Source organism: Neorhodopirellula pilleata, assembly GCF_007859915.1.
GTDB lineage: Bacteria > Planctomycetota > Planctomycetia > Pirellulales > Pirellulaceae > Rhodopirellula > Rhodopirellula pilleata.
In genome coordinates, this window is record NZ_SJPM01000007.1 from 250,311 (window position 1) to 307,981 (window position 57,671).

General features: G+C 56.1%; 40 protein-coding genes (1 of these 40 only partly in view). 20 read left to right on the forward strand and 20 right to left on the reverse strand.

Features of this window, described 5'->3' with window-relative positions; genetic code table 11:
- Nucleotides 1-55: 55 nt before the first annotated feature.
- The 3 genes from Pla100_RS17630 to Pla100_RS17640 form a co-directional block, all read right to left on the reverse strand.
- Nucleotides 56-3,184, reverse strand: coding sequence for a tetratricopeptide repeat protein (locus tag Pla100_RS17630; protein WP_146579010.1), 3,129 nt, complete (start codon nt 3,182-3,184; stop codon nt 56-58).
- 136 nt (nt 3,185-3,320) lie between these two features.
- Nucleotides 3,321-4,610: a 6-phosphofructokinase gene (locus Pla100_RS17635; RefSeq protein WP_146579011.1), complete on the reverse strand. Its 1,290-nt coding sequence runs from the start codon at nt 4,608-4,610 to the stop codon at nt 3,321-3,323.
- A 143-nt stretch (nt 4,611-4,753) separates the two neighbouring features.
- On the reverse strand, nt 4,754-5,725 hold the full coding sequence (locus Pla100_RS17640) for a sugar phosphate isomerase/epimerase family protein (RefSeq protein WP_146579012.1): 972 nt from the start codon (nt 5,723-5,725) through the stop codon (nt 4,754-4,756).
- A gap of 85 nt (nt 5,726-5,810) precedes the next feature.
- Between Pla100_RS17640 and Pla100_RS17645 the strand changes: the two genes are divergently transcribed.
- From Pla100_RS17645 to Pla100_RS17655, 3 genes are read left to right on the forward strand one after another with little or no spacing between them, the layout of a single operon-like run.
- Complete coding sequence (locus Pla100_RS17645; protein WP_146579013.1) at nt 5,811-8,918, forward strand: hypothetical protein; 3,108 nt, start codon at nt 5,811-5,813, stop codon at nt 8,916-8,918.
- Nucleotides 8,915-11,485 (forward strand): type IA DNA topoisomerase, encoded by a 2,571-nt coding sequence (locus Pla100_RS17650; protein WP_146579014.1) that lies wholly within the window; start codon nt 8,915-8,917, stop codon nt 11,483-11,485. The genes Pla100_RS17645 and Pla100_RS17650 overlap by 4 nt, the downstream gene beginning before the upstream one ends.
- Nucleotides 11,486-11,530: 45 nt before the next feature.
- Nucleotides 11,531-12,427, forward strand: coding sequence for a phosphatidylserine decarboxylase (locus tag Pla100_RS17655; RefSeq protein WP_146579015.1), 897 nt, complete (start codon nt 11,531-11,533; stop codon nt 12,425-12,427).
- On the opposite strand, the gene Pla100_RS17660 is transcribed toward Pla100_RS17655, so the two are convergent.
- The 4 genes from Pla100_RS17660 to Pla100_RS32210 form a co-directional block, all read right to left on the reverse strand.
- Nucleotides 12,415-12,642 (reverse strand): hypothetical protein, encoded by a 228-nt coding sequence (locus Pla100_RS17660; protein WP_197168043.1) that lies wholly within the window; start codon nt 12,640-12,642, stop codon nt 12,415-12,417. The two genes, Pla100_RS17655 and Pla100_RS17660, sit on opposite strands and share 13 nt — an antisense overlap.
- Nucleotides 12,617-13,162: an NAD(P)-dependent alcohol dehydrogenase gene (locus Pla100_RS31680; RefSeq protein ID WP_231603165.1), complete on the reverse strand. Its 546-nt coding sequence runs from the start codon at nt 13,160-13,162 to the stop codon at nt 12,617-12,619. Before Pla100_RS31680 ends, Pla100_RS17660 begins: the two co-directional genes overlap by 26 nt.
- Nucleotides 13,163-13,225: 63 nt before the next feature.
- Nucleotides 13,226-13,489 (reverse strand): alcohol dehydrogenase catalytic domain-containing protein, encoded by a 264-nt coding sequence (locus Pla100_RS31685; RefSeq protein ID WP_390620621.1) that lies wholly within the window; start codon nt 13,487-13,489, stop codon nt 13,226-13,228.
- A 6-nt stretch (nt 13,490-13,495) separates the two neighbouring features.
- On the reverse strand, nt 13,496-13,630 hold the full coding sequence (locus tag Pla100_RS32210) for a hypothetical protein (RefSeq protein ID WP_261344809.1): 135 nt from the start codon (nt 13,628-13,630) through the stop codon (nt 13,496-13,498).
- Nucleotides 13,631-13,745: 115 nt separating this feature from the next.
- Between Pla100_RS32210 and Pla100_RS17670 the strand changes: the two genes are divergently transcribed.
- The 4 genes from Pla100_RS17670 (at nt 13,746) to Pla100_RS17690 (ending at nt 16,948) form a co-directional block, all read left to right on the forward strand.
- Entirely contained in the window at nt 13,746-15,002 is a 1,257-nt protein-coding gene (locus Pla100_RS17670; protein WP_197168033.1) for a phospholipase D-like domain-containing protein, read from the forward strand.
- Between the two features lie 646 nt (nt 15,003-15,648).
- Nucleotides 15,649-15,867 (forward strand): hypervirulence associated TUDOR domain-containing protein, encoded by a 219-nt coding sequence (locus tag Pla100_RS17680; RefSeq protein ID WP_146579018.1) that lies wholly within the window; start codon nt 15,649-15,651, stop codon nt 15,865-15,867.
- Nucleotides 15,868-15,940: 73 nt separating this feature from the next.
- The gene (locus Pla100_RS17685; protein ID WP_146579019.1) at nt 15,941-16,429 is read left to right on the forward strand and encodes a Dps family protein; all 489 of its coding nucleotides are present in this window, start codon (nt 15,941-15,943) and stop codon (nt 16,427-16,429) included.
- Between the two features lie 39 nt (nt 16,430-16,468).
- A complete protein-coding gene (locus tag Pla100_RS17690; protein WP_146579020.1) occupies nt 16,469-16,948 on the forward strand; it encodes a pyridoxamine 5'-phosphate oxidase family protein in 480 nt (159 codons plus the stop codon).
- A 3-nt stretch (nt 16,949-16,951) separates the two neighbouring features.
- Here Pla100_RS17690 and Pla100_RS17695 read toward each other — a convergent pair whose 3' ends face one another.
- Complete coding sequence (locus Pla100_RS17695) at nt 16,952-18,373, reverse strand: AI-2E family transporter (protein ID WP_231603167.1); 1,422 nt, start codon at nt 18,371-18,373, stop codon at nt 16,952-16,954.
- Between the two features lie 41 nt (nt 18,374-18,414).
- Here Pla100_RS17695 and Pla100_RS17700 point away from each other — a divergent pair, with 41 nt between their 5' ends.
- Nucleotides 18,415-19,641 (forward strand): endonuclease/exonuclease/phosphatase family protein, encoded by a 1,227-nt coding sequence (locus Pla100_RS17700; RefSeq protein ID WP_146579021.1) that lies wholly within the window; start codon nt 18,415-18,417, stop codon nt 19,639-19,641.
- Entirely contained in the window at nt 19,638-20,369 is a 732-nt protein-coding gene (locus Pla100_RS17705; RefSeq protein WP_146579022.1) for a CDP-alcohol phosphatidyltransferase family protein, read from the forward strand. Before Pla100_RS17700 ends, Pla100_RS17705 begins: the two co-directional genes overlap by 4 nt.
- Here Pla100_RS17705 and Pla100_RS17710 read toward each other — a convergent pair.
- Nucleotides 20,353-22,200 (reverse strand): TIGR03960 family B12-binding radical SAM protein, encoded by a 1,848-nt coding sequence (locus Pla100_RS17710; RefSeq protein WP_146579023.1) that lies wholly within the window; start codon nt 22,198-22,200, stop codon nt 20,353-20,355. The two genes, Pla100_RS17705 and Pla100_RS17710, sit on opposite strands and share 17 nt — an antisense overlap.
- 472 nt (nt 22,201-22,672) lie before the next feature.
- Here Pla100_RS17710 and nirD point away from each other — a divergent pair, with 472 nt between their 5' ends.
- Together nirD and Pla100_RS17720 are read left to right on the forward strand one after the other, a co-directional pair.
- Nucleotides 22,673-22,993, forward strand: a complete 321-nt coding sequence (gene nirD, locus Pla100_RS17715; protein ID WP_146579024.1) for a nitrite reductase small subunit NirD — start codon at nt 22,673-22,675, stop codon at nt 22,991-22,993.
- A 584-nt stretch (nt 22,994-23,577) separates the two neighbouring features.
- Nucleotides 23,578-27,909: an LAGLIDADG family homing endonuclease gene (locus tag Pla100_RS17720; RefSeq protein ID WP_146579025.1), complete on the forward strand. Its 4,332-nt coding sequence runs from the start codon at nt 23,578-23,580 to the stop codon at nt 27,907-27,909.
- Nucleotides 27,910-28,079: 170 nt separating this feature from the next.
- Here the strand turns inward: Pla100_RS17720 and Pla100_RS17725 are convergent, their stop codons facing one another.
- The 4 genes from Pla100_RS17725 to Pla100_RS17740 form a co-directional block, all read right to left on the reverse strand.
- Complete coding sequence (locus Pla100_RS17725) at nt 28,080-29,177, reverse strand: UbiA family prenyltransferase (protein ID WP_146579026.1); 1,098 nt, start codon at nt 29,175-29,177, stop codon at nt 28,080-28,082.
- A gap of 238 nt (nt 29,178-29,415) precedes the next feature.
- The gene (locus Pla100_RS17730; protein ID WP_146579027.1) at nt 29,416-30,885 is read right to left on the reverse strand and encodes a Gfo/Idh/MocA family protein; all 1,470 of its coding nucleotides are present in this window, start codon (nt 30,883-30,885) and stop codon (nt 29,416-29,418) included.
- 115 nt (nt 30,886-31,000) lie between these two features.
- Nucleotides 31,001-31,762, reverse strand: coding sequence for a YggS family pyridoxal phosphate-dependent enzyme (locus Pla100_RS17735; protein WP_146579028.1), 762 nt, complete (start codon nt 31,760-31,762; stop codon nt 31,001-31,003).
- A 442-nt stretch (nt 31,763-32,204) separates the two neighbouring features.
- Nucleotides 32,205-32,450 (reverse strand): tyrosine-type recombinase/integrase, encoded by a 246-nt coding sequence (locus tag Pla100_RS17740; protein WP_231603168.1) that lies wholly within the window; start codon nt 32,448-32,450, stop codon nt 32,205-32,207.
- A gap of 595 nt (nt 32,451-33,045) precedes the next feature.
- Here Pla100_RS17740 and Pla100_RS17745 point away from each other — a divergent pair.
- The 5 genes from Pla100_RS17745 (at nt 33,046) to Pla100_RS17765 (ending at nt 38,289) form a co-directional block, all read left to right on the forward strand.
- The gene (locus Pla100_RS17745; protein WP_231603169.1) at nt 33,046-33,588 is read left to right on the forward strand and encodes a four helix bundle protein; all 543 of its coding nucleotides are present in this window, start codon (nt 33,046-33,048) and stop codon (nt 33,586-33,588) included.
- Between the two features lie 677 nt (nt 33,589-34,265).
- Entirely contained in the window at nt 34,266-34,793 is a 528-nt protein-coding gene (locus Pla100_RS17750) for a hypothetical protein (protein WP_146579029.1), read from the forward strand.
- A gap of 131 nt (nt 34,794-34,924) precedes the next feature.
- Nucleotides 34,925-36,274 (forward strand): serine hydrolase, encoded by a 1,350-nt coding sequence (locus Pla100_RS17755; RefSeq protein WP_146579030.1) that lies wholly within the window; start codon nt 34,925-34,927, stop codon nt 36,272-36,274.
- Between the two features lie 149 nt (nt 36,275-36,423).
- On the forward strand, nt 36,424-36,666 hold the full coding sequence (locus Pla100_RS17760) for a DUF6429 family protein (protein WP_146579031.1): 243 nt from the start codon (nt 36,424-36,426) through the stop codon (nt 36,664-36,666).
- A 1,089-nt stretch (nt 36,667-37,755) separates the two neighbouring features.
- Entirely contained in the window at nt 37,756-38,289 is a 534-nt protein-coding gene (locus Pla100_RS17765; protein ID WP_146579032.1) for a hypothetical protein, read from the forward strand.
- Nucleotides 38,290-38,841: 552 nt separating this feature from the next.
- Here Pla100_RS17765 and csrA read toward each other — a convergent pair.
- The 6 genes from csrA to Pla100_RS17795 form a co-directional block, all read right to left on the reverse strand.
- Nucleotides 38,842-39,243: a carbon storage regulator CsrA gene (gene csrA / locus Pla100_RS17770; RefSeq protein ID WP_146579033.1), complete on the reverse strand. Its 402-nt coding sequence runs from the start codon at nt 39,241-39,243 to the stop codon at nt 38,842-38,844.
- Between the two features lie 259 nt (nt 39,244-39,502).
- Nucleotides 39,503-40,330, reverse strand: a complete 828-nt coding sequence (locus Pla100_RS17775) for an alpha/beta hydrolase (RefSeq protein ID WP_146579034.1) — start codon at nt 40,328-40,330, stop codon at nt 39,503-39,505.
- Between the two features lie 6 nt (nt 40,331-40,336).
- Nucleotides 40,337-43,447: a M28 family peptidase gene (locus tag Pla100_RS17780; RefSeq protein WP_231603170.1), complete on the reverse strand. Its 3,111-nt coding sequence runs from the start codon at nt 43,445-43,447 to the stop codon at nt 40,337-40,339.
- Nucleotides 43,448-43,572: 125 nt separating this feature from the next.
- On the reverse strand, nt 43,573-43,965 hold the full coding sequence (locus Pla100_RS17785; protein ID WP_146579036.1) for a hypothetical protein: 393 nt from the start codon (nt 43,963-43,965) through the stop codon (nt 43,573-43,575).
- 26 nt (nt 43,966-43,991) lie between these two features.
- Nucleotides 43,992-44,966, reverse strand: coding sequence for an SMC-Scp complex subunit ScpB (locus Pla100_RS17790; RefSeq protein ID WP_146579037.1), 975 nt, complete (start codon nt 44,964-44,966; stop codon nt 43,992-43,994).
- 18 nt (nt 44,967-44,984) lie between these two features.
- A complete protein-coding gene (locus Pla100_RS17795) occupies nt 44,985-45,641 on the reverse strand; it encodes a sigma-70 family RNA polymerase sigma factor (protein ID WP_146579038.1) in 657 nt (218 codons plus the stop codon).
- A 210-nt stretch (nt 45,642-45,851) separates the two neighbouring features.
- On the opposite strand from Pla100_RS17795, the gene ruvB reads away from it, so the two are divergent.
- On the forward strand, nt 45,852-46,934 hold the full coding sequence (gene ruvB, locus Pla100_RS17800; RefSeq protein WP_146579039.1) for a Holliday junction branch migration DNA helicase RuvB: 1,083 nt from the start codon (nt 45,852-45,854) through the stop codon (nt 46,932-46,934).
- Between the two features lie 136 nt (nt 46,935-47,070).
- Here the strand turns inward: ruvB and Pla100_RS17805 are convergent, their stop codons facing one another.
- Entirely contained in the window at nt 47,071-51,165 is a 4,095-nt protein-coding gene (locus Pla100_RS17805; protein WP_146579040.1) for a PVC-type heme-binding CxxCH protein, read from the reverse strand.
- Nucleotides 51,166-51,413: 248 nt separating this feature from the next.
- Between Pla100_RS17805 and Pla100_RS17810 the strand changes: the two genes are divergently transcribed.
- The 3 genes in view from Pla100_RS17810 to Pla100_RS17820 are tightly spaced (at most 15 nt apart) and all read left to right on the forward strand, a layout consistent with a single transcriptional unit that may run on beyond the window.
- On the forward strand, nt 51,414-55,316 hold the full coding sequence (locus Pla100_RS17810) for an FG-GAP-like repeat-containing protein (RefSeq protein ID WP_146579041.1): 3,903 nt from the start codon (nt 51,414-51,416) through the stop codon (nt 55,314-55,316).
- A 3-nt stretch (nt 55,317-55,319) separates the two neighbouring features.
- Entirely contained in the window at nt 55,320-56,717 is a 1,398-nt protein-coding gene (locus tag Pla100_RS17815; RefSeq protein ID WP_146579042.1) for a hypothetical protein, read from the forward strand.
- A gap of 15 nt (nt 56,718-56,732) precedes the next feature.
- Nucleotides 56,733-57,671 carry the 5' portion of a serine/threonine protein kinase gene (locus tag Pla100_RS17820; RefSeq protein ID WP_146579043.1) on the forward strand. The gene runs 753 nt beyond the window's last position, so the window shows 939 of its 1,692 coding nt (coding positions 1-939); it begins with the start codon at nt 56,733-56,735; its stop codon lies beyond the right edge, outside the window.

Below are 57,671 nucleotides of genomic sequence, written 5' to 3' on the forward strand. Positions count from 1 at the left end.
AACAACAAAAACCTTTTGAGTTCGAGTGTGGGTTATCAATTGCGATAAGCGGGTGTCAACGTGGTTTCGACAGTTTTTGAAATCTTTGAAGTTGTTCGTGTAGGTGCCATTGGCTAGGGTCGTCCAAAAGGCAGCCTTTTTCAATCATCCAGGCTTCTTCGGGGCGATCCGATCGGGCCAATATTTCGGCCAGTGTATCACGGTAAATCGCACTGTCAGGCTCTAACGCGACGGCTCGACGTGCTAATTCAAGTGCTCGTTCAAGGGAATGGTGGTTCATCGCGGATGCCCACGCGACGTTGTTGGCGATCATCGCATCAGCTGGAAAGAGCTGCAAATGTTCTTCGGCCGCTTCGAGAATGTTGTTAACGAATTGATCGGCGACCTCGTCAAGAGAGGCTTGTCGCAGTAACGGTAAGATCGACTCTGCCGTGGTGATGTCCATCCGATCAAGACGTTGCAGATGTTTCACTTGTTTCACGAGGCGGTCGTCGGAAATGCGTGTGACACCGTCAGGACCATTTAAACGTTCGGCCAAATCAATCTCCAATCGTTCACGCGAGATCAAACGCGGATAGATCAAATAGATCTGCGGGCGATACTCGAACGTGGTCAACATGCCTGCGAAAGCGATATCAAACCAATCGACGGCCGCGCGGCGAAGTTCTTGATCGCCAGGCGGCAATGAAGTTGGCCGCTGATCAGGCTCGAGGCGTACCGCCGATTCCGTTCGATCGATCGCGCGTTTGGTCGCCTTGATCGTGAAACCCTGAAAGCTACGAGCGAGGTCGATCAATGTTTGCGATGGTTCCGATGAGATTGCGGTCATCAATAGCAACGTCTGGTAGATCGACTTGGCTTGTTCGAATTGCCCCAACTCCGCGAGCGTGTCGGCGATGTGCTGTCGCACGTTTGTCGATGGCGTGCAAGCCATTGCATTGAGATCCAAAATCAACTGATTGGCGGATTGTTGATCGCCCCGGTCCATGGCCAAACGAACTTGACCTGCGATCGCATCAATGCCCGTCACCACCTTATCGCGAAAACGCGAGTCCTCATCGCTTTGTGGCGTTGCCACGATGTCCCATATCTTTTCAAACGATTGATTGAGCGCTTCGTCTGAAACCGACGACGCGAAGCGATACTCTTGAGCGAGCCGATACATCGCGTCGAGGTCACCCGTCGACGCACGACGTCGTAACAACGGTTCGGCCAAATCAGGACGACCGTAGGCCACAAACAAGTCGCTCCACACTCGGTTGTGAGGCTGAAAGAATGCGTCGAGCTGAGCGTCTTGATTGACCCGCCGACGCAACGAACCGTCGCGGAGACTTTGAGCGAGAATTGGAATCCAATCGGCATGTTCTTGCCGATCGGATTGGTCGCCTCGTGCGATCTCGCATGCGGTTCGAAACGCATCTTGTGGCGTCAAATGCGGCGCATGGGATCGAACCAAGTCCGAGAGAATCATGAGGACTTGATAATCATCAATGATCGAGATCCGAGCGATGAGACTTTGGCTAACCAACGACGGTTCCGTTTCCCAATCGCGAAACCCCAGCCGAATGATCCAGTCGGTCCGATTGGTCATCATCAACGACAACAGCACGTAGTCACGAACCAAGTACGTGCTCGAGCTCGTGCCACGTCGGCACGAGAGGCCTTCGATCGATAAACGGTCGGCGATCCGCCAAGCCGCATCATCACGTCCGACGGACAAAAAGAATCGCATCAAGGCAAATAACGATTCGACTTCGGGAGCTAGGCCGGTGGAGGAACGCGCCAATGCATTACGAACCGTGTTCGGGTCGATCGAACCGTTGTCCTCAAACAATTGACGCTGCGCTTCGATGGCGGCGTCGATGCGTTCTGCTAAACCGGTGTCGGTTTGCCGCATCTCAAAATCGAGCAGCTCAATCGCTCGTTGGGATTTCGAAGCGGAAGATGCGATCATCGCCGCATCGCCGGGGTCATCGATCTGCACCCACCGGATCGCTTCCTCGAGATAGCCGTGAATCAACAACGTCCGCCAAGCCAACGCGCGGGTTTCGGCGGCCAAATCGATTGGTTCGATGTCTTCAGTTGCTTCGGGCCGTGACGATCGATCGGGTGAAGGAGTCCTGGGCTCCGGAAGCGACAACCCCTCCACCGCTTGCCGTTCCAACTGCACGTCGTCACACCGGCTGGCGGCGATCAATGCGTCTGACCAATGCTCGATCGCTTCGGTCCATGTTTCAATCGTCTTGGGTTTTTGTTCGAACTCGCGAGCCGCGTGGGCGGAATCTTCGGCCAATTCTTTCCATTGCGAGCCGATCATGCGGACGATGCGTGTGAGCGACATTGATTTCGCCGCATCTTCTCGCGTTTGCGCCGGTTGTCTTTCATCTAAAGCCGGCTCGGATCGCATCCGAGCGTCGGCTTCTTCAGCGATCTGCAATGCCGTGTCCGCATCGCCGTCAAGCATCGCCAATAGGCATCGAGTCGGTTCCGACCGGGAGTGTGGCCACGATTGCATCCGCTCTTGGAAGGCTTGTTCATGGGCTTCCGCGCCGATTAGGTTCGCCCAATCCCGTCGACAGACCGCGAGTTCTTTCGTCGTGGCCGCCACGTTTAAGAACTCAAACAAATCGTGTTCGCGACCCGATCGCAGCGCTCGCCGCGCATAAACAGGAAATCGAACGTCGAGAGTGATTGCCACGCGAGTCGTGATCGTTTCAAAATCCAACGTGCCGATGGACTCACTCATCGCGATGGTTGCCGAAGCGAAGTCGGCCGTTTCCAGCAGTAGCTCGATCGCTTCGACGGGTTCCAACTGTGCCAGACGTTGAATCATCTCGGGTGAGGTTTCGGCAAAGATCCCCCGTCGCCAACGATCCTGCACCCAACGGGCGCGTTCGGCGGTTTCCAAATCATCGCTACGGATTGCTTCGAGCACGGCGTCGCGATAACGATCACGATCTTGCCAAAGTTCCACGGTCGATCGCCGACGGATCGAGAAATCCGTATTGCTCAGGGCGGTCGGCTCCCATGAGGTGGGCATGTCCGCTGATGCGGGAGCCCCACCACTGGACTGGTCTTCCTCTGCGGCGGAAGACTGCCCCACGCTTCCCAACCACGAGACGATCATCAGGATGATCGTGCCGATCCAAAGCCGTCTTTTGGGCTGGGGTTGCGGGTTATTCATATTCTGTCTGTTGATGATTGCTGGGAAATCAAAATCTTCACGCCCTCATCATAACCCAATCCGGCCGTCCCAGCGCCTTGGCGATGCAGCACCTTGGCGATGCCGTGCATTGGCGATGCCGTGCCTTGACGATCGTTCAGCTATCGATGCAAGTTTCCAGGAACCTTGCCAAACGATGGAAGTCGGAGTTTTGTTCGATAAAGCGAACTTTCGTGACGAGCGTTTGAGGATCGACGAGTTCTTCGAACGGAACGAAGTGAAGATCGAATTGTCCTGAGACGGATACCATCACGCCGTTGAGTTTCTCTTCGACGAGCGCCCGATAGGCACCGACACCCAATTGTGAACCCAACATCACATCGTAGGCTTGGGGCGGGGCGCAACGGGCTTCGTAGCCGAGTTGCAGTCCGTTGACCTTGCGATTTTTCCCCGTCCGTTCGGTGTAGCGTGCGGCGAGTAATCCGGACACCAAAGCCGATAGGTTGATCGAAGAAATATTGATGTGTCCGTGGTCATCGCGGTCGATGCCTTCGAGATACTTCGCCGGCAAGAACTCCGCCATACCTTCGGCGATCACGATCGTGCCGTAGGGACGACCTTCGCGTTCACGTGCGAGCATCATGTCGACCATGCGATCGATGACACGTTCGAGCGCCATCACTTTACGTGTTTCACCGGTTTCTCGGTTGACAACCTCTTCTTCGGCCAACGCGCCAGTAATGTCTTCGACGCTGAGCACCATGCTCGCTTCGCCGGCGATCGCGGCACCGTACGCCAACCAACCGGCACTGCGTCCCATCGCTTCGCAGAGGAAATAAGCTCGTCCGGCGGCCGCGTCGAAGTTGAGATTGCGGATTTCCTCGGCCAGTGTTTCGACGGCCGTAAAGAAACCGAACGTGAAGTCGATTCCGGAATAATCGTTGTCGATCGTCTTGGGCAAATGAATGACCGGGAAACGTCGTGCGTCGCCGGGCAGATTGTCTTGAAACATCTTGAGTTTGTTGGCGGTCTTGAGCGTGTCGTCACCGCCGATGGAAATCAACGCATCGATTTCCAGTGAACATAAACCTTCGTAGACGCGGCGGAGCGGTGCAACCAGTTCGGGGTCCTTGAGATGTTCGGGGCTGCTGACGTGTTTGCCCGGGTTGGTGCGGGCGGTGCCGATCATGATCCCCCGACTGCTGCGGGCGTGAGTGAGTGTATCATGCGTGAACCGCATGTAGTCGTCGCCTTCACGGAGCGGGCCGGCGGCGGTGTATTCCGCCAAGCGGCTGTAACCGTGCTTGATCCCGAACACCTGAGCGCCTTCTTCGAGGAACGAAAAAGCCGCCGTGCTGATGACCGCGTTGGCCGCCGGGGCCGGGCCGCCGGCAAACAGGATCGCGACGCGTTTGATGTCCAAATTATGATGAGCCAACTCAGCCACGGTGACACTTTAGTTGAAGGGAAAACGAGCGGGACCGTCGAGGCGTTTGTCGAGGTGCTTCCCCGACCCAAGTGTCCCCGGACGAGCGGTTATTCTAAGCAATTCGCACCGCCCGCCAAGGTAGCTCGTTCGACAAGGTTCTTTCATAGGCTTTTGAGATACTGGACGCTTTGGGCTAGCTCCCCGATCGCGTTGTCTTCGGGCATATCCGCTCGCCCCACGACGAACGGGCCTCGATAGGGTATGTCCTCGAGTTGACCGATCAACGAGGGAAAATCGGCGGTGCCCTGTCCGACGGGGACGGCGATCCCACGACCGGCCGACAAATCCAACACTCCATCGACGGCATTGACGATCCGAATCCGGTCGCCTAACGCCCTGACGGCGGCCGGAACGCTGAACCGATTGATGATCAATTGGCCGGGATTGAGGGCGACCGCGACATAGGACTCGGCACTCGTGTCGACCAGTTCGGCCAGGTACTCGCCCGGTTCGGTACCCGTTTCGGCCGCGAAGAACGCGCCGACCTTTGCCCCATAGCGGCCCAAATCTTCCAGCACCGCTCGCATCGTGTTCCAGCGTGGATCGACCGGTTCGTCGTTTTTCGGCGACGCGCCCGACGGGGTGCGACCACCGGACTGGATCGACGCTGCCCAAGCGGCGGCCTGCTCGACACTGAGCCCCTCCGGCGGCATCTGACCGGAGATCATCGAACCAGAGATTCGAGGCGAACTAGCCGAGGATTCTTTCCGTTGGGGCGGTCGGGGCACCGGACCGATCTGGTTGACCACCAGGGGAGCACCGAGCCGATAAGCCGTCCGCATCGCCATCTTGGTCGCGTCGACTCGCCGATCCAGATCTTCGATTCGATCAAAGCCGTGCCGGGTCGGAAAGCGGATCGATACGATTTGCAAATTCAAATCGTCCAGGATTTTCCGCAAGGTTCGCACGCCGGTGTCCGATAACTCCGATACGTCGATGAGTCTGCGCCCGCATAGTTCCACGCCGCTGGCACCCATGGAGGCGACCAGGGTGAGTGCCTTTCGCAACGAAACGGCATTGGCTCGGACTCCGTGAATCGAATCGAGTCGGACGGCAATTTTCAGTTCAGCCATTTTATTTTCCAAATAGAACGAAGGCGTCGACGTCCACCGAACAACTCGGCAAGTCCATCACACGTTTTCTCTCGTTCGAGCTATCATGTTTCCGACTTTGTCCGGACCGAACAAGTGGCCTGGGGCTTTCCGACAAGGCCCCCGAGTTGATCGACCAATCGTTCGCGTCGTATTCCTTTCGCTGATCGGGTGGTCTTGGTTCGGATGGTCGCCCACCGGATGGTCGATCAAGACCGGGCCGCTGCAGGCTTCAGCTCAGCGGACGCAAAGTGCAGGAACGACGAGCACTTCCCCATTAAACTCGAACGTTCGACCAGAGCGTCGACCTGAAGAGGGGCGGGACAGCGAGGTCACGTCCGGCACCTCCCCCCGGCAACCGCTCCCGACGCCAATCATCCCGATCCCCTCGACGGTTCTGGAACTGACCGGTCCGGCGGGGTTAAGGACGTATCGCTGGGATTTCTCTCGCGTTGCCGATCGGGACTTTGATCGCTGGCCCGACGACTTCGAGCGACGCAAAGCGACCGGGTTCCCTGAATACGTCGCCGTCGACATTCGGCCACGAGACCCTCAATTCGAAGCCGAGATCCTAAAATTCGATACTTCGTTGGTGTTGCAATGGCCGGCGATTCGCGACCTATTTAAGTCGGTTGCGGTGGTTCCCGATCTGCCGTCGTTGCCGCCATCGCTGGCTGACTACATGATCGATCGCTGTTTGGAAGTGCGACTGGACGGTGGTCAAGCGGCCGTCATCACTCCGCCGCTTCCGACCAGTTCGACCTATCAATACCGGTTCAGTGTCGACATCAAGACTGAACGCCTTGTGCATGATCGGGTCTTTGCCGAAGTACACTTTACGGATGCCTACGGCAGGTCGTTGCGGTCGGCCCGAACCCCCATGATCACTCAAACTAGAGGTTGGCAAACCGTTTCGATCGAGAAGTTGCTTCCACCTGTCGGCGCGGTGAGCATGAAGGTCCAGTTAAACGTCTTCGGTAGTGAGGATGGACTCGAAGACATTCGTGGTACGATCGCGTTTGACAACATACTCTTCGAGCAATTCCCGCAGATGAAAGTGGCAACCGATCGCCCATTCGGTTTGTATCGGAAGGGTGACACTGTCTCTACGATCACGTACTTGCTCGGACTTCCGGAGGAAACTGCCGACGTACGTCTGCGACTTCTCGATCACGACGGCAAGGAAATCCGAACAACCCGAAAGCAACTCGTTCCGATGTCACCTCCGGAGAGCTCGGTCTCGTTTGATTGGGAACTCAACGGTCTTCCACCGGGGTTCTACCGCCTCACCGCAGCGATGGAGAATGAAGACGGTGTTTCGCTCGCCAACGAAACCTCATTTGCCATCATCGACCGCCTGACAAACGACCCGCGCGAGTGGTCGCCAAAGAGTCAGCCAGAGGAGACGTTGGTCGGAGGTTTGCCGCTGAACTCGTCCAATTCGATAGCCGAGTTGCCGAACGAAATGCTGCCTTTCGGTTGGTCGTTGCCGGCCAGTTTGATACGAAAGCACGAAGACGGCGAAGTTTCCGAGAAAACAATCGCGGGCTGGCTGCGAGACATCGGCATTGGTTATGCGAAAATGCCCGTGTGGTACGCCCCCGAAGCGACCGATTCAGCCGACAAGGTCGCTAGTTTGGCTTTACGATTGCAAGACAGCGGGATCGAACCGATCGGTGTTCTCGATGAACCACCCGCCGAAAACATCGAGCACTATCGATTGCGAGAACGCGGCGAAACCGGTGCGGCTGCTTACCTTCATGATCCGACGATCTGGAAAAGCCAACTCGAAACGATCATGAATCGCATGACATTTCGCATCAAGAAATGGCAACTCGGCGGCGATGACGACTACAGTTTTCAAGGCCGCGCTGACCTGGCCACCAAGATCAGCGAGATCGGCGGCGAGCTGCAGGGATTTGGCCAACCGCTTGAGATGGCGATCGCGTGGCCTTGGATGGATTTCCCACCGGAGGTCTCCGGCGATGCATGGAAAAGCGTGCATCGAGAAATCAGTGAACCGCTCACCGCCGACGAACTCGATGCGATGCTCGATCAAGAAGCTCAGCGACAACCTCGCCGATCGGGTGAGCGTTGGATGTCACTCAACCCATTACCCAAAGATCGTTACGAGCGAGATGATCGGATCATCGACCTGATTCTGCGAATGGCCACCATCCGCGGACACGATGTCGATGCGGCATTCGCCACCAAACCGCTCGATACGAAATATTCACTCGTATCGGCCGACGGACATCCCGAAGAGCTCCTCTTGCCGTGGCGAACAGCGAGTCTTCTCCTTGGAAGGACTCGTAATATCGGCTCGCTTCAGCTGCGGCGTGAATCGATGAACATTGTTTTTCGGGGACCACACTTCTCGATGCTCTTGATCTGGGCCAACACTCCTCGAACCGAGCGTTTGTTTCTTGGCGACGACGCCTATCAAATCGACGTTTGGGGTCGACGAACAGATATTCCTACCGAGCAGATCGACAACCGCTTGGTTCATCGTATCGAAGTCGAGCCGGTGCCAAAGTTCATCGTCGGCATCGATCCGGCGCTGGCCGAGTTTCGGATGTCAGTGACCGTCGACCAGCAACGCATCGATGCTCTCTTGGGCCGCGAGCAGCCCGTGACGGTTCGATACGCTAACCCGATCGGCCAGATCCTCAATGGAACGATCAATCTGGAGACACCTCCCCAATGGCGAGTCGCACCGGCGAGCCAAACGTGGGATTTGAACGCCAATCAGGCCTCCGCGAGCAATTTCACGGTAACGCTCAGCAATGACGCGACGATCGGTCACTTCGAACTTCCGATCGACTTCACCTTCGCGACCAACCCGCCTACGACAATCCGCGTCTACCGTAAAATCGATGTCGGGCCGGAAGGTTTCGAATTGAACGTCACAACACGGTTGATCAATGACCGATTGCTAGTCAAAATTCAGATGATCAACAAAACTAACCGCCCCGCCAATTTTGATTGCCTGTTGTTTGCCGGAGCGAGTCGTCAATATGAACGTCGAATCATGGTTTTGCCGCCCGGTGGTACGATTGATCGCAACATCGAATGGAACAATGGTTCCGAACTGATAGGGAAACAAATGCTGTTGCGGGCGATCGAACAAGATGGTGATCGAGTCATCAATCACACTTTCGAAGTCACGCCGTGAAGGTCGTCCTCGCCGAGAAACCGTCTGTCGCTCGCGATTTGGCTGCGTTCCTCAAGGCCCGAACGCGAAATGATGGCTATCTCGAAGGACAAGGTTACCAGATCACTTGGGCATTCGGTCATTTGGTCGAATTGCAGGAACCGGGTGATTATGATCCGACCCTGAAACGATGGACGCTCGAATCACTGCCTTTCATTCCCGATGAATTTCGCCTGCGACTGCGCGGCGACGACGGAGCGAAAAAGCAGTTTGCGATCGTCAAACGCCTTTTCAAAGCGGCCGATTCCATCATCTGTGCGACCGACGCCGGGCGTGAAGGCGAACTGATCTTTCGGTACATCCTTTCGTTATCCGGTTGCACCGGCAAATCAGTTCAACGCTTATGGCTCAGTTCGTTGACGCCCTCCGCGATCGCCTCCGCCTTCGCATCGATGCGCCCGATTTCGCAGTACGATCATCTTTTCGCCGCCGCCCAGTGCCGCAGCCAAGCTGATTGGATCGTCGGACTCAACGCGACACGCCATTACACTCTTTGCTATCGAATCAACAACCGTGGCCGAGACGATACCTCGCCAAGTTCGAGATCGAAGGGGCGGGGCGGGACGGGACTGTTGTGGAGCCTAGGTCGGGTGCAGACACCCGTGCTCGCCATGATCGTCCGACGTGACGACGAGATCCGCACGTTCGTACCGCAATCATTTTGGGAATTAAAGACGGTTTACCGCGATGTTACCTTTCTTTACACCGGAGACCGATTCGATCAAGCCGGTGAAGCGGAGCAACTCGCACGCAAAGCCGCCGAACATTGGATCGTTATCCAGAAGATCCAGAGTCACAACGAAAAGTCTCAACCGCCTCAGCTATACGATTTGACCGAACTCCAACGGGACATCAACCGGCGATTCGGGTTTTCCGCCGCCGATACATTGGCCGCCGCTCAGTCGCTTTACGAGGCCAAGTTAATCACCTACCCACGAACCGACTCGCGGTATCTGACGAAGGACATGCGAAAGGAAGTGCCCAAGACGTTCGAACAACTTCGGACATTGCGTCCCAAGGAGATTGGAAAACTCAAGTTGAATGCCTTGCCGTTCTCGAGCCGAATCGTTAACGACGCCAAGATCACCGATCACCACGCTATTATCCCCACCGGCAATTCTCCCGGCGGGCTGAGCGATCGGCAACAAAAGGTCTATGACGCGATCCTGACCCGATTCATTGCGGCGTTCTATCCTGAATGCCAAAAGGAAATCACGACCGTCGATGCGGTCGCCGGCGAGATTCCGTTCCGTGCCCGAGGCGTGCGTGTCGTGGTCGCCGGATGGACCGAACTGTACCCTCCAACGGCGAAAGCACGCCCAAAGGCGACGGACCTCCGAAAGCCGACGGCGGGCGATGACGGCGAGTCGCAATCACTTCCCGAATTCAAGTCGAACGAGACCGGTCCGCATCAACCACACGTCAAGTCCGGGCAGACCACCCCGCCGAAACACTTCACCGAGAACACGCTGCTCGGAGCGATGGACACCGCTGGTAAATTGATCGGCAAACGGGACGACGAAGCCGAACTGCGCGAAGCACTCCGCGATAAAGGCTTGGGCACGCCTGCGACGCGCGCCGCGACGATCGAAACTCTGTTGCAACGACAATATATCCGCCGCGAGAAGAAGAACATCGTGGCCAGCGATCTGGGACGCTACCTGATCGCGATCGTTCGTGACCGCAACCTGACATCGCCGGAACTCACCGGACAATGGGAAGCCAAACTAAAGCAGGTCGAGGCGGGAAAACATTCGGCCAAGGTCTTCATGCAAGAGATCGCTCAGTACACTCGCGAGATTGTAAACTCACACGAGAACGATCGACTAGATCATGAAACGTACGGCCCTTGTCCACGATGTGGTAAACGAGTCGTCAAAGGCAATCGAGCGTTCGGCTGTTCAGCTTGGAGAGACGGCTGTTCGTTTGTGTTGGAGCCGGACTATCGTGGCTACCATCTCTCCACCGAACAACTGCGGCAACTTCTGCAATGGGGCGCGATCAACGTGCCGATCCGACTCGACGGCGGCGATCCCTGCTTGTTGAGTCTGTCGCCCACCGGGGCGGTCGTCGAAATCCCACTTCCCAAAGGCGACGAACAAAATCGCACCGAATCAGGTGTTAAAGATCAAAAATCTGGGACCCATTCCGGCTCGAGAAATTCTTCTCAGTCGAAGCTATCGCCTCCCGCAAACTCATCGCCTCGCGCAAAGCCATCGCCTCGCGCAAAACCATCGCCCCCGAAAACCGAACTCGCCGTGTCCGACGCGGGCGAGTTTGGCCTTTGCCCGTTGTGTCGCAGCTCTGTGATCGAAACCGCGAAAGCGTTCAGCTGTAGCCGGTGGCGTGAAGGCTGTGGCTTGACGATTTGGAAAACGATCTCCGGCAAGAAAATCAGCCCCGCGACAGCCAGGAAGTTACTTCAAACCGGACAGACCGCCAAACTGAAAGGTTTCAAGTCAAAGTCTGGAAAGAAGTTCGACGCAAAACTGAAACTGGTTGACGGGAAGGTGGAGTTCGAGTTCTAACACGGACAAGATCGTTGTCCCCTACACAAACCTTGTTGAATTGCTTTGGATCAAATCGTTTTCTACGACCGCTACGCCGATCGAACCTGTGTCGAAAAAGTCTATGGTGACAAGGCTCTGCGATGGACTTACGGAACACTTGCCGGTCGAGTCTCGTTGAACACGGTCGTCAAGCGAGCGTTGTTCTCGCATTGGTATGGTTGGAAGATGGATCGCCCGAGCACGCGAACAAAGATCGCCCCATTCATCAGCGACTACGATCTTGATCCGAGCGAGTTCCAACGCGAGGTCGACGAGTTTGCTAACTTCAATGAGTTTTTCTATCGCAAGCTCAAGCCCGAAGCACGCCCGGTTGATTCTGATCCTGCGTCGATCGTCTTTCCCGCCGATGGACGTCATTTATGTGTTCCTGACTTATCGGCTTGCGATGGCTTGTTCGTCAAAGGCGAGATGTTTGACTTAGCAACGTTGGTTGACGATCCGGCGCTTACCGAACAGTTTGCCGGAGGCAGTCTTCTGCTATCGCGGTTGTGTCCGGTTGATTATCACCGCTTTCATTTTCCCATCGCGGGTGTCCCCGGCTCAACTCGTCTGATCAATGGCCCACTCTTTTCAGTCAACCCGATCGCGCTGTGCCAAAACATCCATATTTTGTCGACCAATAAACGATGTCTTACCGAAGTTCAAACGGAGTCGCTCGGGATGGTGCTCGTGATGGAAATCGGCGCGACCTGTGTGGGCGGGATTTGCCAGACCTTTGCTGAAAATCATCCGGTCGAAAAAGGAAGTGAGAAAGGCTACTTTCGCTTCGGTGGTTCCTCGACGATCACGATCTTTCAACGAGGCCGAGTTCGGTTCGATCAAGATCTAGTCGACAACTCATCGATCCACCGCGAACTCTACGCACGCGTCGGAGACCGCATGGGTGCTCAAATGATCTGACTGATGTCGTGACCAAAGGTCGGAAAGGCGAACAGTGTTGATCGGACATCCGACGCCGTCAAACCATGCCGGATCGCCATGGCAAACAGGTTAATCGTTTCCTCCGCGACCGGTCCGAGCAGATGGGCGCCCAAGATTAGATCAGTCTGCGGATCGATCAGTATCTTGTAGGCGGCAAATGAGGGTCGGTCATCTTGTTGCAGTGTGAAGGTCACCTTCCTGGGATACCACCACGACTTTGCCTCGATCAACACCGGACTCCACTCGTCGGTGGGCTTCGGCCAATCGTGACATCGGGAACCGGCTGTCAATCGTAATCGTCAATTGATCGCGTTGATAAAGGGATACGAGTTCGCGTAGATCGTCGGCTGAAGATTGTGCCAACATCACCGTTCCGGATTTTGATAACGGCCACGTTAAGACCGTCATCAACATGCCTTTCACATCGGGTTCGGTTGAAACGTAACGACCGTGCGGCAGCAACACGTCTTTTGCGTCCCAGTAGCCCGACTTACCGGCGGCGTCGAAGATGACATTCCATCGTTCATCGGATTGAATGAAATCCACTTTCTCGTAATCGTAAAAATGGTCCGCGCCGAGTGACCGGCAAAACGATTCATTGTCGCCACTGGCAACCGCGTCAACGTGACACCCGTAAGCCTTGGCGATCTGGACCGCGAACATGCCAACGCCGCCACTGGCACCGTTGATCAAAACTCGGTCACCGCGTTTCATTCGCCCGTGATCCCGGAGCGACTGAAGGGCGGTTGACCCTGCCAGCGGGACGGCGGCGGCTTCTTAGAAAGACATCTCGTTGGGAATTTTCGCGGTGGCATCTATCGCGCTTACCGCGAAGTCGGCCGATGCGCCACCACGACTGGAGTCCAAGAACGCCATCACTCGCTCGCTCACGGAGAATGGTGAATCTGCGGCGGCATCGGCGATGATCCCAGCCACGTCATAACCGGGAACTCTCGGGAAGCCACCCGGCAACAGTCCTTTCATCTCTCCATTTCGCAATCGATAGTCGATCGGATTGACGCTCGTCGCCTGGACATCGATTAAGACTTAACCAGGCAATCTGCGGGGAATCGGGACGCTGGCTTGGTGGATGACGTCGGCACTGCCGTAGTCGTCGAATACCATCGCATTCATGGTGGTCGAAGCAGTTCGGGACGATTGGGCTGGGGATTGAGTATTCATGATAGTGGCCCATGCAACTTGCAAGCCAATCGAGCATCATCCAGAAACGTTGGCATATCATCTGCGTCGGTTCAAGCGCGAACCCGCTGATTCGCCTTCGTTTATACGCCGCCCCATGATTTATCTCGTCGCTTATCTTTCGATGCTCATAGGCGCGATCTCGACGGTGATCGCGATTACCGCGATGCGGCGACGTGAAAAGCACAATATCGGGAAGTTCGGTTGGTTGGTGCTCGTCCTACTCACGCCCCCAGTCGGGCTGATTCTGTTCGCGTTGTTCGGCGGACGGAAAATCTCTGCCGAACACAAGCGTCGACAAACCGTTCAAGTCCCTGCTGGCCTTGGCAATTCGAAAGGGAATGAGAAGCGACACCGGCAACCCGACGGGGGCGATGGGGAGATCGCCGTCAAACGTGGAATACGAGCCCCCAGCACGAACAACACGCTGCGGTTCGTGACGACTCCCGAGACGATGTACCGCAGCCTGATTGACGTGATCAAGTCGGCACAAGAACGATTATTTGTGCAATCCTTCATTTTTGTCGACGATTCCCTAGGACGATTATCACGATTCGCGTATTCCAATTTTCGCAATCACCGCACGTTGGTAGTCGCCGACGGGAATCGAGCGATGCTCGGCGGGGCCAACTTTGTCGAATACGAAATGACCGAAACGCCCGCCCCTGAAACTTGGGTCGACTACCTGCTCGAGGTTCGCGGCGACGCGGCCCGCCAAGCCGAAGGCATGTTTTTATCGGATTGGGATTTTGTCACCGATGAGGGACTCGAGGCTTCCGACACCGAGATCCCGAGAATTGATCCTGACGACCCGCACCATGCCAAGTTGCAACTATTGCCGGTCGGGGCAGACGGACCAGACGAATTACTCGACGACGTTTGGCTGACCGCGATCAACCGGGCTCGCGAGCGGGTTTGGATCGCGACCCCGTACTTTGTTCCACCGCCGATGGCGATGAGATCGCTTGCCATGGCCGTGCGACGTGGCGTCGACGTGCGAGTTTTGTATCCCGACGAGTCGGATCTCGCCCCGGCTGATTTTGCTCGGTTTGATTACGTTCGTGATCTTCATCATTTGGGTGGCCGGATGTTTCGGCTGCCGGAAAAAATGATTCACGCAAAGTTGTTGCTCGTCGACGACCGGGAGGCTTACGTTGGGTCGGCCAACTTCGACATGCGAAGCTTTTTCTTGAATTACGAAATGGTCCTTGGCGTTTTTACTCAACCCCGTATCGACGAGCTCGCGGATTGGTTCGAAGACTTGTCCGGAAAATGCATCGAAGGTTGCGTCCAAGAGACCGTCAAATGGCGGGTGCTCGGTGTCTTGATGCGAGTTTTTGGTGAAGAGCTCTGATCAGATCCTCTTCTCATCAAACCGGCCGCGCATCGCTCAGCTTGGCTTGCAATCGACCACCTCTGCGGTCTGTCTGTAAACGGTTTGCTGCTAGTGCTTTGTCAAGATTCAATTCTAGGGTGAGCCGAACGCGCTAGCGGTTTGTTGATTTAGTCGCATACCGAACGACAACAATTAGCCGATGGGCGTTAGCCCCGGTTGGCGTCCAGTTAACCGCCGCTAACGCGGTACGGCTAATTAAATCAACAGCCCGCTAGCGTCGGGCGTCGAGCAATGCCCGCGGCTAGCGGGCTGTTGATTTAGTCCTCATCGAAACCCGAAGCGTGAGCGAGGGATACATACAAAGGACTTAATGGTGATGAATCCCTCGCTCACGCTTCGGGTTACGATTAAATCAACACGCCGCTAGCGCCGTCGGCTCACTTCACTGACCCTAATTTTATATTTTGACAAAGCACTAGCCGCAGGAGAGGTGGGTGGCCATGCAATGAGCCAATCACTGAACCAGCGTAGCTGAGTTAACAAACCTCTCTTCCTTATTGTTTTCCCATTGGCGCATTCTTTGCGTCAGTACTTGCCTGGTTCTCATCGACATGGACTCGAACGCCGTGTACGTATTCCATTTTTTCTAGAAAAGCAAATCATCGTGGGACAGAAGTTTCAAGTCAATCAATACGTGAAATGGAACTACGGCAATGGAACGGCCGAGGGGCAAATCAAAGAATCCTTCAAGCATAAAGTCACGAAGGAAATTAAAGGCAACGAGGTTACTCGCAATGCCACCGACGATGATCCAGCCTATCTGATCGAACAAAGCGATGGCGACTTGGTTCTCAAAAGTGAGACCGAGCTACGCGACGCCTGATGTCAAGAAAAGAACGAGAAGCAAACCTCGTTTATCACCCACTCAACCTACCTGCTTCTTTGGAGAACACCTTATGGCAACCGCCACTCAGTCTCAGTTCAAACGTGAAATCCTTGAAAACGGAGCCAACGAGAAGGTCACCGCAATTCTGCAAAAGAATTTGACCAATTTCGTCGACTTGGCTTTGCTTCTCAAGCAAGCCCATTGGAATGTTATCGGGCAAAATTTCCGCAGTGTTCATTTGCAACTTGATGTGATCATCGCCACCGTTCGAGACGCCAGCGACGAGATCGCCGAACGGATGTCGGCATTGGGAATCTCTCCCGATGGCCGATCCTCCACGGTTGCGGAGTCGAGCGACCTGGCACCCTACCCGCACGATTTCCTTAAAGTTCCTGAGACGATCACCCGGGTTGCCGACGCGATGAAAATCGCCATTGATCAATTACGATCGGCCATTGAGAAGACCGGCGACTTGGATCCGGTGACCGAAGACCTGTTGATTGGCATCTCAGGTCCCATGGAAAAGCACCTGTGGATGGTCCAGGCTCAAGAAGAGTAGTCCATTTCAACACGTCCTGCTATCAGCGAAAGACAACTAATGAATACCGAAGAAAAACTGATCGATCTCGTTCATGATTTCGATACCGCGATGTTGGTTACAAAAACGGATGATGGATTGCACGCGCGTCCGATGGCGGTGGCCCAAGCGACTGACGACGGGGAACTGTGGTTTGTCACCGACCGCCACTCGGGAAAGATTGCGGACCTGATGCTTGACCGTGATGTCGCCATCACCATGCAAAGTTCGCGGAAGTTTGTCGCATTATCAGGCGAGTGCCGAGTGGTCGATGACCGCGCGAAGGTTAAGGAATTATGGCAGGAAGGTTGGAAGGTCTGGTTTCCCAACGGCCCCACCGATCCTTCGATTACACTCTTAAAGGTCGAGCCCAGCCGAGGTGAGTACTGGGACAATAGTGGCGTCGAGGGGCTGAAGTACTTGGTGAAAGCCGGTATGGCGTATCTTCAAGGGGATCGGGCCAGTACGGATGCATCCATTAACGCATCGGTATCGCTGTAGCCTTCAAGCTCCGATCGTTTCGCCGATCAACTCGTCTTCTTGAATCGGCTCGCAATCATCGCCGGGGCGACAAGGGTCTTCGCCCAAGACAACCGCAATCGGGTAAGTGGCGTCAAAACAAGCGAACACTTCCCGTTGAACGATTAGCAGTGGCACGGCGAGAAAGACACCCGGCAGACCCCATAAAAATCCCCAGAAAGCGACCGCAACCAAGACGACCACCGGTCCTACTTTAAGCGTCTTGCCCAAGATCGAAGGTGTGACGAATTGACCTTCGACTGCCGTCGTCAACCAAAAGGCGAGTGCGGTCAGGACGGATCGGCCTAAACCTTCGAAAACACTAGCGGCGGCCAGGAAGACGATCGCCGTTCCGGCAAGCGGTCCGACGTACGGAATGAAATTGAACAGCGTCGCGATGACGCCCCACAAAACTGGCGTGGGCATGCCGACGGCCCACATTACGGACGTCACCACGATTCCGAGCCCAATGTTGATCAGCGTGATCTGGCTGAGATATTTACCGACGGAGTCTTGCACTTTTCCGGTCGCCCCAAGAACTTCCGCCCGTTTTTGCTCCGACGACAAGACGCCGAGAACACGGTTGAGAAAATCATCACCCGTCGACAGCATAAAGAAAGTCAACACGGCGACTGCGGCAATGAAGGCCAGCAATTGCCCAGTTTTGTTGATCAAAACGGTTTGGTCGACCATGCTCGGCTTTTCGATCGACACTTCGATCGGTATCTCGTCTTCGGCCGCCGCCCCCTCGAGTCGCTCGTTGGCGCGATCCAGGACCGTCAACGGTTCGGCCACATCGGAGAGCTTCGCCCTCATTCTTGCAACGCTTTGGGGAGCCTTGATTAGCCATCGCTGCGTTGGCGTATAAAGCAACGTGGCCACGACGGCCACGATCGCAAATCCTGCGAGAATCAGAATGCCGCTCGCAAGGGACTGCGGGATTCCGTGTTGACACATCCGAGCCACCAAAGGACGCAGTGTGAGATAAGCCAACGCCGCGATGACAACGGGGATCAACAGGCTGCTGGCCACATAAAGAGTTCCGCATACCATCAGAACGGCGATCGTATGGATCGCGATCGAGATCGACGTGGGTTCCTCGACGACCGCTACATCGGGCGTCTTGCGTTGAAAGCGACCGCTGACCAGTTTCCGCGTCGGTGGAGGGGGCATCGCTGGCGATTGCAAGTCATCCAATCGACTCTTGGAGTAGTGCTCACGGGAATTCGATTGAGATTCGTCCATGCAGCATGGTCCGTCGTATAAAAATGATCGACCATAAGCAGTCGTACGGAGCGGTCGTTCAGGGTTGGTTGCTTCCAAGCCGATTGATTTCAGCTCTTCGATGCCGAGCACGCAAACCTTGTTCCAACCACTGCCGAGCGAACGTCGGAATAAGGTTTGCAAGCTGATCGGCTATCTATCACCAAGTTCTCAAGGAACGGGCCATGCTGGCGATCTTCAATTACGCAATCTACGTACTCTTTGCAGTGTTGGTAACGGGCTCTTTGTTACCTATTAGCTCCCATCCGCATTGGTTTATTCGTGGCTGGGATTACCCGAGAGTCCAGATCCTTGTGTTGACCTGGATTGCTGCGGGTGTCTTCATGGCGACCAATGTGACTGCTGGCCTTTCAGCACGGTGGGGATTCTATTGCATTGTCGGATTATCAATCATTTTGACGCTTTGGCATTTGATTCGAATCATTCCCTACACGCCCCTCACTTCACCACAAGTGAAGTCATGGGACTCGGCCAACTCCGTATCGGAAATCAACTCCATGTCGGAAACCAAGTCCGTGTCGGAAACCAAGTCGCCAACTTCGGCCGAAGATCCAGAACCTTCGGCCGAAGACTCGAAACGACTTCGCGTCATGATCAGCAATGTTCAGGAAGAGAATGATCAATTTGATACCTGGCGCGATGTTGTCTTGGATGTTGGTGCGGATGTCGTCATCGTTGCTGAAGTCGATGATCGCTGGGCGAAGGTGATCGACGGATTGAAAGACGTTTATCCAGAGCAAGTCGTTCAGCCCCAAGACAACTGGTACGGGATCGCGTTGATCTCGCGCTATCCCGTTGTCGAGGCTGAGATCCGATTCCTCGTTCAGGAAGACATTCCATCCATCGACGCACTGGTGGAGCTGCCCAACGGCGATCAAGTTCGGATCATCGGCGTTCATCCCCGACCGCCTGAACCGATCCGTGACAACGACGCAACCGCCCGCGATGCGGAACTCGTATTGTGGGGCAAGGAGCTCGCCGACGACGATCGACCGATCGTTATCGGGGGTGATTTGAATGATGTGGCGTGGTCTCAATCAACGCGTTTGTTCTTAAGATTGAGTGGTCTGCTTGATCCCCGGCGTGGTCGTGGGTTCTTTAACTCGTTTCACGCAGATCGATTCTGGATGCGTTTTCCATTGGACCATGTTTTTCATTCGACTCACTTTGCATTGCGGGAATTGCGGCGTCTACCTCATGTCGGATCGGATCACTTTCCGATATACATCGATCTGCAACTTGAACGCGTGATGAAAGACCTTCATGAACCACTCGAACAACAAGTAGACGATCAAGAGGAAGCCGAAGAGCGTCTCGATCGCGCTGAAGAAGAACTTGGTCTCGAAGCGGAAACGGTGGATGAAGTCGACGGCCATCCGGCCACGCCATGAGCGTCCCAACCGATTCGGAAACTCGCTGGTCAGCCTACGGGGTGCATGTTCTCACCGCGTCGGGGATCATCCCGGCGGCCTTCGCGATGCGCGAAATCGCTTCGCCCGATTGCGACCCTAGGGTGGTTTTCGGGTTGCTCTTGTTGACCACGTTCATCGACGCGATTGATGGTCCGCTCGCTCGACGATATCACGTCAAGACGCGTGCCGCCGCCATCGACGGGCGGACCATTGACGATTTGCTGGACTACCTGACATTCGCATTCATTCCGTTGATGTTAGTTTGGCAGATGCAATGGCTACCCGAAGGCACCGGCTGGACCGTCACGATCGCCATGGGCGCGAGTTTGTTCGGGTTCGCGCATCGAGATGCCAAGGACGAAGACGCCGGTTTCTTTCGCGGATTTCCTTCGTACTGGAACGTGTTTGCGTTCTATGCCGGAATTTTATTTTCAACGGTTGGTCCCTGGGCGATCGTCATCTTGTTGTGGACGCTGACGCTGCTGACCATTCTTCCCGTACGATTCATCTATCCGAATCTGGCACCGGGATCATGGCGGAAACCTTTGCTCGGTGGCGCGTTGGTTTGGTCGCTGCTGATGCTCGCAATGCTTTTCGATTACCCTAGTCCGTCGGATTGGTTAACGAATTTGTCATTGGTTTATCCGGTGATTTACACTCTCGCGAGTTTTTGGATGCAACTCAAACGGCCTAGACCCCGACGTTAATCGCATCGGCCAATTCGATCAGTTGTCGCGTCGCTCGGGTTTGTTCCTTTTCCAGGTAGGCTCGGCCGAACTTCACGTTGACGTGATCCCAGGGCAGTTTTGCCATCAATTCATATTTTTGATGGATTTGGGATTCGATATCCAAATCTGCGTCCGCGATCGCTTGCCACCATCGCTCCGGATCGAGGTGCTCGGTCCAGCCGTCCATTCGTGCGCCGCGTTCCCAGGCCAATCGGATCGCCTTGCCGGTGCGGCGATCGCCGCGGCTGATCACGCCTTCGAGCAGACTCGTTTCGATGTCGTGGCACTTGATGCTAACGCTGCGAATCGTGCGTCGTTTGTACAGATATTGGTGCGCCCATTGAAAATACTCTCGCGACTGCATGCCGTTCCATTGGTACGGCGTGTGGGCCTTGGGGACGAAGTTGGACACGCTCGCGGTCACTCGGGCATACCGGCCCATGATTTCTTTGCCGACCGTCGCGATCGCTTCAGCCAACTCGACGATGCCGTCCAAATCGACCGGCCGTTCACCCGGCAATCCGCACATGAAATACAGCTTCACGCTGTCGAAACCGTTGGCGAATGCCGCGCGGCATCCGTCGATCAAGTCGCTGTTTTTGATCTTCTTGCGGATCTGTTCTCGCATGTCATCGCGAGCCACCTCGGGGGCGAGAGTCAACGAACGACGGCGGTCGCTGCCGATCAGTTCGGGCAGACTCTTGAGTTGATCGTTGACGCGCAGGCTCGGGACGGTGATGTTCACGTCCAACGGCCGGAAAACTTCATGCAATCGTTTGACGAGTGTTTCGAAGTGCGGGTAATCGCTGCTCGAAAGCGACAGCACGCTGATTTCGTTGTAGCCCGTGTTGCGATAACTCTCCAATGCCGCCGCGACGATCGTTTCGACTTCGCGAATCCGCAGCGGTCGCTTGATCACCGTGCTTTGACAAAACCGGCACAGGTGCGGGCAACCGCGCATGATCTCGATCGCGATCCGGTCGTGAACGCATTTGACGTACGGCACGATCGGCGCGGTGGGCAACGGAATTCCGTCCAAGTCCGAAATCACACTCGGCGCGATCGTCGGCGGCACGTCGTCGCGAGTCCGCGTGATCGAAGCGATCCGCCCTTGCGAATAGTCGGGCTCATAAAACCGCGGCACGTAAGCGAACTCTAATTCACGGGCGATCGTCGCCAGAGCCTCTGCGCGTTGCCTGCGTCCATCCGAACCGGTCGCGAATGTACCGTCATCCAAACGCGCCGATTCGCGAAGATCCAACCATGCGTCACAAATCGTCGGCAACGCCGGTTCGCCGTCGCCGGTAATCATTACGTCAAAATAGTCGGCCATCGGTTCGGGATTTTGACAACATGGGCCGCCGGCGACGAGCAGCGGGGCCGCCATTGTGCGGTCGACCGACTCCAGGGCGATCCCGCCGAGATCGATCATCGTCAGCACGTTCGGTGAACTGATCTCGTACTGCAGCGATAACCCGATCACGTCAAACTCATTTAGCGGCGTGAACGTTTCGAGCGTGTACAGCGGCAAGTCGTGCTCGCGAAGTTTCGCCTCCATGTCCGGCCACGGCGTGAACACTCGTTCGGCGCACCAGTCTTCGCGGCGGTTCATTAGCGAGTACAGCACTTGGAGCCCGTGATGGCTCATGCCGATCGTGTAAGCATCGGGGAACCCGATCGCCAACTTGCCGCGAACTTGCCGGTGGTCTTTGACGATGATGTTGCGTTCGCCGCCGACGTACTGAGCGGGGGTCTGCACGTAGGGCCAAACTCGTGATTCGAGCTTCCGTTTGAGCGGTAAGTTGATCATCGGTTTACCATGGAATGAGTGGTCGGCTGGGTGGTCACGTTTGGGTATGTTATAGTGGTGACTTCACGCAACGCGAACCGCAAACCTGCGGCAAACCCGCCGTGAGTGCTTGCTTGCAAAGAAACCACCTAATCAGCCGCAACTCGCCAATACTTTTGGTAACCCGAAACGCAACGGGCTGTTGATCTAGACTGCTTCGTAACCCGCAGTGTTACGGCGTGTTGATTTAGTGAGCCGACGGCGCTAGCGGCGTGTTGATTTAATCGTAACCCGAAGCGTGAGCGAGGGATTCATCACCATTAAGTCCTTTGTATGTATCCCTCGCTCACGCTTCGGGTTTCGATGAGGACTAAATCAACAACCCGCTAGCCGCGGGCTTTACGGCAAATAAGCCACCATTCGGAACCCGCTAGCATGCGGTTCCCTCGATGCTCAACCCCATTTTCCTTCCGCGAACCGACAACCAGCGACGATGAGTGAATACGAAAACGTAGGCAATGTCACTGATTTCGACGACAACGTCGGACGAGCCGTTCCGGTCGACGGGCGAATGGTTGCGGTGTTTCGCAAAGGGGATCAGTGGTACGCGATCGACGATCTTTGCCCACACATGGGGGCTTCGCTCGCCGAAGGCCACGTCGAGAATGAAACCGTGACGTGCCCTTGGCACGCATGGCGGTTTTGCATCAAGGACGGTACTTGGGAAGACAACCCCAGGACCAAGGTCGATTGTTTCGACATCAAAGTCGAGGACGGCGCGGTGTGGGTCCGCGAGAAGTCTGCCGCCGAGTAACCTCCCATTCGCCGCATCTTGCCAAGTGTCGCCTTCACCTGCGCGAAGTTCAGATCAACGGATTATGAAAAATCCGATTTGTGACAAGTTTTCCACGGCGCAAACGGCATCGATCGGGCGATTTGTAACTCACCCCTGACAGAACACTTAGGTTGCAAAAGGTGACAGCCGTCTCCCGTGCGCGGTGAGGTGGGTTCGGCCGCAAAGGTTTCCCTGTGCGTGACTTACAGCATCGAAAATTTCTTCGTTGACACATCCTCACGAATCCCTAACATTCTCGCAGTCGTCCACATGTAGTGCCTCGAAGGCATGGAAGCCACTACCGGTAGTGACAGCAAAACGCTTTGTACCGTTTTTGCCGCCTCACGCACCGGGAACCACCCGGACCGGGTTTTTTGGGCTTGCCTGTTTCTTCGCGGACCAGACGTGTCCATCACGCGCCGGATGATTCACCGAATCGTATTTCCTTTTCGCCGCCACCTCGATTCTGTTTGGTGGGCGACGGCCGCTTCGCGAGGACCGCGAAGTCAGCGTCCGTTGTTCACCCAGGGATGAACCACACTTTAGGAGTCAGTGACTTAACCATGTCCACCGCCTTTCCCGCTCAAACCAAGACCTCCCGCCCGTCCGATGATCCGAACACCGACTCGGATAACCACAACGACCAATTCGGTGCGGGCCTGTCGGAGGCCGAACTCTGCGACCCGGCACCCGCCCAGAACGATCCCGCCCTTGAGAAGGTCGATTCGGAACACGGCGTTGCGTACGCGAAAAAGAAGTTCAGTGCCGACGCTCGAGGCAAACGCGACGGACTGAGAATCGAAGCGACCTTCTGTCCCGAAGACGGACGCACACCCTTCGCGACGACCCAGTGGGACCTGCGAAGCGCGGCGATCAAGGATGAGACCGGGAAGGTCTTGTTCGAACAAACCGACTGCGAAGTGCCGGCGTCGTGGAGCCAATTGGCGACCAACGTGGTCGTTTCCAAATACTTCTATGGCGATCCGACGACCAAGGGGGAACGGGAACGCAGCGTTCGGCAATTGATCCACCGCGTCACGCGAACGATCACCGACTGGGGTTTGGCGGACGGATATTTCGACACGCCCGAAGACGGCGATCGCTTCTATCGTGATTTGACGTGGTTGTGTTTGCACCAACACGGTGCCTTCAACAGCCCCGTGTGGTTCAACGTCGGCTTGCATGCGCAGTACGGCGTCGAAGGCGACATGTGCAATTGGCACTGGGACAAAACGACCAACTCGACCGGTCAGCCGGACAACCCGTACGAGTTCCCACAAGGCTCGGCATGTTTCATCCAAAGTGTCGATGACAACATGGAAGACATCATGCGATTGGCGTGCAGCGAAGCGATGTTGTTCAAATTCGGCAGCGGCACGGGCACCGACCTTTCGACGATCCGCAGCCAGCGCGAAAAGCTTTCCGGCGGCGGAACGCCTTCGGGACCGTTGTCGTTCATGCGGGTTTACGATTCGATCGCCGGCGTGGTCAAGAGCGGTGGCAAAACCCGCCGCGCCGCGAAGATGCAATCACTGAAAGTTTGGCACCCAGACATTCTCGAGTTCATCGAGTGCAAATGGGCCGAAGAAAAGAAAGCTCACGCGTTGATCCGCGAAGGCTATGAGTCGAACTTCAACGGCGAAGCCTACAGCAGCGTTTGTTTCCAGAACGCGAACCTGTCGGTGCGTTTGACCGACGACTTCATGGAAACCGTCCGCAAGTCCGGCAAATGGCAAACCCGCTGGGTCACGAATAAGCCGACTACCGACGCACCGGTCTACGACGCCAAGGAACTGCTCAACAAGATGGCCGAGTGCGCATGGCACTGCGGCGACCCCGGCGTGCAATACGACACAACGATCAACAAATGGCACACCTGTCCCAACAGCGGCGCGATCAACGCATCGAACCCGTGCGTCACCGGCGACACCCTGGTCAGCACCTCAACGGGTTATCGACGCATCATCGACCTAGTTGGAAAGACGGCAGAGATCATCAACGGAAACGGAAAGATTGTTTCGATCGATCGCATTTTCAAAACAGGAACCAAACCTGTCTACAAGTTGGTGACCCGAAGTGGTTATAGCCTGAAATTGACGGCCGATCACCAAGTGCACACAGAAAATCGAGGCGATGTTCCTGCGTGCGAACTGACGCGTGATGACATCATTCGATTGGAGAAGGTTGGTTTTGGTGACGATTTTGTTCCGAGCGCTTTTGGAGAATTGCTCGGCGCGGCACTTGGCGACGGCTGCATCACGACCGGGGCCAACGATCAAGACTTTCTTTTCGTTTCGCTAGGCAGCCATGAACGCAGTATTGCGGCCCGCCTCCAAGAAGGTGTCTCATCAATCAAACAGTGGCTTGCCATCGAGGACGGTCGCTCTAACCGTCCTTCAACGATCACGGAAACATCTACCGGAATCCGCGTCGGAACTTCTGTTTCTGCGATACTCGAAAAGCTGAAGCAGTATGCAGTCCTTGATGCTGGCTCCGCCGAGAAGGCGTTTTCCGATGCCGTTTTCAATTTGGATCGTCCCAGTCAAGTTTCGATCCTTCAAGGATTGTTTTCGGCCGATGGAACAGTCGCCGATTATGGGCAAAAGAGCCAGTATGTTGCGTTGGACAGCACCAGTGAAAAAATGCTGGAGCAAGTTCAGCTTCTGTTGCTTGGTTTCGGAATCAAGTCGAAAATATACCGCAACCGTCGTGCTTTGACTCAAACGACGGCGTTGATGCCTGATGGCAATGGCGGAGAAAAAGAGTATTCAGTTGCGCAGATGCACAGCTTGCGGATTTCTAGGGCTTCGCGAGTTGCGTTTGCGGACCAGATTGGTTTCTTGCCAGAGTCAGAAAAACAGACCAAGTTACTTGCTTTGAACGAACGAGTAAGCGCCTATGCGGATCCTATGGTCGATCGAGTTGATCGATTGGAGGCGTGTGGTGTCGAAGACGTTTATGATTTGACCGAGCCACAGTCCAATCATTTCGTTGCCAACGGAATGGTGATTCACAATTGCAGCGAGTACATGTTCCTCGATGACACTGCCTGCAACTTGGCCAGTATCAACCTGATGAAGTTTGTGCAGAAGGACGGCAGCTTCAACGTCGATCGCTTCCGCGCGGCGGCTCGAACGTTCTTCATCGCTCAAGAAATTTTGGTCGATCATGCAAGCTATCCGACCGAACCGATCGCCCGCAACAGTCACCTTTATCGTCCGCTCGGTTTGGGATATTCGAACCTGGGCAGCGTGATCATGACATCGGGCTTGGCGTACGACAGTGACGCTGCTCGCGGTGTTTGCGGATCGTTGACGGCGTTGTTGCACGGTGAAGCCAACCGGACCAGCGCCGAAATGGCGGCGGTTGTGGGACCGTTCGAAGGCTTCGCGGGCAACGAAGAACCGATGCACCGCGTCATGCAAATGCACCGGGACGCGTGCGAGCAAATTCATGACGGCGGTCCGCCGGAATTGAAGGAAGCGGCGATCAAGTTGTGGGACGAAGTCACCGAGATCGGCAAAAAGTACGGATTCCGCAATGCTCAAGCGACCGTGTTGGCCCCCACCGGCACGATCAGCTTCATGATGGATTGCGACACAACCGGGATCGAACCCGACATCGCATTGGTCAAGTACAAACAACTCGCCGGCGGCGGCATGTTGAAGATCGTCAATCAAACCGTCAAACTCGGTCTGAAGACGCTCGGATACGATCAAGACGCCATCGACGCAATCCTAAAGTTCGTCGACGAGAACGACACGATCGAAGGGGCTCCGGGCCTCAAGGACGAACATCTGTCGGTGTTCGATTGTGCGTTCAAACCGGCCAACGGCGTTCGCAGCATTCCTTGGCGTGCTCACGTGACGATGATGGCGGCCGCCCAGCCGTTCTTGTCCGGAGCGATTTCAAAAACCGTCAACATGCCCACCGATGTGACTCCCGAAGACATCGCCGATGCGTATTTCTGGGGTTGGGAACTCGGACTCAAGGCGATCGCGATTTATCGCGACGGCAGCAAGCAGTCCCAGCCGCTCAATACCAAGCAAGACGATAAGCAAGGCTTTGGCTCGGGCGCGACCCAAGTAGTTACCAAGACGGTCGAGAAGATCGTCTACAAACCGCGTCGCGAACGTTTACCGGACACCCGTCAAAGCTTGACGCACAAGTTCACGATCGCCGGTCACGAAGGGTATCTGTGCGTGGGCTTGTACCCCGACGGACGTCCTGGTGAGATCTTCATCACGATGGCGAAGGAAGGTTCGACGATCGGCGGTATCATGGACAGCTTCGGCACCGCGTTGTCGATCGCGCTGCAGTACGGAGTGCCGTTGGACGTGATCGTCAACAAGTTCAGCCACACCCGATTCGAACCGATGGGGCACACGTCCAACAAGGATATCCGCATCGCCAAGAGCGTGGTCGATTACATCGCCCGCTGGTTGGGCATCACGTTCATGTCCGGCCATGACCACGGAATGCAATCGAGTCCAGGAAATGGCCCTGAACTGGCCAGCGGCAACGAAGTTCTCGGCGGCATCTCGACGACAACAGGGGTGATGATCGAAAACGGCGTCGTCGCTGCGGGAGCACCCGCCGCGAAACAAAGCTCCGTAATGACGAGTCTGAAGAATGATGCTGGGGCTGCTGTCGCGATCGCCGAACGGGCGATCATGATGGCAACGCTCGGCGTCACCAACGGTATCTCGATCGATGGCGGCGAAGCCAATGGAAGCCATCAAGGTAACGGTGAAGCACAGTTGGTCGGTCAAGCCGATCAATTCTCAAGGTTCCAAACGGACGCGCCGAGTTGTGATAACTGCGGTAGCATCACTGTTCGTAATGGCAATTGTTACCTCTGTCACAATTGCGGCAACTCGATGGGCTGCAGCTAAGGCTCTCCCACATCAACGATCGCAATGCTGTTAATCGTAGGCGTCATTGAAAGGTTACGTTAACAGCAAGCCCGAACCTCGAGCGGAACCGAACGACCTCTCCAACAAGTTTTTGTGTCGTTCGGTTCCGCTTCCATTGGCCAACCTCGCGACTGCAAATAACTCGTCAACTAGGTCATCCGGAATTTCTGAGCCAACCAAGTCGACGGGAGGATCAGGGCAAAGACCGCAATCGCAGGTTTGGCCCCGAGACCTAACATGGTCATCGCAGCCGCAATCGGGATGATCGCCATCAAAGCCGATCGGATCGTCGATTGGATGGCGATGGGTGATGGGGACATGACCGCTTTGCGTCCGTTCATGATCGTCGTCGCCACCATCAAAAAGATCGCCGCTGGAAAGACCCAAACCGGATCGACACTCCATGCTTTGGTCCACTGAAAATCGGGTTGGGGACCGAAGCCCGCCAAGCGAGGCGCGAACGCAACTAACGCGGCCCCGATCATCATCAGCGCCAACCCGATCGGCAGATGGATGGTGCGGTCGCCAATCGCTTCACGACGGCCGAACGTCGTGATGCCGGCGATGTACGTGCCCATTCCCAACGCGAACGTGAGCGTGACGCGCCGGATGTCGGCGATGATCGGATCGCCCAACGTGATGCCGGCAAAGTCAGAAGACCCGGATGATCCGAGCGCCACTGCGGCGGCGGTTGCTCCCAACAGGAAACTCAAAATTCGGCACCCGCCCATCACGATCGGTGCGACTGGCGTTCGTTTCAATGGTCCGTCATACAAATAGATGCACGCCACCAATAACAATGCAATCAGGGCTGGTTTCCAAACCGACGGTTCTGTCGGCGCGGCATCGCCGTTCGTGGCGTCAGCTAGCGAGATCCATCCAATGCCACCGGCGAACACAATGCCGAGCACCAGCAAACCCCAAGCGACCGTTCGCGCCGTCGACACGGAAATGCTGCGGTCGGCCAATGGACGACCTCGGCGAGCACGAAGGTCTTTTCGGACGTCAAAAACATCATTGAGAACCATCCCGCCCCAATACAAACAAACCCCCGAAAGAATCACCAACACCAGAGTGATTCCGATCCGAGTGTCCTCGTCCGCATCGCCCGCCCGCCATCCGTAACCGCCCAAGACCACACAAAAGGCGGCCGTAACGTCAGCGATGATCGTGAACACGTTTGGAAGCCGGACCAGGCTCGCCCAATGAATCCAAGGCGAGGTCGTTGGTTTGGGGGAAGCTTCCATGGTGATTCTGATTCGCTTGAAAGTGGACCCGAGCAGTGCCACTGGCTTGTTGATTTAGTCGTGTGCCGACGCGTCCCGGCGTGTTGATGTAATCGTAACCCGAAGCGTGAGCGAGGGATAATTGAGATTGACTCATCCCTCGCTCACGCAGCGGGTTACGATAAACCAATGCCACAGGCAAAAGTGCAATTTCAAAACTCACGCGTCGGATAATGACGCAGACTCAATCAACATGCCGTTAGGCAACCGGTTTGATTTCGTAACCAGCCCGGTATTCACGCTTGATGAACGGATTGGCCAGCTCGGCGTGCTCCCCGACAAATCGTTCGGTCGTCGGGTCGTGAGTCAACATCGGACTGGATTTCAGGTCCTCGACCGACGCGCCATGGTTACTCAGCGGAGCGAGCATGTCGTCGAGCATCGACGACCACTGCGACAGTTCGACGCCGCTGGTGAGTTGTTCGCGATCGAACGCCCCGCCGGCGCGGAACGCGACGTTGGCGAGGTTGCACCAACCGGTACTGTGGTGACCGTTTTCGATCGGGGCGTTGAGCATGTCGGCGTTACGGGTCTGCACCGCGACGGCAAAATTTTCCATGTGGGCAGGCACGGTATTGACGTTCGCTTTGAATTTCTTGATCGACTTGCCGGCGGTATCGACCGCGTGTCCGCTGCCACGTTGGCCCAAGTAATAGCCGCCTTCGCAGACGACCGCGTAACCACTGCCCGGCGCGGTGACCGCCTTGTCGCCTTTGGCGGGCCAGTTGCCTTTCTTGCCTGGATGTGCGGGCAAATTGCTCAGCGCGATCAACGTCGGAAACGATTCTGTTTCAAACAGGGCGAAGTGCAAGTTCGGCGTTTGTCCGGCGTCGTTCCAACCGATCCGACCACCGCCGGCGATCATCCGCGTGGGGGTGGAGACTTTATCTTGGTAGGCCACGTTGCGAACGTCGTCGAGAATGTGAACTCCCCAGTTCCCCATTTCGCCGCTGCCGGTATTCCAATCCCAGTGCCAATCGTAATGGAAGCTATTGCGATAGATCGGTTCATCGGCCGCGGGGCCGAGCCACAAGTCGTAATTGACTTCCTTGGGAATCGGAAGCGGCGTATCACGTTTGCCGATCGAACCGCGAGTACCCAATCGGTTCGCTTGTACATAGAGGACTTCGCCGAGAGCCTTTTCGTTGTGAAGAAAATCTCGTGCTTGCATTTGAATCGGATCGCTGCGTTGTTGCGTGCCCAACTGAACGATCCGTCCCGCTTTCTTTGCCGCGAGGACAACTTGGCGACCTTCCCATTGGGAATGCGAAAGTGGTTTCTCCACATAAACATCCTTGCCCGCTTCGATCGCCCAAATCGCGGCGAGGCAGTGCCAATGATTGCACGTCGTGATCACGACGGCATCGACGTCGGGCGAATCGAGGGCTTCCCGCAGGTCTGTAACGGCCGTCGCTTGGTATTTTGACGCGAGCGATTGAGTACGGCCTTGATCCGGATCGGCGACCATGACCAACTTGGTTTGCTTGACTTGGTTGATCGCGTTAGCCAACTCGCCACCGCGCCCGCCGGCACCCAGGATGGCGATTCGGACTTGTTCGTTGGGCGAGGCGGCGCGAACGATCGAAGGCATTGCGACCGAGCCGATTCCGGCAGCGGCGATGGCGAGAAATTGACGACGATCGGCTGATTGTTTTGGACGGACAGGCATTGACTTCAGAGCTGTGGGAAAGGTTGAGGGAAAACAGGAAAACACGCGTTATGATAACCTGAACGACACTCGACGTGCGGGGGAGGGTCGAATTGATTCGGATGAACTGGGGTTTTTACGGCAATACACCTGAAAATAGACTTGATCCGATCCTCACCAACGTCGCGCCTTCGGCAATCGCCGCGGGGTAGTCGCCGCTCATCCCCATTGAAAGTTCGGGCAAGGGAATTCCGACCGCCGTTTGCAACTGATCTCGCAAACCGCGAAGTTTTGCGAACTGCCGTTGAGCTTGATCCGGCGTCGTGCCCCAACCCGCCATCGCCATCAAGCCGATGATGCGGGCCCCCGGCTCACCGGATTGCGAATCCCGTGATTCGACGAGTTGCCGCAAGACCGCTTCGGCTTGCTCGATCGGCAATCCCGTCTTGGCGTCCTCGTCGCTCACATTCACCTCGATCAACACATCGACGCTTCGGGCTTGTTGACTCGCTTCGCAATGAATTTCGTCCAGCAACCGCTGACTGTCAACGGAATGGATGACCGGCTCGGCCGAGAGCAATCGCCGAACTTTGTTTCGTTGCAAATGTCCGATCTGATGCCAGCGGATCGGACCATCAAGGACCCCAGATTTCTCAATCAGCGATTGAGGACGGTTCTCTCCTAATTCAACGCAACCCGCATCGACCAACCATTGCGTGATCGTGGCGTCGACGTACTTGGCAACGCCGACGATCCGAACCGAATCAGCATCGCGACCGGCCGCCCGCGCGGCGTCCGCGACGCTCGCTCGCACCTCATGCCAATTCTCCGCAATGCGGCTCTTGGCTTCTTCAATGCCGCATCGCATTTGTTCAGAACTGATCGGCTGAGCAGCCATGGAAAGAATCTTTGACAAGTCGGAAAACAAGTACCAACTTCGCATTTTCACGGAGCGGGACATATCAGGCAAGGCGGCTACGCCTCAAACATACAAGCCCGACGCGCAAGCGAGTGGGTTCGCTGGCATTGAGAGGTTTGGAACGAACTCCCTCGCTCGCGCGTTTTGAAGTTGCACTTTTGCCTGTGGCATTGGTTTATCGTAACCCGACGCGTAAGCGAGGGATGAGTCAATATCAATTATCCCTCGCTTACGCAGCGGGTTACGAAAAAATCGCAACTTCAAAACTCGCGCGTCGGGCTTGTATCCAATGCGGTCAAAAAACACAAAAAGCGGCGATAACTGATGTAGACGCACTCGAACCGACTCCGCTGAATCGACACCGCTGAATCGACACCGCTGAGCCGATCCAACGGGCTGACCAATTTCACGTCGGGCCGGTTCAATGCGTGCAAAATTCCATCCAAATTTTAAGATCGGCGACCACGCCTTCGGGCATCGGCACGAACCGACTCTTGTCCCCCTTCGAAGTGTGCACCTCGATCACTCGGCGATCGAAATCGAGATCCTTCATTCGCAGCCGCAGAGCCTCGCTGATTCGCATACCACTGCCGTAGAGCAACTTGCCGATCACCAAGTGAACGCCCTTGAGTTGCGAGAAAATGCGTTCGATCTCCAGTTCGCTCAATACCGTCGGGATCTGCTTGCCTTTCCCCTTGGCACATCTGCTTGATTTTTTCCGCCCTCGCCAACGCTTCTAGCTTCGTGTGGATGAACCGTCCGTACACAATCGACTCCATCCCGTCATCCGTGATCATCAACGACAACCACGTCCCTCTCCAGCGACCCGCTTCACCGCGTCGAACGCACTATCAAACACACTTCCAGAGACTTCCATCTCAAAGGCTCTAGGAAGCGAGGTTTCTGCCGTGTTTCCGACGGATCACCGCACTACGGGGTCGATTCTTCGCACGACCCTGAAGAAGGCCAACCCAACACCAAATTGTCTTTCAAAAAATTGCTTGACCCACCATCGGGGAGGCCACATATTGGCGTCCCGACCGACCCGGCGATAATTCCGGCCACCGGGAGATAAGTCCTCATGCAACCGGCGATAACACCCCATCTGTCATCCAGGAAGCCGAAGGCACACCCAGTGATAACACCCTTCCCGCGCCCTTATCTCCGGAACAACCGGGGATGATTACCTCGTTCTGGCACAAAGTGCCCATCGTGCTCGTGCTCAGTGAAACGGTGCTCGTGCTCGTAATCGAAAAGGGGCTTTGATTAACGATCCAATCTTTGACCACGATCGACTCGACGTTTACCGTCTGTCCATCGAGTATGTTTCCGCGGCTTTCGAGATTTCCAAAACGCTGAGCGGCTTGCATCGCCACGCCCGCGACCAATGGCTTCGCGCGGCGCAATCCATTCCGCTCAACATCGCCGAGGGCAACGGCAAACGAAGCTTGAAGGATCGTGCTCGTTTTCTCGACATCGCTCGCGGGTCAGCGTTTGAATGCGCTGCGATCCAAGATGTGCTCGCTGTGTCCTGTGGATTGGATAACAAGACAAGCCGTGACATGAAGCTGAAGCTCAAACGAGTCGTCTCGATGTTGACTCGGATGGCGATCAAGTTTGACGGGGTCAAAGAGCCATCGTACAACTATCTGGTGGCGATCGATTACGAGCACGAGCACCGCGGTGCTGAGCACGAGCACGAACGAAAGCCAGAACCAGGCCGTGCACCTAAGGACGGCTTGCGCGGTTTTACAAATGGAAACTCAATCGTCCGCCCTAGGTGGCGGCTCGCGTTCCCTGACTGAAATGGATTCCCAAATCGATCCGTACACACCACCATCGGAGACCGAAGCGACTACGCATTCGGCAGCTGGTCGCTCATACCGATGGCTGGCAATCTCCGTGGCTCTCGTACCGACAATCGCACTTGTCGCTGCCGGTCTCGTTGCTCGACCGCGATTCGTTCCGGGGCTCTTGGATATGTTGTATCAACTTTTCACGTCATGGCTTTTCGTATTCCCTGTATCGCTTCCACTCGCGGGTTGGCTTGCATGGCTCTCCCTCCGAGCGGGCTTGGGTTCACCGTCATTTGACTGGGACCGGCTTCATTGGCTTGCCATTCCGGCGGTAACGCCTTTCTTCTGCCTCGCATGGGGCGTTGTGTTTCGCCACAGTCGTCGATCCGTGTATCCCGGCTGGCAAGACGACGTTATCCTATACACCCTACTTCTATGCTTTGCTTCTGCGGTGGCAGCAGTGATTGCAAATCGAAGACACCGCTGGATTACGATTGCGGCAGGATTAAACTGCTTCCTGCTTTGCTTCGGTTCAGCGTTCTTGGCTGGCATGTCCGTATCCGGTGACTGGCTATGACGGCAGGGAACCATCCCGTGCACCGAAAGACGGCTTGCGAGGATTCACAATGGAAAATCAATCGTCCGTCCTCGGTGACGCGTAACGTTATCGCGTTAGAGTGCCTCCTATGCTGAACACGATTTGGAAATGGTTCTTCCGCTTCGTAATCGGCGCTGGACTGCTGTACGTCGCGTTCATTCTTCTGCTCACCATTAACATGACACGCCCGAGCGTAGACGAATCAGATGGTTTCGTTGATACAACTGCGCAAGCGATCGGATACACAATATCGCACACGCTACCCGATTCGGCGACTAGAATAAGATTTCTCCGAGCATCTGTCGGCATGGGCGGTCGGCTTCGAATGTATCGATTTGAAGCCCCAGTTGTCGATCTGCACGCTCATGCCATTTCTGAATTCGATGCTCGTTGGGATCGTCCCGGATACAAGGCAACGGCAAATGTCCGATCTCCATTCGACGAACACGATGTAAAACGCAATTCTGAGTTCTACAATGGAAACGCTGACTGGATGCTGCCTCCACCCAATGCTGTTGGTACACTATACGAACCCGCGGACGGGAATTGGTCTCATCGCCCAATGATCTTTGTTGATGAGACCAACGCAGTCCTCTATTTCCAAATGACCGATTGACATTTGCGATAGCCATTCCGTGCACCGGATCGGCTTCCGCGCGTTTCCTGATGGTTAGTTTTACTCTCGCCGCCCGGTGACGGCGGTCGTTACATGAACATGCCAACTATCCGTTACACCAAACAATATACATGTTAAAGAACATTCTACTGCTTTGCACTTCGGTAGCGCTGTGTTCGCCAATAGTCTCCATTGCACAAGACGCAGCATTCGAAAGCCGCACTTGGACCAGTGCCGACGGGTCATTCTCCGTCGACGCCGAGTTCATTGAATTGAAGGGACGTGTTCTATGTCTCCGCAAGGCGAATGGCGAGATCATCACCGTCGCTTTGACCAAGATTTCCAAGTCTGACCTTGCGTACGTTCAGGAGCGCCAGAGCGAGCTTCGCAAGTCTCAAATTAAAAAGGATCGTTCGTCTACTCCAATGTCATTGCTACGGCGCGCGAACGTGACGTCATTGAATGACATGCTTGAAACCGTCCGACGTAAACACCAAATCCCAGGAATGGCTGTGGCCGTCGTTCAGGGCAATCAGTTGGTCGCTGCTGGAGCTGTCGGTTTGCGTGAACTGAATTCTAATGCAGCCGTCACATTGGACGACAAGTTTCATCACGGATCTATCTCCAAACCGATGACGTCCATGCTAATTGGCATGCTCGTTGATCGCGGAAAACTACGTTGGGATACGTCAGTATCGCAAGCGTTTCCTGATTTGCTCGAGAAGATTCGACCTGAGTATGCAGACGCAACGATCGAACACTTGCTTTTGCATAGGTCTGGTTTGCCCAGCGACCGAAGTCAAAGTTCTGAACTTAATTCAGCCATTAGCGCACTGAAGGGTGATATTAAAGACCAACGCGAACAGATGGTTACAATAGTTCTACAGCAACCGCCCGTCGCTCCACTTGGAGGCAAATACGTTTATGCAAATTTCGGGTTTTGCGTAGCTGCAGCCATGGCGGAGGCTGCGACAGGCGAATCGTGGGAGGACATGATGACGGAATTGATTTTTCAACCACTGGCAATGCAATCGGCTGGGTTTGGACCACCATCTAGTACCACTGAAATTGATCAACCTCGTGGGCACATCGGGCTCGGTCCAGAAATGAAGCCTGCGCGAGCAACTGCAGATAACGCGCCATGCATGGGCCCTTCCAGCCGTGTACATTGCAATGTGACTGACCTTGCAACGTTCGGACACTTGCACCTGCGTTATCGCCCGCCGGTCTCACAACTTTTATCACATGCAACATTTGTTAGATTGCATACAGATCAATTGAAGCATAACTATGGCTTGGGATGGGAGATTTCCAGCCCCGACTGGGCTCAAGGCGAACTCCATTCTCACACCGGAACTAACGGTATGTATTACTCGGCACTCTACGTTGTTCCTGGACGGAACTTGGTCGTCGCGATAGCATTGAACGCCAAGTCAAGTGATGCATGCACGGAAGTTCGAGACTTGATTCTCAGGCGTTGAATCAATTGATGAATCATGTAACCACGCCGTGCACACGGAGCACGGCTTGCAAGGTTTCACAAATGGAAAGCTTTCTCTCCGTGCCCGGTGACGGATTCGTTCTGCCATTGAATCGCATCTGTGCTCGCGGCACTCAAATTTGAATCCCAATGAAGAATGACATCGACAAGATTGACGACGCGGTGTTGGCGCTCCTCGCATTGACCCTTCACGACGAAAACGAATACGGTGCTCGTGCATGGAAGGGGCACGATTGGGACGCACTCGGCAGACTTCACGACAAGGGGATGATTCATGATCCGGTGGGTATGGCGAAATCTGTCGTGCTGACGCCGGAAGGTTTGGCCAAATGTCGTGAACTGTTTGATACTCTGTTCACTCGCGAATCGTAGTTCACTGCGATGGTGCTGCTGCGTGCCCGATACTGCAAGACATGCCGTCGATACACTCTCCATTCTAAGCCGAATATTTCGGTCACCGTTGGTGCAATACTGACTCTCGTCACTGGCGGCGTGTTTCTGTTTTTCTGGATCATTCACAACATATTCGTCTTGCCTCTACGTCCGTTCAAATGTCCGAGATGCGGGCGTGGACGCTTGGATTGATTTTCGTGGTCATGCGGATTTACAATGCCGACGTAAACCTGTCCCAAGAAAGGCAGAACCATGACATGCACGTGCGGACTGGAAATAGTTCGAAGACGAGCGGGTGGGACTCCCGCCTGGGTAACTGCTAGCCACTGGCCCAGTATAGAGTGTTGCAGCTTGCGTGTAAGGCGTATCGCCGAAGTCGCCGGTTGAAGCGTACACAGAAAGGTAGTGAGGATGAAAGGTAAAGGGGTTGCGCCCCGCCCTGAACGGTATTTAGCTCCGAGAACATGGTTTCTGTTGGATCCTGCCCAAGGTCTTTGCATGCTGGAAGGCAATACTTCGGTTCACGCTAACGGTGATTGAATCGAGGAAACCCGGAGTCGAAGGCCCATTCGCGTTACACATAACGTCGTCGAGGTAACCAGTGAGGCCCTGAGGTTCTTTCCTGAAGATGAAGACCAATCATGAGCAGGCGAGTATGCCCGAGAATCCGCAGAGGAGACGGAGGCAAATGGCACTCAGGGAGTCCGAAGGATGCATAGTACCGTTGAAGCTGGAAGACCAATCGAGTGAATCGAAGCCGGGTAATGCCGGTGCAGGGAAGGCGGCCGAGCCAACACGCGGTCCATCGGGAGACCCTCCGAACTCAGTGTCGGATGATGGATCACTCTCATCGGATTCGCAGCATGCCTTGGCATGTTGGTGTTGGTGGGGAGCCGGATGCGTTAACGGCGCAAGTCCGGTTCTGGGAGGGACCGCGGGTCAATTGGCTATGGATCAAATATTGTGACACCACAGAATCGGAAACGAGTGGCAAACAGGGAACACAAAGCGTATCCTACATCCGAAAAACCTCGGTCTACTCGCGCGAAGCGGCGAAGTCGAGCGGTGTTGCAATTGAGAATCTTTCGTCGCCGCTCGGTTACTGCCGTCGTTCGTCGACATCTGATGCTTGCACTCTTTTGGTTAGATGATTACACCGTATCGAATTTCTGGACCGTGTCGATGCTGCGCCTCGAATGTGCATTCACCCTGATCGCTTTCGCGGCCAACACTGGCTGCTCTCATGGGCATGATGCTCGCCCTGCTCAGACCGACGTGTTGCTTCGCGTGTGCCAGGAAGCGTCGCTGGATTTCGATCGTGAACGCGGTGAGTCCCCACAGACCCTACGCGACCTCCAGGAGTTCGTTTCGCAAACGAATTGGGAAAGACCAGATTGGCTCACACCACATACATATGAATACGGCACTCGAATGTTACGCTCCGGTCTTGATGCATGGGAGCATCCTATTGCTGTGAGACAGCTAGACAGCCCTGGTCGAACGATGGCCTGGGTGAGCGCCGGTGAGGATGGGACATTCGGTTCTGATGACGATCGTGAGTACGAGATGATGTGGACCTGTATCAGCGACAGTGACGACTGACCCGACGCCGTGTGGTACGATAAGAAGCGACGCCAGCCCGCCGTTTGACGTAGTAGCGACGAACCATGCGTTGGACCGAAGCAACGCATCGGGCGTTTTGGAATGGAAACCACAATGGCGTTGCTCGGTCAACGCGGCCGTTATCGCACAGGGGGCTCGCGGTATTGAGACATGAAAGTACTTGCAAAATACCTCTCCAGCGATTTGCTTGCCTTCGCTCTGGCGTCTGTCAGCTCGCTCCTTCTTTTATGGTGCATGACATAGTAGACCTCAATGGTGCCACCCAACAGTGGCACCGCCATCGTCGCTAGATTTTGGTGCGGGAGGCTCATGCCGGGGTATGGACTCACTTCGAATTCGGCTTGGAGTTCGGTCCATACCCCGCCTGCTGTGCGTTGCATTCCCCGGTGCGATTTTCCACCGGGTTAATGGAGCAAATTGACGAACACCGATCCTTCACCACCGTGGCCAATATGAGTGCATCACCGGTTGGAGGGATCGGCTCTTAGGTTACCTTTGATGTCATATCGCTTCCCACGATGTTCATTTGATTCATGTGGCGCTGAAAAAGTCTGAGAGCGGGGCTCGCATAGCGGTGACGCGATCATGGGACTTGCGGATCTTGCCCGAGATGATCTGAACCTTCGCGGCTGGTGCTTCCGGAGCGTCTGCAACTTCGCTCGCTTCTGACCGGCCTTGCGCGATCATTTCGTCGGCCGACATCAGACCGTCGACCACGTCATTGCGAATCTCCGAGGCCGCCGGTTTTCCCGTTTTCGATTCACTTCCGGCGTTCACCTCAATAGCGGCTTCCAACTCGCCACGCAGGACGCGGACATCGCGGGGGGCGTCGATGCCGATGCGGATTTGGTTGTTACGAAGCTTGATAATGGTGATCGTGATGTCGTCGCCGATCTTGATTTGTTCGTCGATTTTTCGGGTTAGAACCAACATGGCATTCTCCTTTGGGGTCCCAGTTGCCGATCCGTTGAGGACAGGAACGAGGTCTTGCTTGCGAATAGGGTGACTAGGCGGGGGTTGCCATCGTTGGCAACGAAAGATACCTATCGCAACGAGAGTGCCAAACAATCGGGGCCTCATCAAAAATAAAATGCAAGTCGTTTCTAGGCAAGGAGTTGTGATTTTCGCGATAGTTTCGGCGGCCCTCCGAGTTGCCGCGATTTCGGAAAAAACTACAAGGTTTTTTACCTTCCTACATCGACTGGAGCCAATCTTCGATGGCTCGATAAACCTGATCGCGTTCGGATTCGACGAGCAAGGAATGACGCAGACCGGCGAACTCGATGTGCCGACACCCTGATCCGGCTTTTTCGACAAACTGTTCCGTCGATTCGGTGTCGCACAGTTCATCGTCACTGCCGGTCAAGACGAGCAGATCGATGTTCAATTTGTCAGCATGGTCGATCAACCATAGTCCTTGGTTGATCAGTTGGCTGCCGATGCCGACGGCTAACTTTTCATGCATCAAGTCGTCGTCGGCGAGCTCACGCAGCATTTCTGGATCTTGCGTCAATTGGGTCGGCTCGATCGAAGCGGAAAAACGCAACCTCGGGATCAATTTTCCGGTCAACCAAGCCGCGAAGGCTTGGGGCCTCGTGGGCGGGTCGGGTGGCAAGATCATCGGATTGGTCACGACCGCCCGGCGAACGTATTCATGGTCGCGATCGAGCAAGTGATTCAGCACCAGGTTGCCGCCCATGCTGTGCCCCAACAAGACGATCTCAGCTTGCGCGAAATGCTTGGCTGCGAACTCCAGTGCGACGGCGATGTCATTGACCAGCGTTTCAAAATCGGGTGCGTCGCCGCGTCGACCGGGACTTTGCCCATGTCCGTGTTGATCGTAAATCAATACGCCGCGTCCCCGCGCCGTCATGCGCTCGATAAAATCGTCGTAGCAGCCGGAGTGTTCACCCAAGCCGTGGACGACGACGAACGCCAATGCCGCCGAAGGGTCGCCTTCGCAGCGAAGGAACAGGGAACGACCGTCGGGCGTTTCGAGTGTTTGGTCCTGGGTCGTCATCAGCGATCAATCCCGTGAACCCGGCGTGATGGAAAGTTTGACTTTCTCGGAACCTCGATCGACTACGATCGAGACCTCTTCACCGATCTTGAGTGCTTCGATCGCGTAAGTGTAATCGTAGATATCCTCGATCTTGCGACCGGCCAATTCCACGATCACGTCGCCACCTTGAACACCGGCCTGAGCGGCGGGACCGTCGGCAGCCACGCCGCTGAGCTTCAGACCTTTGACTTCGCCAGCGGCGTAGTCGGGGATCGTTCCCAAATAGGCGGTCAATCGCGCTCGTGGAACTTCTTGTTGAGATTGGCCTTCGTCGAGTTCGAACGGTGGTGGTTGGTCGGCCGTCAAGAAACCACGCGTCAGCAACCCGAACAAACGGGCGATCTTGGCGGCGGCGGGATAGTTCAACTTATCCGGCGTGTCCCGAGGCGTGTGGTAGTCTTCGTGGGCACCCGTGAACGCCGACAGGATCGGTACGTTGCGAGCAACGAACGCGGACGCATCGGTCGGCAAACGTGTGCTGGTCTTGTCCAATTGAATCGGCAAACCGACCGGCACATTGCGACGTCCGACTTCGCCGGCGAACCCCGGCGATGACCCGATGCCTTGGACGATGAGCTTGTCTTGCAAACGCCCGACCATGTCGAGGTTCAAGTAAACCGCGATCGCATCTCCGAGCGAAGCCGCGTCGGGGGTCATTCCGTGCGCGTGAGCCATCGCGACGGCGTCCTCGTCCACGGGCGTGACCGGTGCGTCCGGGTAAAGAGTCGTGAACTCGTCCACGTAGGCTTGCGATCCGAACAAGCCTAACTCCTCACCGCTCCAGCCCGCGACGATCAAATCACGTTTCATCTTGAGTTTGCCCGAACGACGATCGGCGGCGATTGCTTGGGCGATCTCGAGCATCGCCGCCACGCCGCTGGCGTTGTCGTCGGCCCCGACGTGGACTTGTCCCTCCTCTTCGTTGCGAGCTAACGAGTTGCTGCCGCCGCGTCCGAGGTGGTCGATGTGCGCGCCGACCATCACGGCGGGATATCCAGGCGTGTCACCGGCGGGCAAACGTGCGACCACGTTGCGACCGGTTCCTTGATTGCGGATGATTTCGATGTTGGCACCGATCTTGACCGCATCGATGGCAATGCCCATCGCGAGCGAACCGTCGTCGAGACCTTTTTGGATTTCGCCCAAGTCCTCTCCCTTGGTGGCCATGATTCGGCCCGCCACTTCGTTGCTGATCGACACGGCGGCGATGCTAACTTGAGCTTGCGAACCGTCGGAATCGAATCGCACCAATTCCCGAGACACCTGACTGGTCGGTCCGGCGACAAACAGAATCCCGCGAGCCCCCTGGTCTCTAGCGATCGTCGCTTTGCGACGTGGGGAACCGTAGCGGGCCATCCGTTGTCGCTGTTCCGGAGTGATGTCCTGTGGCAGATCTCGGAAAACCATCACCCACTTATCCGAAACGTCCAAGTGTACGTAGCTGTCGTACTCGTCCACCTCGTCGTCGCCGGGAACTTGCAAGCCGTAACCGGCGAACACGACTTCGCTCGATTCAATCTCGCCGGTTTGCGAAAACGACAATGGGGTCCAGTCCTTTCCCAATTCGGGCGAAATGGTTTTCTCGCCGCTCAAGGCAACTTGAAATTCGTTCTTCGCACCCAACGTGGAGCCGGCCGGAAATTCGAATTCGTGGAAAAACGTTCCATCGGCACCGGCCGGTTCGAAACCGAGCGATTCCAAGTATGCCGCCACGTAAGCGGTCGCCCGTTTCTCGCCATCGGTGCCGGTCATCCGGCCGCCCAGTTCGGGACGGGTCAGGTAATCGACGTGTCGCATCACGTCGCGATCGCGGTACTCCGGTGCAGTCGCTTGTACCGACTCGAGCGCGATGGCCGCGTCTTGGGTGGTATCGCTGCTTGTTTGATCGAGCCCCAGCAATTCTCTCGCTTTGGCGTCATTAAAATCGGCTAGGTAAATCTGTGACGTGCCTTTCTTCGGTTCGTCGTTCTCCATGGCGATCGTGCCATCGGCGGCTAGCACGCGGGTGCTGGTCCAGGAGAGTTGTTCGCCACCGGGCAAGAACACCGGCAAGCCATCGAACCCCGGCGTCGTCGTCACGCGAACCGGCTCACCGGTGCCGTCGGCGCGGACGAGATAAAGTTCAAAATTGGCGAACCCGTGTCGGTTGGTCGTGAAGATCAAATAGTCGCCGCTGGGATGAAAGAACGGAGCCCAACTCATCGCGGACAAACTCGTCAGACGCTGCACGTTCGAACCGTCAACGTTCATCGTGAAAATTTCTGCCGTCGCGCCGTCGGGGGCGAACCGACGCCAACAGATCTTTTGTCCGTCGGGTGAAAAGAACGGGCCGCCGTCGTATCCCGGCTCATTCGTTAAACGGCGAACGTTGGTGCCGTCGGCGTCCATGATGTACAGATCGATCATGAACGCCGGATCGATCTCGAATTGCTCGCGTTCCTTTTCCGAAAGCTCGCGTGAGTAGGCTTCGCGGTTGGACGCGAACACGATCTGTTTACCGTCGGGGCTGTAACTGGCTTCGGCGTCGTAGCCCTCCGCCTCGGTCAGTCGCGTCAGACCGGCCGTCGATTCACCGGTGACTTCGTCCAAATCGGCCGAGTAGATTTCGTAGTTCGGGTCATAGTCCCAACTGTATCGTCGTTGCTTACCGGTGGCCCGTAGTTCGAGTTCCTCGTCCTGTTTCGCTTTGGCTTGTTCGTCCTCATGGGTGCTCGCGAACAACGCCAACTCGCCGCTCGGATGAATCCAACCACACGTTGTCTTGCCGTAACCGGGGCTGATTTTTTGCAAATCGCCGGTTTCCAGATCCATCAGATAGATCTGGTAGAACGGATTCGCCGGATCGCGTTCGCTTTGAAAAATCATCCGCGAACCGTCTTGGCTGAAATAGCCTTCGCCGGCTCGTTTTCCCTCGAACGTCAGCAAGCGGGTGTTGGACAACAACTCACCCTCGCGGGCCGGATCGACCTCGGCGGCGGTCGCGGTCGCGAGTGGATCACTCGGCTTTTCTTGAGCGACACCTGACAGCGGAGCGGTGCCGGCCAAAGCCGTCAGCAGGATCAAGAAACGTGTCATACCTAAGTTCGTCATGATGGTCAGGTGGATGGTGGTTGGAAAGGTATAAAGGGCATGAACCTGTGCGAGGGTTAGCCGCGGTTGAGATGGTTTGAACCGGGGCTAACGCTCATCGGCTAAACAGTCTACGAACTAACGAGCCCCTTGGCTCCCCGCAAGCAAATTAATCCGTCGCTCCATTGTAGAAACAGGGCCTTTCGCTCGTGTTCATCGGTGAATACACGGACGTTGCTTTGATTGTGACGGTAATCCTCGCGGACCAAACCGAACAGTTGTCGGTATTCCGGTTCGGGCGTCGGGGCGTTGTCGGGAACTTGCGGATCGACCCGGGCGGTGACCTCGAATCGGTAAAGTTGCAGCCATCCGGGGCGTTGCACGGCGACCAAACGCACGGCTTGAAACTTGGCCGACGAGCCGAAATAGCCGTTTTGGGTGAGATGTTTTCGGATCGAGTTTTCCATCTCGTGATCGCCACACCAATCGTCCCATTTTTGGCGGAGGGTTCGGATCCAGTTCATTCCAGTCAACTTTGTTCAAGTCCAAGTCATTCAAGGTGCGTTTCTTCGACCTGTGGGAGGTCTTCGAGCGATTCCAGCCCCAATAAAACCAGCAGTCGCTCGGCCGGGTAGTATCGCGAAACCAGTTTGGGTTTGGGTTTCGCTTTCTTTCGATCCGGATTCGCGTCCGAATCTCCGTCGTCGGCCGTGTTTCGTTCGGGCGGGTCGCGTTGTTCGGGTTCTCGTTTCATTTCGATTAACCGTCGCCGAACCATTTGATTCAACAACGAACCACTATCGCGACCCCGCAAGTCCGTGCATTGTTGGGCGGTGATCCCGGGTTGATAGGCGACCAACGACAACACCTCGATCGAACTTTGATTCAGTCGTGTTTCGCGGACCTTTCCGGTAAAGACGTGCCGCATCGATTCCGCCTCGGGGGCCACGATCATGCGAAAACCCACGTCATCTTGGGCGATCCGGATTCCCTGTCGCAACTCGCGGTAGGAGGCGTTGAGCCGTTGGATGATCTCGGTCACTTCGTCGGGTGTCATGTCTCTCATGATCGATGCCAACCGGGTGGCCGAGACCGGTTCACCAGAGGGCTGTCCGACGAACAGTGCCGCTTCGATGATCGCTTCGGGCGTGGCGGTTTCTTCAACGGATCGCGAATCGGCGGCCAGCCCGTCGGCGTCCCAATCAATGTCCTCATCATCGCCTTCGTGTTCAGTTTCCGCCTCAGCCGCGAGCGCGTCGGCGTCCGCTTTGGCCTTGGCTTGCGCCGCCAGGAGCTGTTCGCGTTGCAAGACTTCACCGGTCGAGATCGCGGGCCCGCCGTCGTCGGATTCGGACTGGGCGACGATGTGTTGGTAAGCGGCCCCGAGTTCTTCGAGCGAAAAGGCATCCTCGTCGTCTTCGAAGTTCTCGTCTTGGACGAGCTCACCTTCGAGTTCCTCGTCTTGGATCTCGACGTCTGTTTGCCGATCTTCTTCTGGCAGTTCGTCCTGTGGCTTTTCATCCATGCTCGATCATTCTCCTGATTACAAATCGGTATCCGTCGTGGCCGAGGGAGGGTTCCCCGGCATGCGAAAGCCTTTTCGGGTGCTGGCTTGGTTCATGTCCGCCCGCAATTGTTTCATGCCTCGATGCAGCAATCCGGCGACTGCGCCGGTGGTTTTGCCTAACGCCTCGGCCACCTCGGCCAATTTCATGCCTTCGAGATAATGCAGCTCGATCGCCACGCGTTGGGCGTCGGGCAAACGCTCGACGGCCTCGACGAGCGTTGAGAGATTCTCGCCGACGACGGCCACTTGGCTGGGCGTGGCCTGATCGGCGGCGAGCAAGCCTTCCAATCGCATCGACGACTGGGTGAGTTTTTGTTCCATCGATTGTTCGCGGCGGACGTCGCGTTTGTCGCGGTGCATGTCGCGGTCGAGGTGACAGATTTGCCGAACGAGAATTTGCCGCAACCACCCTCGCAGTTCGGCTTCGGTGCCGCCGCGAAATTGATCGATCGCCCCGATGGCCTGCATCATGGCTTGTTGAACGATGTCCGAAGCGCCCAGCTTGGCTTGGTAGGCGGTCCGCATGTGGGTCCGGGCGAGCATCCGCAAGTACGGTTCATATCGGGTGATCACGTCCGCTTCGGTCAAGTCGACCGGCGGCGATGGGGTCTCGGACGGGTTCGGGGCGTTCATGTTCGAGTTGGGGGTGTTATCGATGCGGATGCGGCAATCAATGAAATCACGGGACGAAATCACGGGAGGGGGGGACGACAGATTGAACTACGCTCAGCCGGTTTGAAAGGTTACAGTAGCGATTCGAGCGGTCTGGCGAGAGGCAGACGAAAGGGAGTTTGGCAAAAACGGGGCGGTTTACGAAATCAGCGGACGGTTTGAGAATTCAACATGGCACGAGAAGCAATTTACCAGCAATCGAAACCCGATATGGGGGTGGAGATGAATCAAAATCCCGGCGACCCGCCCGATAACGGGGACGACGGATTTCCCAGCAGCGACGCGACCAAGCCACGCCCCGACGCCGACGGGAGATTGCGTCCCCGGCGGATGGATGAAATGGTCGGGCAACGCGACGTGATCGAGCGTCTGAAGATTGCGATCGACGCCGCCACCTCGCGAGGCGAACCGCTCGGACACATCCTATTCGACGGGCCGCCCGGTCTGGGCAAAACCACGTTCGCCACCGTGATCCCTGCCGAAATGAACACAACCGTTCAAATGGCCAACGGGGCCGGGCTGCGTGCGCCGAAGGATTTATTGCCCTACCTGACCAACGTTTCCGAAGGGTCGGTGCTGTTCATCGACGAAATCCACCGGGTTCCCAAAGCGGTCGAGGAGTACCTTTACACGGCGATGGAGGATTTTCGCATCGACGTGGTTTTGGGCGACGGGGTCAACGCCCGCACATTGAACTTGGAACTTCGGCCGTTCACGTTGATCGGTGCGACCACTCGGGCGGGGATGCTCAGCGCTCCGCTCCGCGATCGATTTCAAATCCGTGAACATCTGGGTTGGTACACCCGCGCCGAGCTGGCCGAAATTGTCCGGCGAAACGCGGTCAAGTTGTCGATCAAGGTTGACGATGGGACGGCGGATTTGATCGCCGACCGCAGTCGCAGCACTCCGCGTTTAGCCAACAATCGGCTGTTGTGGGTGAGGGATTATGCCCAAAGCAAAGCTGACGGAAATTTTGATCGCAACATCACCCGCGCGGCCTTGGACATGATCGGGATCGACGAACTTGGTTTAGATAAACAAGATCGCAACTATCTCGACACACTGATGCGAGTGTTCCTCGGCGGGCCCGCCGGGCTCGACGCGATCGCCCACACGATGAACGTCAGCGGCGACACGCTCGAAGACGAAGTCGAACCGTTTTTACTACGTAGCGAGTTGCTCGTCCGCACCCGACGCGGTCGATTGGCCACGCCGAAAGCCTACGAACACATGAAACGCCCGATGCCGGACTGAGGCCGGGCGATTCGATCGTTGGGTTTCGGCATTTACGTTCTCGGTAACTTTCCGTTTAGGAGCACCGCCGATTTCCGTGGCGAGCCGGGTCTTCGCATTCGCTACGACCCGGCATGCATGACAAACGATGGAACGGTTACTCGCTTTGCTGGGCGTTGCCGGAGGCTAACACATAGGCGAGTAGGTCGAGGATCTGTTCTTTATCCAACGTGTTCAGCAATCCCTGGGGCATGATCGAAACCGCCGACGGGGTGCGAGAGAGAATCAATTTCTTGTCGAGCTTTTTGGCTCCACCTTGATTCATACCGGATTGGATCGTGACGGACTCATCGTCTTCGGCGACGATGTTGCCACTGATATAGACGTCGTCTTCGAACTCGAACAACACGGTCTTGTACTTCTCTTCGATTTGTTGCGATGGTTCGATGATCGACAACAGAATCTTCTTCACGTCGCCTTGGTACTTCGTCACCGTTTCGCTGATCGGCGGACCGACGGCCAAACAGGGGCCAAGTTCGTTCGGGTTGAGCTGGTGGCACTGGGCACACGCCAACGTCGTGAAGAGCAGTTTGCCGCGATTCAGATCTCGCCCGGTTGCCACTCGGCTGAGGTCCGCTTCCAGATCAGGAACGGTCCACTGCGTCATCGGTGCGGTCGCTTCGGGCATCGACGCTTTGAGTTTTTCGAGATCATTGGTGACGTACATCATTCCACGCATCAGCATGTGGTGACCGGGGAAGGAACAAATATATGGGTAAGCGCCTTCGGTGGTCGGTGCGGTGAACTCGATGGTCTCTTCTTGTCCATGATCGACGAGCTTGCTGGCCCAAATGATCTCGTCACTTTGCGGAACATAATCGACGGAAAAGCCACCCGCACCGAGTTCAATGGCTTTGAGTCCGACCTCGTCCGCTTTACCTGGATTGACCAACAGGATGTTGTGAGGCATGAAGTCGGGATTGGCGAACGTGAGTTGAATCTTCTTACCTGGCGTGACGACCAACTCGTCGACGTCGTAACGCATCCGTTCACGAATCGTTGCGATTCGGATCGTGGTCAGTTCGGGAGTGTCGGTGAGGATCCCGGATGGCATCGCGACAGCTTCCGCAGCATCGGCGATGACGCCACCACGCATGTTCTTTTCGACGACGGTCCATAAATGCTTCACCGTGTTCGCGGCGACTCGCACGTGCAGGTCGGGTGATTGCAAGAGCTGGTTGAGCAAGTCGAAGTTCTTGGCGTTGTGTTGTTGGTGTAACCACAAGGCTTCTAACAAATGGTGTGAATCATCAAGATTGTTCGGATCGAACGACTTCATCCATTTGGCGGCGGCGGCGAGAACCGCGACTGAATCACGTTCGCTCAGTTCGACCCGCGTGCGGTGCCGGACGCCGTCGACGGGCGACTCGAGATTCTTCAACAACGCTTCGATCGGTTGACCGTCGATGGCGACGGGTTCTTGAAGTGGACGACCGACGGCGGTCATACGATAGATGCGTCCGTGTTGATGATCGCGATTGGGGTCACGGACGTTGTGCTGCATGTGTCCGATGATCGCGTTGTGCCAATCGCTGATGTAGAGAGATCCGTCGGGCGCGAAGATCGCGTCGGTGGGGCGGAAGTTCTTATCGCCGCTCATCATCAATCCTCGTGAGCGGTCTTGGGAACGGCTTCCGTCGGCATTGATGATTTCGACGGTCAGGTCATCGCCGGCGGGTTCGCCCCAAACGGTTCCACCGTCGGCGTTTCGTGCGAGATCATAGTGCTTGATTCCCAAAAATCCGATCACGTTGCAAATCAAGAAATCGTTTTGCATCGATTCGGGGAAATGAGTGCTGCTGACGACTTCGCTCGCGGCGACCGGCCGGACTTCTTTTTTGAGTAGTTCGTGCATCTTGAAGCCATCATCAGACGGACGAACCTGGTAGGCTCGTCCTCCGGTACCGTCGGTGGCGTAGTGATATCCCCAACGATCAAAGGCGATCCCGTGAGGGTTGGGCGAGTTGGTCGCGTGCAGCGAGATTGTGTGTCGTCGTGGATCGAAACGATACATTCCCGAGGTACCGGTTTGCAGCGACGGTCCCCAGGGGTGTTCGTGGTTGTGCGATAAGAAAATACCACTTTGCCAATAGATCGCCCCGTCGGGACCATAGATCAGGTTATTCGCGGCGTGGTGCGTGTCGGAGTCGTCGAGACCCTGTAACAGTATGATTTTTTGATCAGCGACATCGTCCCCGTCGGTGTCCTTGAGAAACAACAGTTCGGGAGCGCATGTGACGATCACACCTCCGTTCCAAAACTCGAACCCGAGCGGGTTTTGGACGCGGGCGAATTCCGTCGTTCGGTCGGCTTTGCCGTCGTTGTCGTCGTCGTGAACGATCAACAAGGCGTCATTCATTTCCTTGAGCGGCTCCCACTTCGGATAGGTCGGCCAGGCGGCAACCCACAAACGTCCCTTCGTGTCGAATTGCATTTGAACGGGGTTGACCAGTTCGGGGAACTGCGATTCGTCGGCGAACAGGTTGACTTCGAATCCGTCGGCGACGGCCATGTGCTCGATGGCTTGCTCACCGCTGATGTATTCGAGACGTCCTTCTTTACCGGCGTTGGAACTCTTGCTGCCGCCGCCGACGTTGGAGATGACTTCGACGGGCGGAGGCACGTTGCTGTCGTCGACCGTTCGATCACTACCTTGAGCGACCGCCCAGATTTTTTCGTCACGGTTGGCGGTCATGACGTCGAGCATCGTTTGCTCGTGTTGCAAGACGACAGCGTTGGATTGATTGTTGACGAACGTCAGCGTCGAACGCGAACCCCACACGTCGTTGCCGTCGCGGGAGCGATAGCGGTTTTGCCAGTGATCGTTTTTGTCCAAGACGGCTTGTCGGAGCGGTTCCCATGAGGCAGTCGCGCGAACGGGTTGGCCCAGCAGTTCGGCGGCGATGATTTCGGCCAATTGTCGGTTGCCTTCGCTGGTCAAGTGAACGCCGTTGATCGTCAACGGCTCGCTGGACCGTTCAAACATTTGCAGCGAAGGATGAAACAGATCGACGAAACCAACGCCCGCTTGTTCGGCGGCCGCGCGGGTGGCGTCGGTGTAGGCTTCCAATTGAAAATTGTGTTGACGACCGTTGGGGAAGTTACGGTTGCCGGTGGATTCGTGGGCGATCGGGCTGAACAAGACGATGCGCGGAAACGATTCTCCGTTGGCTCGAGAACCGCGTGTTTTCTCGACGAACTCAATCAATCGTTGTTGATGTTTTGCGGCGTTCTTGATGCCTTCGAAGGACTCGTTGTAACCGAAGAACGCGAACACGGCGTCGGCTTGGACGTGTCGCAAGTAATCGGTGATCGACGTCGCGCCTTGACTGCGTGGGAACGAGTCGGGTCGATCGCCGCTGACGCTCATGTTCCGGAATCGGACATTCTTTCCGGTGAGTTGGCTTTGCAGCAGCGTTTCCATCCAACCATCGTGTTGCATCCGATCGGAAAGACCATTGCCGAGAATCGCGATTACATCGTTGTTTTCGAACGTGAACTTGGGTGGATCGCGGTAGTCCGACGGTACATCGAACAATTCAGGTTCGTTGGATGCTGGCCCAGATTTCTTGGGCTTGCTCTTTGCCGCCGGTTCGCCGGGTTTCCCGTCGAAGGTGAAGTAGTTCGGTTTGCCGCCGTTACTTACGTCAATCGCCATGACCTGAGGTGCCGCGATCTTGGTTGATTCCAATACGACTTTGCGATCCGCGTCGAGCAGTTGAACGGTGAACTGATCCAGCCGGCTCTCAAATCCCTCGCGGTTCCAGATACCGATCCGGTCGATCTTGACCGGGGAGCCGAGATCCAATTCCCACCAAGGGTTGGTGGTTCCACCGTTCTCGGTATGGGTTTGCCCGTTCTTGCTGTAATCGGCGTCCTTATTTCCGTCGATGGCGCGCGCGGCAACCCCGCCGTGGCTGGTGCTGGACTGAGTCGCCGTGCCGGCGCGGGCGACGTTCTTGCCGCCGCTAATGACCTCGACTTCGGCGAGCGTCAAAATGCGTTGCTTGCCGGGCAGCTCGATACGGACGAAACGAGCGGGTTGGATCGGTTGGCTGGTTGCCTTGGCTGCTTTGGCGGCGTCGGCGGCTTGGGGCGAGTGGGGCAACCAAACGTACTGGCCGACGACCAGCGACAAAACGACAGCGGTGGCGAGCACTCGGCGAGTGGCGGGTTTGGGTAGGTGATTCATGTATCGAAATGATTGGGCGGGAGAGACGACGAAATCTGGCTTCGCCGTGGTAGGAGAGAGAAGTTTACTCGCTTCGGCGACGCTGTGGGGTGGTGACGCCAAGCCTGATAAAAAATTTCAGCCTCGCGAGCGTCGGCGGGCAAACAATCGGACGTCACTCCGGTTACGCCGGGCGGTTTGTCGCCTAAAATCACCGATGCGGCGGATTGGATGCGTCGCAACGCTTCTCAAAACGAAAATGATCGAATATGAAACGCTGGTTTGTGCTGCTCGCTCTCGTCATCTTGCTACCGCCGACCATTTTTTGGTGGATGGCCGAGCGTGCCGATCAGCGCGGTGGCGGGAGCGATGGTTCGACAAGATCGCCCTTGGAGCAACGGCTCGCCGTCCATCGCGTCGCATTGGCGGCGATGGACAACTTAAAGGTGTCCGAGGCTCGACCCGCTTGGGATGTGTTGTTCGAAACGACTCCGGATGATACGTCGGTGGCACTCAATCGAGCCTTGAACCTAGTCTTATTCGTAGATGAACTTGCGACGACAGCAGGTGACGCATCGGCAAAGCCGGAAGAGAAGACCGAAGCCCGGCGTCAATTGCCCGACTTGATTGCGGCGGCGCGTCAAGCGATCCAAGATTACCAGAACGCCCATGGCGACTCATTCCTGGCGACTTGGATGGCGACCCGAATCGACCTTCGCGAGGCCTCGCTATTGCCCGCGTCGATGACGAAATCGATTCGACGTGATGTCTTCCAGCGATTGGTTCAACAAATCGACGCGTTGACGCGGGATACAGGTCGCGGAGATCGGTTGATCTTGTTGGCCGGACCGATGACCACCTTGATCGACGTCTTGGAAGATCCGATCAAGGGGTTCCCGAAAGAGTTGCTTGATCCCGCCGCCACCGCGATGGTCAAGCTTTCCGATTTGCGGCCGAACAATCTCTATCTAGCGTTGCGGGCGGCGCAGTTATCGCTCGCGAATCGATCCGAGCAAGCGATCGAATCAATCCGTCGAACGGCCTCCTTGGCCAAGGCGATCGAACCGACGCTGGCTCGTCAAACCGCCGCGATCGGCAAGACTCCCCAAACGTTGATCGATGAAATCGTCGCGTCCGTTGAGGGCGGCGAATTCGAAGCCGCTGAAAACCAAATGCTCCTATGGTTCAATCTGCTCAATTCGACCGAACTGATTAAGGCCGACCGCCGTCGGGCTTCACCGCATCCGCTGGACTTGGTCAGCTTTGAATCTTTGTCGAGAATCGCGGGGGAGCTTTCCAACGCGTCGCCGATCGACGATGCCTTGCAACCGATCGTTTTAGATACCCAATCGATCAGCGGCGCAGATCTCAATAATGAGATCGTCGCGATGACCGCCATCGACGCGGATCTGGATTTCGACGAAGACTTGGTGTGTTTGAGTCAAGGTCCCGAAAACCAATCATTGCTTCAACTCTTTCTGTGGGACGCGACCTCGAAGCAATTCGAAGCCTCCGCGTCGTTGCAACTTGATGGAGTTTGGAACTCGATGATGACGGCTGATTTGTTCGTGGTCGACTCGAGTTCGGCCGGGCGGATTCGTCAGTCAACGGCGTCGAACCAACACAACACGATCCAGAGTTTGATCGTCTACGGGGACGGCGGAGTGAAACTAATTGCCGTCGACCCGCGCAGTTCTGCAAATGCCGATGACAAGCCCGCCGACACTTCGGATTCAATGACGTTGTCGGTCATTACCGAAGAAACCGGTTTGGAGTCCCTTTCGAACGTCACCGCCATGACGGCGGGTGATTTGGAAGGCGACGGCGACTTGGATTTAATCGTGGCCACCCAAACCGGGCTGGCGATGATGGTCAATCGCGGCAACCGAACGTTCTTTGCCCTTGCACCGGAGGTGTTGCAAGCGACAAGCTGGGAGGCGGACGATCCACCCGTCGATTTGGCGATCGCGGATTTGGATCGGGATTTGGACTTGGATGTTGTGACGGTGCATTCGCGATCAGGCAAGACCGGTTTGATCGAAAACTTGTTGCATCTGCAGTTCCGATTCAAATACCTCGATGAGATCCCCACAATCGCCGGAGCCGATTCGATCGCCGTCGAAGATCTCGACGGAAACGTCTCGTGGGATTTGGTCGTCAGTTCACCCGAGCAAGCCAAGATCGTGCAGACTAAAACCGTCGACGTCGGACAATGGAAAGTCGTCCGGACCAAGTCGCTCGAATGGAAGAAAGCGATCCCCAAAAAAGCATCCTCAACCCAATCGGATGTTCCACTGGCTGCCCACACGATCGTCGCGGACTTGGACAACGATGGATTTTTTGAAGCGATCCGTCGAGTACCTGGGGGTCTAGCTTGTTTCTCACTCGATGTGGTCTTGAATGGGTTTGATAAAGTCGTCCCGCAAGCGATACAGATCGACGATGTGATCACGCCATGGCTTGTTGCCGACTTCGACGACGACCGCGTGCTCGATCTTGCCGGGGTCGGTGGTACCGCCTCGGCGTCTCGCACGGCGCACGCGGCGATGAACCGAACGCCCGACGTGGGCCAAGCGATCGAGATCCGATTCAAAGGAATCGACGACAACAACGCCAATAGCGGCCGTGTCAATCACTATGCCGTCGGATCTGTCCTCGAGTTGCGGTTCGGTCCGTACTACCGATCGCGAATCATCACCGAGCCGAGCACCCATATCGGAATTGACGGGATCACGGCCGATCCCAACCTACGTGTGATCTTTCCCAACGGATTGACGCAAACAGTCGCCGACGTCTCGCCAGGTGTCCTTTTGGAAGAAGAGCAAACGCTCAAAGGATCATGCCCTTATCTCTACGCGTTCAACGGCGAGCGTTTTGAATTCGTGACCGATTGCCTATGGGCGGCACCGTTGGGTTTGCAAGTCAGTCCCGGCGTCGTGGTTCCCGATCGACCGTGGGAACATTTGAAGATCGACGGCGATTATCTTTCTCCGCACGATGGAGCCTATGATCTGCGCATCACCGAAGAGCTTTGGGAGGTCGCGTATTTCGACGAATTGAAACTGACGGCGGTCGACCATCCCGTTGACATTGAAATCCACACCAATGAAAAGGTAGGGCCGGCGTCCATCGCGTCGCCAAAGATTCACGCGTTCAAAATCGATGAATTGACCGCGGTCGCATCGATCGATACGTCGGGTCGCGACGTGACCGAAACCCTTCGCGAAATCGATGGGGAACATGTTCAAGGTTTCGATCGTCGATATCGACAAGGCTTGTGTCCTCCACACTGGATCGAATTGGATTTGTCGGATCGAATTGCGTCTCACGTTGCGAACGGAAAGTTAGCCGATGATGTCGAGATCAAATTGGTTCTGACCGGTTGGATCCTGCCGACGGACACGTCGTTGAATATCCAGATCGACCAGAATCCCGAGTTACCATCGCCTGAACCGCCGTCTCTGCTCGTCCCGGATGAAGCTGGTCGATGGCGGGTGGCCGATCCGTTCATCGGTTTTCCAGGTGGCAAGAACAAGACGATCGTCGTGGACATCACGCCTCACGTAAACGTCGACGACGGACGGGTACGCGTGCGAACGACGAACCAAATTTATTGGGACGCCGCCCGCGTGAGCGTGAGGACGAAAGCCGAAGCTAGCGAGGTCGATTCGACCGTCCGGAACACACCGTTACCGCTGTTGTCCGCCGAAGTCGCCTGGCACGGGTTTTCTCGCCGAATCCACCCCGGTGATCGGCAAGCCGAAAGCTACGACTACGAATCTGCCGATGACCAACCACGTTGGCCGCCGCTAACCGGAGCATTGACCACCGTCGGTCCGGTCGAGTCATTGCTTGAAGAGTGGGACGATCGGATGGTCGTGATTAGCGGCGGCGACGAAATCCGATTGCGGTTCGAGGCCGTCCAAGATGATGAACCCGAACGCGACTCGGTGCGTCGTGACTTCATACTCTATGGCGTGGGTTGGGACAAAGACGCCGATCTGAATACGTTGGCCGGACAGAGCACGATGCCATTGCCGGCTCGCGAAATGGCATCGTATCCTCCCACCGCGACGGACTGGAAAGCGTCGGACGATGTGCGACGTTCCAATGGCTCTCATCTTCGGCGTCGCCAACCGTTCCGCTCATTTTGGAAGCCGATCGGCTATTGATCGATGATGTTAACCAAGAATCACCGCCGATGGATCGGGGCGTCCTTTTGGTCGATCTTGATCTTGGTCGCCACCGTTTGGATGTTGCGGCATCGGTCGATGGCGACGATCTTGAAGGAATCGATCACGTTGCGGCCGGTGGAGATCGCCATGATCGATCCGACCGGTCGGGTTCGGCTCAATGACGTTGTGTTTGGTCAATATGAACATGGCAATCAGCAAGCACATGATCAGCGATCGCCGCACGATTGGCGGGAGATCGGTTTTGTTTCTCGAGTTGATCGGTCCGGCGAGGGCGATCCGAACAAGAGTCCTGTATCCCATGAAATTGTCGTGACGTTATTCGAACGCCCACATTGGGATTCACAAGCTCAGTTTCGTGTTCACCACAGTTCGGGAAGCATCGACGAAATCATGGCCACGCTTCTTCCCCCCGATCGACGGGAGGCATTGCAGGAGCGATTGTCCGAGGCGATGGATGCCCATCTCGCCGAGGTTACCGACGCGGTATTGCCGTTGGTCTTGCAATCTTTGCAAGAGAGCGTTCCCGTGATCGAACAGGGCATCGTCGAATCGGTCGAGCGGCATCGTGATGAATTGGAATCGTTGGCGGCCCGCTACCGGGCGGATTTGGTGCAAGATCAACTTGTGCCGTTGGTTCGCGCCGAAGTGATCCCTATCGTCCGGCGTCATGGACAGGTTCCCGCTGAGGAAATCGGACGCGAAATATGGAACAAAGCCTCATTGTGGCGATTCGGATGGCGAGCGATCTACGACAAATCGCCGCTTCCCGAGCGGGAGTTGGTCCAAGAAGAATGGCGACGGTTTGTCGATCAGGAAGTCGTGCCGACGGTGGAAGATCACCTTGATGAGATCGCCACGGCGGTGGAGTTGATCATGCGAGATATCCTCGCCAACGAGCGCGTGCGGGACGAAATGATGGAGCTGGCGGGGGTGATTGCCAATGACGAAGAGGCCCGTGAATTGTTTCGCGTGATCCTTAGCGAAGCCGTCATCGACAACGCCGCGCTGCGACAGGTATGGACGAACGTCTGGTCGACGCCCGAGGCGAAACATCGTTTGCAGATCGCGGGCAAACGGATCGAACCGATCCTACGGCAAATCGGAGACGAGATCATGGGCACCCGCGAGGGTGGGATCGAGCCTGGGTTCGCCCGCGTGCTCCGTAATCAAATTTTGGGGAAAGACCGAACATGGATCACGATCGGGTCGGACGACGGTGCCTCGTCGGATAGAATGAAGGCTCCCGCGAACGAGTCGAAAATTCCGCGTCTGACGCGGGCGGATACCTTCATGCCGTATCCCGTCGTTCACCTAGCCAATCCAAAATCGGCCAACCCAAAATCGGCCAACCCCGAATCAGCCAACCCGGAATCTTGATGGCGTTTACCTTTCATGGCGCTTAGTAAACTCGGACCGCTCGCGCTGGAATCGCCGCTCGGCAGTAACCCGACAAGTAAGGATGCGCGGGTTTGGCGGGCCGTTCACGTTAGCTTGCGCAGGTCCGTTGCCGTTCGTGTTTTTCATATCGCGTTCGCCGGAACGATCGAATCACGAACCAAGTTTGCCGCCGAGTGGGAACGCCTCAAGACGATCGAACACCCGGCCATCGTGAAGTGTTACGGAGGCGGTTTTGAAAACTCCTACGCCTATTTGGCTCATGAGTTGATCGAAGGTCCCACGATTGCCGACGAAATCTCCCGTCGCGGTCGTTTGCCTTGGGAAACGGTGCTTGATTGGGCCGAGCCGATCATCGATGCGATCGGCTACTTGCACGCCAACGGGATCGTCCATGGCCGAATCGCTCCGGACAAAATCATCATCGCCGGACTCAGCCCGGTGCTGATCGATGTTCGCGATGAAAACGGAAGCTCGCCTTTTCGCAGCGGGCCCTACCACATCCAGCGACCACGGTTACCGATCGAACTGGCTCGACGTCCGCCCGAATCGCCGGGAATGAACGATGAAGTCTCCAATCGTGGCGACTTGTATCAGTTCGGCGCGGTCATGTACGAAGCCCTAACCGGGACGCCGCCGATCAGTGGCAAGACGGTTCAAGAAGTCACCGCCAACCTGCAATACCAAACGCCCATGAAGGTTGCTTCGACGGCGATGGAAACGCCCGTCTGGATCGACACGCTGATCTCGCAGTTACTGTCCAAGGACCCCAACATGCGTCCGGTTTCCGCCGAAGCAGTCAAACTGCAGTTGGCCGAAGTGCGACGGCGATCGATGTCCCGCGGAGGTGTGGCCGAACACGCCTCGTCCGGCTTCACGGCGTTGGTCAAGACCGACCAGTCCACGCGAGCCGAAGCGAGATCGGTGCTCGGTCGC

Excerpts from the sequence above, each read along its gene's own strand:
- Pla100_RS17670 (WP_197168033.1), top strand. The coding sequence starts at position 13,746 with ATGATTTATCTCGTCGCTTATCTTTCGATGCTCATAGGCGCGATCTCG.
- Pla100_RS17685 (WP_146579019.1), top strand. The coding sequence starts at position 15,941 with ATGGCAACCGCCACTCAGTCTCAGTTCAAACGTGAAATCCTTGAAAAC.
- Pla100_RS17815 (WP_146579042.1), top strand. The coding sequence starts at position 55,320 with ATGATGTTAACCAAGAATCACCGCCGATGGATCGGGGCGTCCTTTTGG.
- Pla100_RS17710 (WP_146579023.1), bottom strand. The coding sequence starts at position 22,200 with ATGATCAACTTACCGCTCAAACGGAAGCTCGAATCACGAGTTTGGCCC.
- Pla100_RS17790 (WP_146579037.1), bottom strand. The coding sequence starts at position 44,966 with ATGGATGAAAAGCCACAGGACGAACTGCCAGAAGAAGATCGGCAAACA.
- Pla100_RS32210 (WP_261344809.1), bottom strand. The coding sequence starts at position 13,630 with ATGAATACTCAATCCCCAGCCCAATCGTCCCGAACTGCTTCGACCACC.
- Pla100_RS17775 (WP_146579034.1), bottom strand. The coding sequence starts at position 40,330 with ATGACGACCCAGGACCAAACACTCGAAACGCCCGACGGTCGTTCCCTG.
- Pla100_RS17805 (WP_146579040.1), bottom strand. The coding sequence starts at position 51,165 with ATGAATCACCTACCCAAACCCGCCACTCGCCGAGTGCTCGCCACCGCT.
- Pla100_RS17730 (WP_146579027.1), bottom strand. The coding sequence starts at position 30,885 with ATGCCTGTCCGTCCAAAACAATCAGCCGATCGTCGTCAATTTCTCGCC.
- Pla100_RS17735 (WP_146579028.1), bottom strand. The coding sequence starts at position 31,762 with ATGGCTGCTCAGCCGATCAGTTCTGAACAAATGCGATGCGGCATTGAA.
- Pla100_RS17760 (WP_146579031.1), top strand. The coding sequence starts at position 36,424 with ATGAAGAATGACATCGACAAGATTGACGACGCGGTGTTGGCGCTCCTC.
- Pla100_RS17645 (WP_146579013.1), top strand. The coding sequence starts at position 5,811 with ATGTTTCCGACTTTGTCCGGACCGAACAAGTGGCCTGGGGCTTTCCGA.
- Pla100_RS17810 (WP_146579041.1), top strand. The coding sequence starts at position 51,414 with ATGAAACGCTGGTTTGTGCTGCTCGCTCTCGTCATCTTGCTACCGCCG.
- Pla100_RS17700 (WP_146579021.1), top strand. The coding sequence starts at position 18,415 with ATGCTGGCGATCTTCAATTACGCAATCTACGTACTCTTTGCAGTGTTG.
- ruvB (WP_146579039.1), top strand. The coding sequence starts at position 45,852 with ATGGCACGAGAAGCAATTTACCAGCAATCGAAACCCGATATGGGGGTG.
- Pla100_RS17720 (WP_146579025.1), top strand. The coding sequence starts at position 23,578 with ATGTCCACCGCCTTTCCCGCTCAAACCAAGACCTCCCGCCCGTCCGAT.
- Pla100_RS17630 (WP_146579010.1), bottom strand. The coding sequence starts at position 3,184 with ATGAATAACCCGCAACCCCAGCCCAAAAGACGGCTTTGGATCGGCACG.
- Pla100_RS17755 (WP_146579030.1), top strand. The coding sequence starts at position 34,925 with ATGTTAAAGAACATTCTACTGCTTTGCACTTCGGTAGCGCTGTGTTCG.
- Pla100_RS17750 (WP_146579029.1), top strand. The coding sequence starts at position 34,266 with ATGCTGAACACGATTTGGAAATGGTTCTTCCGCTTCGTAATCGGCGCT.
- nirD (WP_146579024.1), top strand. The coding sequence starts at position 22,673 with ATGAGTGAATACGAAAACGTAGGCAATGTCACTGATTTCGACGACAAC.
- Pla100_RS17705 (WP_146579022.1), top strand. The coding sequence starts at position 19,638 with ATGAGCGTCCCAACCGATTCGGAAACTCGCTGGTCAGCCTACGGGGTG.
- Pla100_RS17725 (WP_146579026.1), bottom strand. The coding sequence starts at position 29,177 with ATGGAAGCTTCCCCCAAACCAACGACCTCGCCTTGGATTCATTGGGCG.
- Pla100_RS17795 (WP_146579038.1), bottom strand. The coding sequence starts at position 45,641 with ATGAACGCCCCGAACCCGTCCGAGACCCCATCGCCGCCGGTCGACTTG.
- Pla100_RS17785 (WP_146579036.1), bottom strand. The coding sequence starts at position 43,965 with ATGAACTGGATCCGAACCCTCCGCCAAAAATGGGACGATTGGTGTGGC.
- Pla100_RS17640 (WP_146579012.1), bottom strand. The coding sequence starts at position 5,725 with ATGGCTGAACTGAAAATTGCCGTCCGACTCGATTCGATTCACGGAGTC.
- csrA (WP_146579033.1), bottom strand. The coding sequence starts at position 39,243 with ATGTTGGTTCTAACCCGAAAAATCGACGAACAAATCAAGATCGGCGAC.
- Pla100_RS17690 (WP_146579020.1), top strand. The coding sequence starts at position 16,469 with ATGAATACCGAAGAAAAACTGATCGATCTCGTTCATGATTTCGATACC.
- Pla100_RS31680 (WP_231603165.1), bottom strand. The coding sequence starts at position 13,162 with ATGAAACGCGGTGACCGAGTTTTGATCAACGGTGCCAGTGGCGGCGTT.
- Pla100_RS17780 (WP_231603170.1), bottom strand. The coding sequence starts at position 43,447 with ATGACACGTTTCTTGATCCTGCTGACGGCTTTGGCCGGCACCGCTCCG.